This window comes from Roseomonas sp. CECT 9278 (assembly GCF_918698155.1).
Taxonomy (GTDB): domain Bacteria; phylum Pseudomonadota; class Alphaproteobacteria; order Acetobacterales; family Acetobacteraceae; genus Neoroseomonas.
Genome location: NZ_CAKKLX010000004.1, coordinates 171,773 through 215,198 on the forward strand (window position 1 = coordinate 171,773; position 43,426 = coordinate 215,198).

Sequence of the window (43,426 nt, forward strand, 5' to 3'; positions counted from 1 at the left end):
GGGGCGCTAAGCTTCGCAGACTCCACCAATTCTTCGCAGATTCTGCCAATGCTCGACGAGGCCGACCAGCGCATCCTGAAGGCGCTCCGCCAGGACGGGCGCAAGACCAATGCGGCCCTGGCGGACGCCGTCGGCCTGTCGCCCTCCGCCTGCCTGCGCCGGCTGCGCCTGCTTGAATCCCGCGGCGTGATCCGCGGCTACACCGCCATCATCGAGGAACCGCAGGACCGCGACACCGTCACGGTCATCGTGCAGATCACGCTCGACCGGCAGACCGAGGAACACCTCTCGCGCTTCGAGGGCGCGGTGAAGCGCCTGCCCGAAGTGCGCGACTGCTTCCTGATGACGGGCCTGTCGGACTACCTGCTGCGCGTGGAAGTCCAAGACGCCTCGGATTATGAACGGGTCCACAAGGAACAGCTGTCGCGGCTGCCCGGCGTCGCGCGCATCCAGTCGTCCTTTGCGATCCGCCGCGTGATCGGCGCGCGCGGCTAGCGCATGCTGCGTTCGCTCGCGCTCACTTCGCAGGCTCTAGGCTGTTGTTTTCAGAGCATCTTCACGCGTCCAGATGATTCCATCTGAACGCGATCTGCTTTAAAGCGCGCCCGCGATCTCCGCCCATTCGGCATCAAGCGTCGCCGCCGGCCGGTGCTTGCCGGCGCGGCGATACCAATAGTCCGCGTTGGGCAGGTCGCCCTCCTTGCGGTGCAGGTACGCATGCACCCAGGCACCCTCGGCCGTATCCACGGATTGCGCGACTTCATGCGCGCGTGCCCAATCGCCGCGCGCATCCCACCACAGGGCGGCGAGCAGCGGCGCCAGGCCGTCGGCGCTGTCGCGCTGCGCGAGCGCCGTCGCGTCCATCACGCCGCCGCCTGCAACCTCTCCGTCCGCCCCAGGCGCGCCAGCAGGTAATCCACCTCGCCGGCCGTCTCCGCGCTCATCTTCGGCCCCGGCGCGCGCAGCGTGGCGTGCGCGATGATGCCGCGCTTCACCAGCACATACTTGCGGATGGCAAGGCCGAGCCCCGGCTGCACCTCGGTGCGGATCAGCGGCAGGTGGATGTCGAACAGGTCCTGCGCCGCGTCGCGCTGCCCGGCTGCCATCAGCTGGCACACCTTCACCAACATCTCGGGGAAGGCGTAGCCGGTCATGATGCCATCGGCACCGCGCGCCAGTTCCTCCGGCAGGAACTGCCCGCCGACACCGCCCAGGATCGACACGCGCGGCATCTTGCCCTCGGCCTCCAGCTTCCGCACCGCGGTCAGCTTGTCGAGGCCAGGCCAGTCCTCCGCCTTCAGCATCACCACGCGCTGGTCGGCCGCCATGCGCGCGATCATCGGCGCGGTCATGGTGATGCCCGTCAACTGCGGATAATCCTGCAGCACGAAGGGCGCATCCACCGTCTCGACCGCCTGGGCGATGTAGGAGACGACGGCCTCGTCCCCCTTCAGCCCCGGTGCGGGCGAGACCATGATCCCCGCAGCGCCGCGGTCGAGCGACCCGCGCGCGATCGCCTTCATCTGCGCGAAGCCCGGCGCCGAGGCGCCGACCACCACCCGCACCCGCCCCGCCACACGCTTCAGCACGCGATCGACGAAGGTCAGGCTCTCGGCCTCGGTCAGCTTCGGCGCCTCCCCCATCACACCCAGGATGGTCATGCCCGCCGCACCGGCCGCGAGGAAGGCATCGGTCATGCGGTCCGTGCTGGCGAGGTCGAGCGACCCGTCGGGCAGGAATGGCGTGGGGGCGATGACGAAGACGCCCTTGGCGGATCGGTCGAGCATGGACATCCCTTCCGGCTGGAGTTGGGTGCAGCATAGCGCGCGGCGCGCGGACCACCAGAGCAGCGCGCGGATCGCCCACGGCCCGGATTCCGCGCCGCGAAACCGGCCGTCTCGCGCCGCGCGCCGCCTTTGAGGGCGACGCGCGACGTGCGATAGGTGACGCGTCCAGGAAGCATGACGGAGAACCATCCGATGGTCAGTCGCCGACAGGCGCTTGCCGCCGCCGCCCTCCTCGCCGCGCCGGCGGCGCGCGCGCAGTCCGCCTGGCCCGACCGCCCGGTCCGCGTGGTGGTTCCCTTCGCCGCCGGCGGCAATGCGGATGTCATCGCGCGCATCCTGCAGCCGCGGCTTTCCGAAAAGCTCGGCCAGCCGGTCGTGGTCGAGAACCGCCCCGGCGCCGGCGGCGCGGTCGGCGCGGCCGAGGTCGCGCGCGCGCGGCCCGACGGATACACCCTGCTGATCGGATCGAACGGCCCGCTCAGCGTGAACCCCGCCGTCCAGGCGCGCCTGCCCTATGATGCCGAGGCCGCCTTCGCGCCCGTCGCGATGGCCATGCAGGTGCCGCATTGCCTGATGGTGCAGCAGGGCGCACCGTATCGCTCGCTCGCCGACGTGATCGCCGCGTCGCGCGCGCAGCCCGATGCGCTGGGCGCCGGCACCGCGGGTGTCGCGAGCGCCACGCACCTCTCGCTGGAAGCCTTCAAGCTGCAGAGCGGCGCGCGCATCCTGCATGTGCCCTATCGCGGCGGCGGCGCCGCGCTGCCGGATTTCGTCGCCGGCAACATCCCGCTGCTGTTCACGGAATTCTCCACCGCGCTGCCGCTGCACCGCGACGCCAAGGGACGCATCCTGGCGGTGGCGTCGGCGGCGCGGCTGCCCGCCCTGCCCGACGTGCCCACCATGTCCGAGCAGGGCGTACCCGGCTTCCTGGCCGGATCCTATGTCGGGCTGCTGGCGACCGCCGGCGCGCCGCCCGACGCGCTGCGCAAGCTGGGCGAGGCGATGACAGCGATCGTCGCCGAGGCCGATTTCAAGCGCCGGATGGAAGCCATGGGCGGGGAGGCCGCGTCCGGCGCGCTCGCGACGCCGGCAGGCTTCGCCGCCTTCATCCGCGACGACCTGGCACGCTCGCGCGAGGTGGTGCGCGTCGCCGGGATCACCGCGCAATGACGGCGCGCGAGACACCCGCCGGCGCGACCGACTGCCATTGCCACATCTTCGGCCCGGCGGCGCGCTTCCCCTATGCCGAGCCACGGTCCTACACGCCCGAGGACGAGACGCTGGAGGACTACCTGGCGCTGCTCGATGCGCTGCAACTCGACCGTGGCGTGATCGTGCAGCCCTCCGCCTATGACCGCGACAATGCCTGCACGCTGGATGCGCTGCGGCGCGCGCCCGACCGCCTGCGCGGCGTGGCGGTGGTGGGCAGCGAGGCCACGCCCGACACGCTGCGCGCCATGCATCGCGACGGCATCCGCGGATTGCGCGCGAACGAATACCGGCGCGACGGCGCGGCCGCCTATCATGGCGGCGTGCGGCTGACGGAGATCGAGCCCTTCTTCCCGGTGATGGCGGAACTCGGCTGGCACCTGCAATTGTGGATCGACGCGCGGCATCTGCCGGAATTGGAACCACGCCTCGCGCAGGTGCCCGTGCCGATCGTGGTGGACCATATGGGCCGGCTGCACCACAGCCATGGCGTGAACGACCCCGGCTTCCAGGCGCTGCTGCGCGGCGTGGGCGACGGCCGCTTCATGGCCAAGCTGTCCGGCACCTATCGCCTCGGCGCGCTGAAGCCCGACTACATCGAGGCGAAGCCCTTCCACGACGCGCTGGTCGCCGCCAACCCGCAGGCGCTGGTCTGGGGCACCGACTGGCCGCATCCGCGCCCCGATGGCGGGCGGCCCGATGCCAAGCGGCTGCTCGATGTGTTCCTGGACTGGACGCGCGATCCCGTGCTGCGCCGGACCATCCTGACCGACACGCCGGCACGGCTCTATGACTTCCCGCGAGGCTGACACCATGCGCCGTCCGAATTTCCAACTGCCGCCCGGCACCTGCGACACGCATGTGCATGTCTGGGGACCCTTCGACCGCTTCCCCGTCGCGCCGGGCGCACCCTACACGCCGCCCGAACGCAACAAGGACGACCTGCGCGCGCTGCATGCGCGCCTGGGCGTCGAGCGCGCCGTGATCGTACAGACCACGGTCTACAAGTCGGACAACCGCGCCATGCTGGATGCCATCGCCGCCAGCAACGGCGCCTATCGCGGTGTCGCGCTGGTCGACGAGAGCTTCGGCGATGCCGAATACCAGGTGCTGCACGATGGCGGCGTTCGGGGCGTGCGCTTCGGCTTCCTGCCGCATCTGGGCGGCGTGCCGGACATCGCCTTCCTGCGCCGCACGGCGGATCGCGTCGCCGCCATGGGCTGGCACCTGGTGCTGCATGTCGACTTCAACAGCATCCTCGCCTTCGAGGAACTGCTGCGGTCGCTGCGCCTGACCGTGGTGGTGGACCATATGGGCCGCGTGCCGGCACCCGAGGGCACCGGCCATCCGGCCTTCCGAATCCTGCTCGAGCTGCTGCGCGAACAGAACTGGTGGGTGAAGGTCTCGGGCAGCGAGCGCATCTCCGCCGCCGGCCCGCCCTTCCACGACGCCATCCCCTTCGCGCGGAAGCTCATCGAGGCTGCGCCGGACCGCACGCTGTGGGGCACCGACTGGCCGCACCCGAATGTGCGCTGGGAACCGGACGAGGCCGACCTGGTCGACCTGCTGCCGCAGTTCGCCGACGCGGCGGCGCTGCAGCGCGTGCTGGTGGACAACCCCGCGCGCCTGTATGCCTTCCCATGAGCGGCAACCTGCAGTCCTGGGTCGGCCGCACGCGGCGCGTCGCCGATGAAATGGCCACGCCGCTGGTGCGCCGCATGGCGGCGCTGACCGATCGCGCGGGCCTGGACCTGGCGCGCGGCGCCGAGGTGCCGAACCATTGGCTCTGCCTGCTGTTCGACGATGCCGCGCCGCAGGCCGCGCTGGGTCCGGACGGGCATCCCACTACCGGCGATTTCCTGCCGCCCGTGCCGCTGCCGCGCCGCATGCTGGGTGGGCGTCGCCTCACCTACACCACGCCGCCGCGCATCGGCGATGCGCTGGACCGCGAGACGATGATCGCCGCCATCACGCCCAAGGTCGGTCGCAGCGGCGCGCTGATCTTCGTCACGCTGCGCCACAGCATCACCCGTGGCAACGAGGTGATCGCCGTCGAGGAGCAGGACATCGCCTACCTGGAGGCCAAGCGCAACGCGCCTGAGCCGAAGGGCGAGAAGCCAGCACCGGCGCCCATCGCCGCCTGGCGCGACGCCTTCGCGCCCGACCCCGTGATGCTGTTCCGCTATTCCGCGCTGCAATTCAACGGCCACCGCATCCACTACGATGCCGACTATGCGCGCGATGGCGAGGGCTATCCCGCGCTGGTGGTGAATGGCGGCGTCACCACGCTGTTCCTGCTGGAGGCCGCGCTGCGCCGCCAGCCCGGCGCGCAGGTGCTCTCCACCGCATCGCGCACCATGAACCCGCTGTTCTGCGGCCGCAGCGCGACACTGTGCGGCACCGCGCCCGACGCGCAGGGCCGCAGCATCCTGTGGGCCGAGGACGACACCGGCGCCATGGCGCTGCGCATCGAGGCGAGGATCGGCTGATGGCGGGACCGCTCGATGGCGTTCGCGTGCTGGATCTCTCGGCCGTGGTGGTCGGGCCGATCTGCACGCATGCGCTGTGCGAACAGGGGGCCGAGGTCATCAAAGTCGAGGCACCACCGACCGGCGACCTGCTCCGCACCCTCGCCGGCAAGGGCCGCAGCGCCGGGATGAACGGCAAGTTCCTCAATTTCAACCGCGGCAAGAAGTCGATCGCGATCGACCTCAAGAAGCCGGCGGGCATGGCCGCGCTGAAGCGGCTGGCGGCGACGGTGGATGTGTTCGTCACCAACATCCGCCCCGACGCGCAGGCGCGGCTCGGCGTCGATGCCGTTGCGTTGCGCGCGCTCGCGCCGCGGCTGATCCATTGTTCCATCACCGGCTTCGGCAGCGGCGGCCCCTATGCCGGGCGCGCCGCCTACGACACCGTCATCCAGGGTGCCTCGGGCGTGGCGGGCACCTTCGCGGCCTCGACCGGGGAGCCGCGCTATGTGCCGTTTCTCGTGGCGGATCACACGGTCGGGCTGATCGCAGCGCAGCTCATCGGCTTCGCGCTGTACCGGCGCGAGAAGACCGGCGTGGGCGAGGCGATCGAGGTGCCGATGTTCGAGAACATGGCCGCCTACATCATGCAGGAGCACCTGGGCGCGGCGTCCTTCCGCCCACCGCTCGGCCCGCCGGGCGACCATCGCGTGCTCAGCCCCGACGGCAAGCCGCTGCCGACCAAGGATGGCTTCGTCTGCATCAGCGCGAACACCGACGCGCAGGCGCATGCCTTCTTCGATGCGATCGGGCGGCCGGAACTGAAGGCGGACCCGCGCTTCGCCAAGGTCGCCCAGCGCGTGCAGCACACCAAGGAATACTTCCACATCCGCGCGACCTCGCTGGGCGGGCGCACCACGGCGGAATGGCTCGACATCTTCGACCGGATGGATGTGCCGGCATCGCCCTACAACACGCTGGCCTCGCTGCCCGACGACCCGCATCTGCGCGCGGTCGGCATGGTGCGGGAGGAAGACCACCCGACCGAGGGCGCCACGATCGCGATCGGCGCGCCCAACCGCTTCTCCGGCGGCAACGCGCCGCCGCGCCCGCCCGCCCCGCGCCTGGGCGCGGACGGCGCCGCCGTGCTGGCCGAGGCCGGGCTGACGACGCAAGACATCGACGCGCTGCGCCACGACGGCGTGCTGATCGAGGGAACGCCATGAACCGCCGCACCATCATCGCCGCCGCCACGCTGCTGCCCGTCGCCGCACCGCGCGCGCAACCCGCCTGGCCGGACCGCCCGGTGCGCCTGGTGGTGCCCTTCACGCCAGGCGGGTCCACCGACATCCTGGCGCGCGCGATGGGCCAGCGGCTCGGCGAGGTGTTCGGCCAGCCCTTCATCGTCGACAACCGCCCCGGCGCCGGCGGCACGGTGGGATCGGAGCAGGTCTACCGCGCCGCGCCCGACGGCCAGACCCTGATGATGGGCCACATCGGCACGCTCGCCTGCAACCCGTCGCTCTATCGCAACCTGACCTTCGACACGGCGCGCTTCGAACCTGTCGCGCTGGTGGCGAATGTCGCGAATTTCCTGGTGGTGACGAACGGCCTGGCGGCGCGCGACGTGCCCGCCCTGGTCGCGCTGGCGAAAGCGCAGCCCGGCGACCTGACCTATGGCAGCGGCGGCAATGGCAGCGCGGCGCATATCGCGATGGTCGCCTTCAACGAGGCGACCGGCACCGAGATGACGCATGTGCCCTATCGCGGCACCGGCCCGATGCTGACCGACCTGATCGCCGGCACCATCAAGCTGACCATGACCGGCGGGCCGCCGGCGCTGCCGCCGGTGCGCGCGGGGCAGTTGCGCGCGCTGGGCATCTCCTCGCGCGAACGCCTGCCGAGTGCCAACGACATCCCGACCGTCGCATCGCAGGGCGTCGCGGGGTTCGAGGCGCTGCAATGGTACGGGATCGTCGCGCCGCCCGGCACGCCGGCCGCGATCGTCACGCGGCTGAACGAGGCCTGCAACCGCATCCTGGGCGAAGCGGCCTTCCGTGCGCGCCTGGAGACCGAGGGCGCGGTGGCCGACCCGATGACCCCCGCGGCCTTCGGCGACTACATCGCCCGCGAACGCGAACGCTGGGGCGCGCTGATCCGCCGCAACAATGTGAGCCTCGGCTGATGACCCGTCCCTTCGAAGGCATCCGCATCATCGATGCGACGCATGTGCTGGCCGGGCCTTTCGCGGCGTATCAGCTGGCGCTGCTCGGCGCCGACGTGATCAAGGTCGAGCACCCCGACGACCCGGACCAGAGTCGCGGTTCGGGCGGCGACTGGGACCTCAACCGCGCCGGCATGGGCACGTATTTCCTGACGCAGGGGTCGAACAAGCGGTCGCTGACGCTCGACCTGAAGCAGGCGGCGGCGCGCGAAGTGTTCAAGCGCCTGGTCGCGCAGGCCGATGTGCTGGTCGAGAACTACCGCCCCGGCGCCTTCGAGGCGCTAGGCCTGGGCTACGATGCGATGGCCGCGCTGAACCCGCGGCTGATCTATTGCTCGATGTCGGCCTTCGGCCAAAGCGGGCCGCGCGGCGGGCAGACCGCCTATGACCATGTGATCCAGGCGACGTCGGGCATCATGGCCTGCACCGGCACGGCGGAGGTCAACCCGCTCAAGCTCGGCGCGCCGGCCATCGACTATGCGACCGGCACGATGGGCGCGTTTGCCTTGTCCGCCGCGCTGTTCCAGCGCGAACGCACCGGGCGCGGGCAGCGCATCGACATGGCGATGCTGGATGTCGCGATGATGATGATGGCATCGCACGTCACCGCCCATTCGCGCACCGGCAAGCCGGCGCGCCCGCGCGGCAACGACCATGAGTACGCGACCAATTCCGCCTATCCGACCATGGACGGGATGGTGATGCTGGGCGCGTCGAACCTGCGCCAGCAGAAGCGGTTGTGGGCGGCGCTCGGCCGGCCGGAGATGGCCAAGGCGCGCAACGAGGACCGCGTATCCGACCGCGCGAACGAAGCCGCGGCACTGCGCGAGATCCTCGCCACCCGGAGCGCCGACGAATGGGAAGCCTTCCTGCAGTCGCGCCACGTCCCGGCCGCGCGCGTGCGCCGCATGGACGAGGCGCTGGCCGACCCGCACATCGCCTCCCGCAACCTGGTGCATCGTTTCGACGAAGCGGAGGGCGTCGCCGGCCCCTTCGCGGTGCCGGCCGCCGCCTTCGGCTTCGCCCATGGCGGCCCGCGCATCGATGCGCCGCCGCGCCCGCTGGGTGCGGACACCGATGCCATCCTGGCCGAACTCGGCTACGACGACGCGGCCCGCGCCGCGCTGCGCGACACCCGCGCGATCTAAGGACACGCCCATGGCCCGCTTCACCTTCGACCACATTCATCTGCGCAGCCCCGACATCGAGGCGACCGCCGCCTTCTACGAACGCATCTTCGGCGTGACGCTCACGCGCAGCCCGCAGCGCATCGACTTCAAGCTGGGCGGCCAGCCGGTCTTCGTCTCGCCGATCAACGACCCCGCGACGGGTGAGGCGCCGTCCTCGCCCTATCGCGGGCTGGAGCACATCGGCCTGGCGGTGACCGGCATCGACGCCATCGTGGCGGAGATGAAGGCGCAGGGCGTCGAGTTCACGATGGAGCCGAACACCATCCGCCCGGGCGTGCGGATCGCCTTCCTGCGCGGCCCCGAGAACATCGCGATCGAACTGCTGGAACGGAGCGCGGCCTGAGCCCGTCCGATGCGCGCAGCGGCGCCGGACGCGACGCGCTGAACCGGCCCGACCCGGCACGGCGTGTCATCGTCATCGGCGCCGGCCCGGCCGGGCTGATGGCGGCGGAGGCGGCCGCGCAATCCGGCGCCGCCGTCGCCGTGCTGGACCACATGCCCTCGATCGCGCGCAAGCTGCTGATCGCCGGGCGCGGCGGGCTGAACCTGACGCATTCCGAACCGCTGGAGACTTTCCTCGACCGCTACGGCCCGGCGCGCGAAGCACTGGAACGCTTCATCCGCGCTTTCCCGCCCGAGGCGCTGGTCGCCTGGTGCGACGCGCTCGGCCAGCCGACCTTCATAGGGAGTTCGGGGCGGGTGTTTCCGCGCGCGATGAAGGCCTCGCCGCTGCTGCGCGCCTGGCTGGCGCGGCTGGCGTCGCTCGGCGTGGCGATCCGCCCGCGCCATCGCTGGACGGGCTTCGCGCAGGATGGCGCGCTGCGCTTCGCCACACCGGATGGCGAGCGGCTGGAACGCCCCGACGCCACGGTGTTGGCCCTGGGCGGCGCGTCCTGGCCGCGGCTCGGGTCCGATGGCGCTTGGACGGCGCTGCTGCCGGATGTCGCGATCGCGCCGCTGCGCGCGTCCAACATGGGCTTCGCGGTGAGCTGGTCGGACCACCTGCGCACGCGCTTCGCCGGCACGCCGCTGAAGCGCATCGCGCTGTCATTCGGCGGCGCGACCACGCGCGGCGAGGCCATGATCACCGCGCAGGGCATCGAGGGCGGCGCGGTCTACGCGCTCTCCGCCGCCTTGCGCGACACCATCGCCGCGCAAGGCTGCGCGACGCTGTACATCGACATGCGCCCGGACATCGACCGCGACGCGCTGGCACAGCGCATCAACGCGCGTCCAGGCGCCGTCACGCTGTCCAACCACCTGCGCCGCGCGGCGGGGCTTGCTCCGGTGGCCATCGCGCTGGTCCAGGAAGCGTTGCACCACGGCGCGCCACGCAACGACCTGGCCGCGCTGGTCAAGGCGCTGCCCGTCACGCTGGCGGCGCCCTTCCCCATCGCGCGGGCCATCTCCTCGGCCGGCGGCATCGCCTGGTCGGAACTGGATGGCGGGCTGATGCTGCGCCGCCACCCCGGCATCTTCGCTTGCGGCGAGATGCTCGACTGGGAAGCGCCGACCGGTGGCTATTTGCTGCAGGCCTGCTTCGCCACCGGCCGCGCGGCGGGGCTTACAGCGGCTCGCCCGCCCCCAGACCGTCCGTAGGCGTCGGCACGCACCATTCCTCGCCGCGCGGGGTGGTGACGTATTCGGGCCACTTCATGTCGACCGGCGCGGCGAAATCCCGCGGCAGCAACGGCGCCACCCATTTCGACCCGCCCATGCCGCCGCCGGTGCGCTCGCGCCATTCGGCCTGCGCGGCGTCCAGCAGGCCGGGCTTCGCCACCAGGTCCACCAGAGTCAGCGCCATCGTCCTGGCGGCGACGAACATCCCCGGGTCGATCGCCGCCGGCAGCCCGCCGAGCGCGTTGTAGGACCACATCGGGTAGTCGTAATCCGCATCCGGCGCGCGCAGCCGCGGGCGCGCGGTCAGCAGCCGCACCGTGGGGCAGTGCCAGCAGAATTCGACATAGTCGTCGGCCGACAAATGATGCTGCCAGGGCGGCAGGAAGTGGCGCATGCCGGCCTCGAATTCCGCCGGGTCGGTCAGCTTCGTGTTGGCGGGCGAGAACGGATCGTCCATCGGCGCCAGGCCGAGGTTCGCCTGGATCTCCCGCGCGAATCCCTTCGCCGCGTCGCCATAGGCGGGCGGGCCGACCTCCCGCAGGTTCGCCCAGGTCGCGTCCGTCAGCACCGTATTCGCGAGCCCCACGCGCGTCTTGGTCACCCAGCGCAGATGCGCCGTGCAGGCCGTCGCCATCGCCGCGGATCGCGCATTCGCCATCAGCACATTGGCGATCTGCTGCGCCATCGGCAGCGAGGGCGTGCGCCAGGAATACTGGATCTGCGTGAAGCGCGGCGCGAGGTTGTCCGATGTCGCATCGCCGCCATGCAGGATGCATTCGTTCAGCGTCCAGGCGCCCGCGTGGGGAAACATCGCCTCCTTGGTGTACTTCGTTGTCGTGTACATCAGGCACAGCGCGTCCGACGCACCGGGCGCGCGCGCAGCGGCATGGCCGACATCACGGATCGGCAGCAACGACTTGTCGATCCAGGTCTCGGGGCTGTCGCAGGTGAAGGTGATGACCGCGGACCAATAGGCGCCGAACTGCGTCTCGGCCGTCACGGTGTTCTGGAGGTGCGGGTGGTAGACCACGGCGGCGTCCAGCCCGTCGTAGTAACCCTTCGCGGCATGCACGGGCTTCGACCCGCAGACCTTTTCGGCCGGTTCGCCGAACAGCACCAGCCGGCCCGGCGTGCCCGACGCCGACAGCGCGGCCTTCGCCGCGAGCACGGACGTCAGCGCCGCCGTGCCCAGCGAGGAATGCGGGTCGGTATGCCCCGCCGCATAGGGGTGCATGCCCGCACGCGGTTCGCGCCGCGGCACCACCGCCTGGCAGTTCCCCGGCACCGCGTCGTATTCCGAGAAGGACGCCAGCAGCGGCCCGCCCGCCCCCCAGCGCGCGACGAAGGCCGTGGGCATGCCGCCCGAGCCTTCCTCGACGTCGAACCCCTCGGCGCGCAGGAAATCCACATAGGCGCGGGCGGATTTGTATTCGCGCCAGGCGGGCTCGGCGAAGCCCCAGATGCGTTCGTTGAACGCAGACATGCGCGCTTCATTCGCGCCGATCCAGTCGAGCGCCGCACGGCGCAGGGAAGGCAGGTCGGTCATCGCGGGATCCCCTCGGGCATCCCGCGATGATGCGTCGCGCCGCAGGCGCGCACCAGATGGGTCACCGCAGGCGCGCACCAGATGGGTCACCGCAGGCGCGCACCAGATGGGTCACCGGAGGCGCGCGCCGGATGCCGTGCGCTATCCGCGCGCCAGCCGCCGCGCCACGAAGTCCAGCCGGTCCTGCCCCCAGAAGATGTCCTCGCCGATCACGTAGCCCGGCGCGCCGAACACGCCGCGGTCCAGCGCCGCCTGCGTGTCCGCCAGCCGCCGTTCCTGCCAGCGCGGCTCGGCGCCCAGCGCCATCACCGCCGGCGCATCCAGCCCGCATTCCGCGATCAGCGCGGCCAGCACGGCGGGGTCGGCGGGGTTCTGCTCCTCCTCCCACAGCGCCTTCAGCACGCGATGCGCGAGGCGGACCGCCGGCGCATCGCCCATCGTCTCGCGCAGCGCGATCACGCAGCCGCAGCCGGGCAGTTCATTGTGCGGAAAATGCTTCGGCTGGATGGTGATGGGAATGTCCAGCGCCTCGCGCCACCGCGCCAGTTCCTGCAACCGGTACGCCTGGCGCTGTGGCGAACGCTTGGGCAGCGGCAGCCCGCCGGAATTGGCGAAGATGGTGCCGAAATCCACCGGGAAGATCCGCAGCGTGGCGTTGTGCTGCGCCGCCAGTGCCTCGATCCGCGCGGCCCCCAGATGCGTCCAGGGCGAATTCAACGAGGCGTAGTAGTCGATATGCATGCGGCTCACTCCGTGACGGGACAGGCGGTGGCGGCGCGGACCTCGTCGAGGCTCACACCGGGTGCCAGGTCATGCACCTTGAACGCCTCGCCGGTCGGCGCAAACAGCCCCATTTCGGTCACCACCAGCGTGACCACCCCGCGCGCCGTGATGGGCAGCGTGCAGCGCGCGAGCAGCCGCGGCGTGCCGTCGCGCATGCGGTGCTCCAGCATCAGGAAGACCCGCTTCGCGCTGGCCGCGAGGTCCATCGCCCCGCCGATCACGCCACCCTTGGCCCCCTTCACCTTCCAGTTGGCGAAGTCGCCATTCGCCGCGGCCTCATACGACCCCAGCACCGTCACATCGATCCGTCCGCCGCGGATCAGCGCGAAGCTGTCGGCATGGTCGACAATGGCGGCCCCAGGGTTCAGCGTGACGTGGCGACGGCTGGCATCGACCAGGTTCACATCTTCCTCGCCGGGGGCGGCGACCGGGCCGAAGCCGATCACGCCGTTCTCGGCATGGAAGGTGACCTCGCGGTCGCCCAGGTCCACATCGCAGACCAGCGTGGGCATGCCGACGCCGAGGTTGACGATCCAGCCATCCTGCAATTCGCGGCCGATGCGCTCGGCCATCTGCGGGCGGGTCCAGCTCATGACGCGGCCTCCTTGCGGGCGGGGAGTGCGGGCCAGATGCCCTCCGGCGCCGGCGGGATAACCACCAGGCGATGCACCAGGATGCCCGGCACATGCACGTCGTCGGCGTCGATCGCGCCGGCGGGCAGGATCGGTTCCTCGACCTCCACGATCACCAGCTTCGCGGCCGACGCCATGGCCGGGGCGAAGTTCCGCTGGGCGCGGCGGAAGCGCAGGTTGCCGGCCTCGTCCGCGCGCCAGGCCCGCAGCAGCGCGACATCGGCGGGCAGGGCGTATTCCAGCAGCACCTCGCGGCCGTTGATGATGCGCGTCTCGCGCCCTGCGGCCAGTTCGGTGCCGACCGCGGTGGGGGTGTAGAAGGCCGGGATGCCGGCACCCGCGGCGCGCAGGCGTTCGGCCAGCGTGCCCTGCGGCACGACCTCGGCCTCGACCTCGCCGCGTTCGTAGAAGGGCGTGAACGGCAGCTTGTCCGACGCCCGCGGCGCGGCGGTGAAGGAACAGATCACCTTCGCCACCTGGCCGTTCTCCACCAGCATGCCGATATCCGGGTTGCGCGGCTTGTGCGCGCCGCCGGTGGTGTTGCCGATGCACACCAGCCGCTTCGCACCCTGGCGCAGCAGTGCGGCGGTCAGGTTGAACGGCACGCCGGGCAGCGCGAAGCCGCCGAAGGCGATGGTCGCGCCATCGGGTATGCCCGCTACGGCCGCGTCGAAATCGGCCACCACCTTGCTGCGTCGTGCCATGCTGTCGTCCCCGTCCCTGCGCGCATCGTCCGGCGTGGCGCGCAGCCTGTCCAGGGGTCAGCGCCGGCGGCTCTCCGCGACCGCCAGCGTGACACCGCAGGCAACGATGATGCCCGCCCCCACCCAGGTAGTGGCATCGGGAAACAGGCCCGAGACGACATATCCCACCAGCACCGACCCGATCATCTGCCAATACTGGAAGGGCGAGATCACGCTGGCCTGCCCATAGGTCATGGCCTTGGCCACGCACCAATGCCCGCCCGCGCCCAGCAGCCCCAGCGCCAGGTGCAGCAGCAGGTCGGTCATGCTGTGCGGCATGATCCACACGAAGGGCGCGACGAAGCTCATCACCACCGTGCCGATCAACGCGGAATACATCACCGAGGTTTCCGGCCGGTCGATCCCCGCGACCTTGCGCGTGAACACCTGGTACACCGCGTAGCAGAAGGCCGAACCCACGATCAGCAGCGCGGCGGGCTGGAACACCTCGCTGCCCGGGCGGATCACCACCAGCACGCCGCAGAAGCCGACGATCACGGCCCCCAGGCGCTTGGCGTCGATGCGTTCACCCAGCATCGGCACCGCCAGCAGCGTGACGAAGAACGGCGCCATGAACGAGATCGACGCCGCCTTGGCCAGCGGCACGTCCTTCACCGCGAAGAAGAACAGCGTGGTCGACCCCAGCAGCAGCAGCGATCGCGAGATCTGCGCGGCCGGCCGCTTCGTGGCCAGAACCTCGATGCCATAGCGCGGCACCACCAGCAGCAGCACCACCGCCAGGTGCCCGGCGGTGCGCGCCCAGATGATCTGCTCGGACGGGTAGGTGCGGCTGAGCACCTGCACGATCCCGTTCATGATCGGGAAGGCCGTGGTCGCCACGCACATGAAGAAGATGCCGAGCCAGAGCCTGCGCAGCGCATCCTGGCGCGTCTCGCTCATGGTCGGTGCTGGCCCGGACGGTTCACGGGGCAAGCGTGTCGTGCCACATCCCGGCGGTCAACGCGTGCCCGGCGCCGCGCCGCGCGCCGTCACGCCGAGACCGGCCGCCGCAGCGCCCAGAACGCCACCGCCCCCGCCGCATAGGCCAGGATCGACAGCACGAAGGCCGGCCGGTAGGTGCCGGTCACGTCGAACAGCAGCCCCGCGCCCCAGGCGCCGATGCCCGCCCCCAGCCCCGACCCCACCGTGATGACGCCCAGGATGGTGCCCAGCCGCGGCCCGCCGAACAGGTCGGCGGTCTTGGCCGTGATGGCCGGCCCCCGGGCGCCCCAGGTGATGCCGAAGAAGCAGGCATGCAGCCACAGCATCAGGTGCTGGTCGCCACTGTCGATCAGCAGGGCCGCCGCCACGCCCAGGATCGAGATCGCATAGGCCAGGATCGCCGCGCGCTCGCGCCCGATATGGTCGGAGATGGTGCCGGTCAGGATCACCCCCGGCAGCGCCAGCAGGCTGCCCATGCCCAGCACGAAGGCGGCATAGAGCGGTTCGAACCCCTGCCCCACCGCGAAGGCCAGCTGGTGCAGCGAGACCAGGAAGCTGCCGATGCTGGTCAGCATGTACACCAGGAACAGCAGCCAGAAATGCCGCGTGCGCGCCGCCTCGGCGAGCGTCCAGGCGCGGCCGTCGACCGGTGCGCCCGTGACGCCGGCCGGGATGGCGGCCTCCGCCCGGCGGAACATCGCGGCCAGGGGGATCACCAGCACTCCCATCAACCCGGCCTGCAGCAGGTAGGCGTTCCGCCAGCCGGCCTCGTCCACCAGCCATTGCGCGACCGGTGCCGAGATCGCGCGGCCGAACCCGTTGGCCGATTGCAGCAGCGATATCGCCATGCCGCGCTGCGCCACGAACAGCCGCGAGACCAGCGGCACGAAGACGACAAGGCCGATGCAATTCGCCCCCAGCGTCATCACCACGCCGTACAGCAGCACCACCTGCCACAGCGTGGTTGCCTGCGAGGAACCGAGCAGGCCCGCCGTCAGCAGGCACCCGCCCAGCAGCACCATCCGCCGCGCGCCCAGACGGTCGACCAGCCCGCCCACCAGCGGCGAGGACAGCCCGCCGATGATCTGCCCCACCGAATAAGCCAGGCTGGCATCCGCGCGCGACCAGCCGAACTCAGCGACGAAGGCCAGCAGGAACACCGTGTAGGCATGCATCAGGCTGGCGGAGACGGTGAAGGCGAGGAACCCGCCGCCCACGATCATCCAGGCCTGGCGAGAGGGGCGGCCTGTCATGGTGCCGGGCTTGTCCTTGGTGCGAGGACGCCAGGATAGGATCGGGATTCGATGTCTGGCGAGGCCCCCGGGCGGGCGTCTCGCCCGCCGGCGCTGCAACCCGCGCGCGAACCGCCGAAACAGCAATTGCGCGATGATTTACGGATTCCCAAAGCGGCGTCAGACCACCGTGAATAGGCTGTGAGGCCCGCAAGCACTGGTGATTTCGCCGTTGTTCATCGTCACTGGACGCGCATTGTCTTGTGACAGTTGCGTCAGGCGTAGTGTTTGGGGAACGTGAACATGTTGAATACACAGAAGGTAGCACGCTTGCCGCGTGCTTCGTCTCGACCCGGTGGCAGGGTGCCACACCCGATCGAAGCGGCGTCCTCCGCCGTGGCCGTCGCCCTCGCGGAGGCGCATGAAGTCGGTGATACCGCCGCCGTGCGGATCCTGCATGCCGTGCTGGCGCTGCTGTCGGCGGCACCGCGGCCAAGCGCGCATTGACGCGCGCTTCGGCGCCAGGGGTTTGGTGTGCCCGGTGGGACTCGAACCCACGGCCCCATGATTAAAAGTCACGTGCTCTACCGGCTGAGCTACGGGCACGCCCGACCCGGCGCCGGGTCATGATGGCGCCGGGTGATAGCCTCAGGCGGCGTCCGATGCCACCCGCATCGAGCGGATCTTGTCCGGCCCCTGCACCTGGCCGGACATGCCGGCGCCGCGCTTGATCTTGTCCACCGCCTCCATGCCGGAGGTCACCTGCCCCCAGATGGTGTACTGCCCATCGAGGCTGGAGGCCGGCGCGAACATGATGAAGAACTGGCTGTTCGCGCTGTTCGGATCGCTGGTGCGCGCCATGCCGCAGGTGCCGCGCTGGAAGCGCGCGGTGCCGGGCTGGCTGAACTCGCCCTCGATATCCGGCAGGTCGGAACCGCCCGTGCCGGTGCCGGTCGGGTCGCCGCCCTGGGCCATGAAGCCCTCGATCACGCGGTGGAACGGCGTGTCGTTGTAGAAACCGCGGCGCGCCAGCGTCTTGATCTGCTCGACATGCTTGGGCGCCAGGTCGGGACGCAGCGCGATGGTGATGGTGCCGTGCTCGATCTCGATGATCAGCGTGTTCTCGGGATCGGCGGCGGTGGTGTCGGTCATCGAATGGTCCTCAGCGGATGTCGGCGGCGATGCGCGCGCTACGGATGCGGTCGGCCGGCTGCGGAACCTGGCCGCCCTGGCCCACGCCGCGCTTCAGGCGATCGACGGCATCCATGCCGGAGATCACCCGCCCCCAGATGGTGTACTGGCCATCGAGGCTGGGCGTCGGCGCGAACATGATGAAGAACTGGCTGTTGGCGCTGTTGGGGTTCTGCGTGCGCGCCGCGCCCACCGTGCCGCGGATGAAGCGCGCGCGGGACGGCGGGGAGAATTCGGCCGCGAGGTCGGGCAGGTTCGACCCACCGGTGCCGGTGCCGGTCGGATCCCCGCCCTGCGCCATGAAGCCCTCGATCACGCGATGGAAGGGCGTGTTGTCGTAGAAGCCGCGGCGGGTCAGCACCTTGATGCGCTCGACATGGCGCGGCGCCAGGTCGGGCAGCAGCTCGATGCGGACTTCGCCCGCGGGCAGCTGCAGCACCAGGATGTTCTCCGGGTTCGGCGGCGTGGCGGGAGCGGTCTGCGCCGGCGCGTCCTGCGCGCAGGCGGCGAGGCCGAGCGCGGCGATGCTGCCGCCGATAAGCGTCCTGCGATCCATGTGTGCGTGTCCCTTCAGGCCTGTGTTGCGCGCAGCTTCGCCATGGTGCGCTCCAGCGTGGTGCGCGGTACGAAGCCGGAGATGTCCCCGCCCAGCTTCGCGATCTCCTTGACCAGGCGGGAGGCGATGAACTGGTTGGTCTCGGATGCCATCAGGAAGACCGTCTCGATCTCCTGGTCCAGGCGGCGGTTCATGCCGACCATCTGGAATTCGTAGTCGAAGTCGGAGACGGCGCGCAGGCCGCGGATGATCATCCGCGCGCCGACCTCGCGCGCATAGTGCACCAGCAGCCCCTCGAAGGGCCGCACCTCGATGACGGTGCCGTGGCGTTCGGCGATGGCGGCGGTTTCGGCCTTCACCAGCGCGACCCGTTCCTCCAGGTCGAACAGCGGCCCCTTGCCGATGTTGATCGCCACGCCGACCACCAGGCGGTCGACCAGCCGCGCGGCGCGGCCGATCACATCCAGATGACCGTTGGTGACGGGGTCGAAGGTGCCCGGATACAGCGCGACGCGTTCAATCATGGGCCTCGGCCGCCTCCTCGTCATCGCCCTCGTCGGCGATCGGGAAGCAGGAGATCACGCGCTCCCCGTCCGACAGGCGCATCAATGTCACGCCCATGCCCTGCCGGCCGGTGATGCGCACGTCATCGGCCTCGATGCGGATCAGCTGGCCGCCATCGGTCACCAGCATCAGGTGGTCGCCCGGGCGCACGGGGAAGGTCGCGACCACCTCGCGCCCGGTGCGCTTGGACAGGGTGATGCCGGTGATCCCCTGCCCGCCGCGGCCGGTCACGCGGTATTCATGCGCCGATGTCCGCTTGCCGAAGCCGCCATCGGTGACCGCCAGAATGATCTCCTCCGCCGCTTCGAGCTCGTCGAAGCGCTCGGGGGTCAGCGCGATCTCGACGACCGGCTCCTCGGCGTCATCGGCGGGCGCTGCCTCCGCATCGTCCTCGCCGGCGCGCCGCTTGGCGGCGGCCGCCTTGAGATACGCCGCGCGCTCGGCCGGACTGGCCTCGATGTGACGCAGCACGGACAGCGCGATGACGCTGTCGCCTTCCTGCAGCCGGATGCCGCGCACGCCATCCGAATCGCGCCCGGCGAACAGGCGCAGCGTATCGGGTTCCGCCTGGAAGCGGATGCAGCGGCCCATGCGGGTCGCGAGCATCACGTCATCGCCCTCGCGGCAGGTCGACACGCCGATCAGGCTGTCGCGCTCGCCCAGCTTCATGGCGATCAGCCCCGACGACCGCACGTTGCGGAAATCCGACAGGCGGTTGCGCCGCACATTCCCGTGCAGCGTCGCGAACACCAGGTGCAGCCCTTCCCACAGTGTCTCATCGAGCGGCAGCGGCAGCACGGCCGTGACACTCTCGCCATCCTGCAGGTTCAGCACCTGGCGCAGCGAACGCCCGCGCGCCGTGGGGCTGGCTTCGGGCAACTGCCAGACCTTCTCGCGGAAGGCCATGCCGCGGCTGGTGAAGAACAGCACGAACTGATGGGTGTGGGCCACGAAGGACCGGATCACCACGTCGTCCTCGCGCGTGCCGGCGCCGGTGCGCCCCTTCCCGCCACGCCCCTGCGCGCGGAAGGTGTCGAGCGGCGTGCGCTTCACATAGCCGTCGCGCGTCAGCGTCACCACCATGGTGCCGGGTTCGATCAGGCTCTCGTCATCCACATCGGCAACGTGATCGACGATCTGCGTCATGCGCGGGGAGGCGATCTCCGCGCGCACCTTCAGCAGCTCCGCGGTCATCACCTCCATGCGGCGGACGCGGCTGCCCAGGATGTCGAGCAGGTCGCGGATGCGCTCGCCCACTTCGCCCAGTTCGGCGGTGATCTTGTCGCGCTCGAGGCCCGTCAGGCGCTGCAGGCGCAAATCGAGGATGCCGCGCGCCTGTTCTTCCGTCAGGCGCACCGTGCCCTCGGGCGTGATGACGTTGCGGTAGTCATCCACCAGCGCCAGCAGCACGCCGACATCGCCGGCCGGCCAGGCGCGTTCCATCAGCGCGGCGCGGGCCGTCGCCGCATCGGCGCTGGCGCGGATGACGCGGATCACCTCGTCGATATTCGCCACCGCGATGGCCAGGCCGATCAGCAGGTGCCCGCGTTCGCGCGCCTTGGCCAGGCGGTGGCGCGACCGGCGCAGGATGACCTCCTCGCGGAAGGCGATGAAGGCCATCAGGGCGTCCTTCAGCCCCATCTGCCGCGGCCGCCCATTGTCGAGCGCGAGGAAATTCACCGCAAACGACGTCTGCAACGACGTCATCCGGTACAGCTGGTTCAGCACCACCTCGGCCGTCGCGTCACGCTTCAGCTCGATCACGATCCGCATGCCCGAGCGGTCGGATTCGTCACGCAGGTCCGAGATGCCCTCGATCGCCTTGGCGCGCACCAGCTCGGCGATCTTCTCCAGCAGCGTGGACTTGTTGACCTGGTAGGGGATCTCGGTGACCGCGATGCACTGGCGGTTGCCCTTCATCTCCTCGATCTCGGCGCGCGCGCGCAGCGGGATGGAGCCGCGGCCCGTCTCGAAGGCCGACCGGATGCCCGCGCGCCCCAGGATGATCCCGCCGGTCGGGAAATCCGGCCCCGGGACGATCTGCATCAGGTCGTCGAGCGTGAGGGAATTGTCCGCGACCAGCGCCAGCGTGGCGTCGATGATCTCGGTCGGGTTGTGCGTCGGGATGTTCGTCGCCATGCCGACCGCGATCCCGTTGGCGCCATTGACCAGCAGGTTCGGGAAGGCGGCGGGCAGCACGCGGGGTTCTTCCGCGCTCTCGTCGTAATTCGCCTGGAAGTCGACGGTGTCCTCGTCGATGCCTTCCAGCAGCGCCATGGCGGACGGCGCCAGGCGCGCCTCGGTGTAGCGCATCGCCGCCGGCGGATCGCCGTCGACGCTGCCGAAATTGCCCTGCCCGTCGATCAGCGGCACGCGCATGCTGAAGGGCTGCGCCATCCGGACCATGGCGTCGTAGATGCTGCTGTCGCCATGCGGATGATACTTGCCCATCACGTCGCCGACCACGCGGGCCGACTTGCGATACGGCTTGTCGGCGGTGTAGCCGGCCTCCTGCATGGCGAACAGGATGCGACGGTGCACCGGCTTCAGCCCGTCGCGCGCATCCGGCAGGGCGCGCGCGACGATCACGCTCATGGCGTAGTCGAGGTAGGAGCGGCGCATCTCCTCCTCGAGCGCGACAGGCTGCGTGTCGAAGGGGGGCAGGCCGGGGGGGCTGGAGTCGCTCACGCGGGGTAACTCGATCCGATGTCGTGGGTCACGCGGCGCGGCGCGCGCTGGCGTGGCGCCATTGGCACCGCGCGCGCGCGCCCGTCAACCGCACAGGGGTCAGAACGGGATTTCGTCGTCGAGGTCGGTCTTCTTCGAATCCCAGCCGCCGCCACGCGAGGGCGCGCGCGAGGACCCGCCACCGCCGCCGTCGCCGCGCGGCGCGGCGCCGGAAGGCCGGTCGCCATAGCCGCCGCCACCGCCACCGGAGCGTTCGGCATAGCCGCCGCCCGCATCGTCGCCCGCCCCGCCGCCGCGCCCGCCGACCAGCTGCAATTCACCGCGGTACTGGCGCAGCACGATCTCGGTCGTGTAGCGGTCCTGCCCGTCCTTGTCGGCCCATTTGCGGGTCTCGATCTGGCCCTCGATGTAGACCTCGCTGCCCTTGCGCAGGTACTTCTCCGCCACCTCGCCCAGGCGATCGTTGAAGATCGCTACGGCGTGCCACTCGGTGCGTTCCTGCTGGTTTCCTTCGCGGTCCTTGTAACGCTCACTGGTGGCGATCCGCAGGTTCACGACCTTCCCACCATTCTGGAAGTTCCGCACTTCCGGGTCCTTGCCCAGGCGCCCGAGGATGATGACCTTGTTGATGCCCGCCATGCCGCGCAGTCCCTTGATTTCCGTCTGTCATACTAGCCCGGCGCGCCGCGCGGGGCCACCCTTGCCCCCCCCTTTGCAGCTTGCACAGGCCGCCGCATATATGGTGAGAACATCACCAGAACACCAGCGCGCCCCCGGAGTCTTCCCCCCATGACCGGCCATATCCGTATCCGCGGCGCGCGCCAGCACAACCTGAAGGATGTCGACCTCGACATCCCGCGCGACACGCTCACCGTGGTCACCGGCCTGTCCGGCTCGGGCAAGTCGTCCCTCGCCTTCGATACCATCTACGCCGAGGGCCAGCGCCGCTACGTCGAGTCGCTCAGCGCCTATGCGCGGCAGTTCCTGCAGCTGATGCAGAAGCCCGATGTCGATTCGATCGAGGGCCTGTCGCCGGCCATCTCGATCGAACAGAAGACCACCAGCCACAACCCGCGATCGACCGTCGGCACGGTCACCGAAATCCACGACTACATGCGTCTGCTCTGGGCCCGCGCGGGCGTGCCCTATTCCCCCGCCACCGGCCTGCCGATCGAAGCGCAGACCGTCTCCCAGATGGTCGATCGCGTCATGGCCATGGAGGAAGGCACGCGGCTGCTGCTGCTCGCCCCCGTGGTGCGCGGCAAGAAGGGCGAATACCGCAAGGAATTGGCCGAATGGCAGCGCCGCGGCTTCGAGCGCGTGAAGGTCAACGGCACGCTGCACCAGATCAGCGAGGCGCCCAAGCTCGACAAGAAGCTGAAGCACGACATCGAGATCGTGGTGGACCGCATCGTGGTGCGCGAGGGCGTCGCCCAGCGCCTCGCGGATTCGTTCGAGACCGCGCTCGGCCTGGCGGAAGGCATCGCCTATGCCGAGAACGCCGACACGCAGGAACGCACCGTGTTCAGTGCGAAATTCGCCTGCCCGGTCAGCGGCTTCAGCATCGAGGAAATCGAACCCCGCCTGTTCTCCTTCAACTCGCCGCATGGTGCCTGCCCGGCCTGCGATGGCCTCGGCACCGAGACCTTCTTCGACCCGCAGCTGGTGGTGCCGCAGGATGATGTCGCACTGAAGGACGGCGCCATCGCGCCCTGGACCGGCGCGCAATCGCCCTACTACACGCAAACGCTCGAAAGCCTGGCGCGCCACTTCAAGTTCGCGATGACGACGCCCTGGCAGGACATCGCGCCGCATATCCGCCAGCAGATCCTGCACGGTACCGGCGATGACGTGGTGACGCTGCGCTACAAGGACGGGCTGCGCGCCTACGAAGTCAAGAAGCCCTTCGAGGGCGTGCTGCCGAACCTGCAGCGCCGCTACAAGGAAACCGACAACCCCTGGGTGCGCGAGGACCTCTCGCGCTACCAGGCCGACAAGCCCTGCGCCACCTGCACCGGCTTCCGCCTGAAGCCGCAGGCGCTGTCGGTGAAGGTGGCCGGCAAGCACATCGCGGAAGTCAGCGACCTCTCGATCCAGCGCGCCCGCAACTGGTTCGCCACGGTGATGGAAACCCTCACGCCGCAACGCCAGGAAATCGCCCGGCGCATCCTGCGCGAGATCGAGGACCGGCTGCAGTTCCTGGTCGATGTCGGCCTGGACTACCTCAGCCTCAGCCGCTCCTCCGCCACGCTGTCGGGCGGCGAATCGCAGCGCATCCGGCTGGCCTCGCAGATCGGTTCCGGCCTGACCGGGGTGCTGTACGTGCTGGACGAACCTTCCATCGGCCTGCACCAGCGCGACAATGAACGCCTGCTCGGCACGCTGCGCCGCCTGCGCGACCTCGGCAACACCGTGCTGGTGGTCGAACACGACGAGGACGCGATCCGCCAGGCCGACCACCTGATCGACATCGGCCCCGCCGCCGGCGCCGGCGGCGGGCGCGTGATCGCCCAGGGCACGCCGGCCGAGGTCATGGCCAACCCCGCCAGCCTCACCGGCCAGTACCTGTCCGGCGCGCGCCGCATCGAAGTGCCCGCCACGCGCCGCAAGATCGACAGGAAGAAGCAACTGCGCGTGGTCGGCGCCACCGGCAACAACCTGAAGAACGTCACGGCCTCGATCCCGCTCGGCACCTTCGCCTGCATCACCGGCGTGTCCGGCGGCGGCAAGTCCACCCTGGTGGTGGAAACTCTCTACAAGGCCGCCTCGCGCCGCCTCATGGGCGCCGCCGAAGTCCCCGCCCCGCACGACCGCATCGAAGGGCTGGAACACCTCGACAAGATCATCGACATCGACCAGTCGCCGATCGGCCGCACGCCGCGATCGAACCCCGCCACCTATACCGGGCTGTTCGCGCCCATCCGCGACTGGTTCGCCGAAATGCCCGACAGCCGCGCGCGCGGCTACAAGCCAGGCCGCTTCAGCTTCAACGTGAAGGGCGGCCGCTGCGAGGCCTGCCAGGGCGATGGCCTCATCAAGATCGAGATGCACTTCCTGCCCGACGTCTACGTCACCTGCGACACCTGCAAGGGCAAGCGCTACAACCGCGAGACGCTGGAAGTGAAGTTCCGCGGCAAGTCGATCGCCGACGTGCTCGACATGACGGTGGATGACGGCGTGGAGTTCTTCTCCGCCGTGCCGGCCATCCGCGACAAGCTGCAGGTGCTGAAGGAAGTCGGCCTGGGCTACATCCATCTCGGCCAGCAGGCGACCACGCTGAGCGGCGGCGAGGCACAGCGCATCAAGCTGTCGAAGGAACTGTCCCGCCGCGCCACCGGCCGTACGCTGTACATCCTCGACGAACCCACCACCGGCCTGCATTTCGAGGATGTCCGCAAGCTGCTCGAAGTGCTGCACGCGCTGGTCGACCAGGGCAACACCGTTGTGGTGATCGAACACAACCTGGAAGTCATCAAGACCGCCGACTGGGTGCTCGACCTCGGCCCCGAGGGCGGCGAGGGCGGCGGACGCATCGTCGCCGAAGGCACGCCCGAGGACATCGCCGCCACCCCCGAAAGCCACACCGGCCGCTTCCTGGCCCCGCTGCTGGCGCGCAGCGAAGCACCGGCGAAAAAGCGCAGACGCGCCTGAGCGCCCGCGGCGGCGCGTCGCGGCGAACGGTCCGCGCAGCGCCCCCGCGCCGCATCGCCTGACCCGTGCTGCCGCACGACGCCGACCACCCGCGCCGAATCCGCACCGACAAGCCTCCTGCGCGAGCCCGGACACCAAATCACAACCAAAAGCTGCGCATCGAACTGCAATAAATTCACTTCATTGATTTTTTTTTGGGCTCCGCTACATCGAATGCGCACTATTTGGAACGGATCGACATGACCATCGGCGCCAACGGCCAGAACGGACAGGACGCCAGCGCATCACCAGGCACGGGCGGCGCCGGTGGCGCTCCCGGGGCAGGCACCGGCGCAGGCGGCGCGGGCGGGCTTGGCGGCCAGGGCGTTGGCGGCACCGTCGGACAAGGCGCGCCCGGTGAATCCATAGGCGTCTATCGTGGCATCGGCGGCCTTTCGCTCGAAGGCGGCGACGCCGACAGCGGCGGCTCGGGCGGCTACGCGAGCGACAGTGCCATGACCGGCGGCGGCGGCGGCGGCGCGGGCGGCGCCGGTGTCGTCGTGGCCGCCACGGCGACCCTCACCACCGACCAGACCGGCGGCAATGGCGGGGATGGCGGCGACGGCGCCGGCACGTCAGGCCAGTTCTCCGGTGGTGGTGGCGGCGGGGGCGGCGGCTCCGCGGTGCGGCTGGACGCCACCGAGCTCACCAACAGCGCCACGCTGCTCGGCGGCACTGGCGGCAATGGCGGGGTCGGCAGCGGCACGGACTTCAGTCTCGTCTTCGATACCGGCCGGGGCGGCGTGGGCGGCCACGGCATCCACGTGACCGCCACCGGCGGCGCGACCATCACGAATTCGGGCAGCATCACCGGTGGCGCGGGCGGCCAGCGCGGCGACTTCGGCGCCTTTGCCCTGGGCGGGTCGGGCATCCTGGGTTTCGACCTGACGATCCTCAATACCGGCACCATCGCCGGCGGCCTGACCAACGGCGTGCGCGCCGACGCGATCACGCTGCTTTCCGGCACCAACACCGTCGCGCTTGAAGCGGGCGCCGTCTTCACCGGCAATGTCGTGGCCGATGGGCTGGCCTCGACCGACGACACGCTGCGGCTGACCGGCGGCGCCGCCGGCAGCTTCGCGATCGGCTCGGTGGGCGCCGGCCAGCAGTTCCGCTTCTTCGACATCCTCGACATGGCGGGCTCCGACACCTGGACGCTGACCGGCACCGCCGCGCAGGACATCGCCGTCAGCATCACCGGCACCGGCACGCTGCTCGCGAGCGGCGGCGCCGCGCTCGATGACGCCAGCGCGCTCACCCTCCAGGCCGGCACCTTCGCGATCGACGCGAACGAGACCATCGGCACGCTGGAGGGCACCGCCGGGTCGCTCGACCTGCGCGGCTTCACCCTGACGGTGACCGGCCGGACGCTCGATGCCAGCGCGCTGACCGTCACCAGCAGCGGCACCTTCACGACCAGCGCCACGGCCGGCACCGTCTTCAGGGGCACCGCCACCGCCGATTCGATGGTCGGCTTCACCGGCGCCGACTTCATGAACGGCAACGACGGCGCGGACACGCTCAGGGGCGACGCTGGCGCGGATGCCCTGAACGGCGGCGAGGGCGACGACCGGATCGATGGCGGCGTGGGCGCCGATACGATGAACGGCGGCGCCGGCAGCGACGTCTATATCGTCGACGACGCCGGCGACCGCGTGATCGAAGGCAGCGCCGGCGGCAGCGACGTGGTGGAGGCCTCGGTCACCTATGCGCTGACGTCCGGTGTCGAAGTCCTGCTGCTCACGGGCATGGACGCGATCGGCGGCACCGGCAACAACGAAGCGAACCTCATCACCGGCAATGGCGTGGCGAACCTGCTCTCGGGCATGGGCGACAACGACCGGCTCGACGGCGGCAACGGCAACGACACGCTGATCGGCGGCAGCGGCGCCGACACGCTGGTCGGCGGCAGCGGCGACGACCTGTTCATCATCACCGATGGCGACGACCGGCTGACCGAGGACAGCGGCGGCGGCACGGATGTCGTGCAGTCGTCGGTCAGCTACACCCTGGGGGCCAACCTGGAGGTCCTCGTGCTGACCGGCAGCGCGGTCGGGGGCAGCGGCAACACGCTCGACAACACCATCTACGGCAATGCCGGGCGGAACGGCCTCAACGGCGATGCCGGCGACGACATCCTGATCGGCGGCGGCGGCGCGGACTCGCTGTTCGGCAGCACCGGCGACGACATCTACGCCGTCGGCGCGGGCGACGCCGTATTTGAAAGCAGCGGCGGGGGCAACGACCTGGTGCGCGCGACGGTCACGCATACCATGGCGGCCAATGTCGAAAGGCTGCTGCTGGTGGGCGGCAGCGCGATCAACGGCAACGGCAACAACCAGCGCAACGCCATGGACGGGAACGTCGGCGCGAACGAGCTGTCCGGCGCCGCCGGCAACGACGTCATCAGGGGCAATGGCGGCGCCGACACGCTCATCGGCGGCGAGGGCGTGGACCTGCTGGCCGGCGGTGCCGGCGCCGACGTCTTCCGCTTCGACGTCGCGCCCGGCGCCGGCAACTACGACCAGGTGCTCGACTTCTCGATCGCCGAGGACAGGATCGAGCTCGACCGGTCGGAATTCAGCGCGCTCGCGCTCGGCGCGCTGGCGGCCGGCGCCTTCGCCACCGGCGCCCGCGCCACCCAGGCCGATGACCGAGTGCTCTATGACGCGACCACCGGCTGGCTGCGCTACGATGCCGATGGCCTCGGTGGCGGCGGCGCCTCGCTGGTCGCGAGGTTCGACGCCGGCCTCGCGCTCACCGCCGCGCAGTTCAGCATCATCGCCTGAAGCTGCGGCCGGCCGCCCCCATGCGCGGGGCCGGCCGGCCCACCACGACGACACGCCGGGCGCGCGAGGCCAGCGCCCGGCACCGCCGGGTCAGGCCGCGCCGGTCACGGGCGTCCGGCGCGCCGCCTCGATCGCCGCGCGTTCCTGCGCGGTCAGCACCACGAAGCGCAGTTTCTCATCGAGCGGAAAGGCCGATCCGCCGGCCGGGTCGCGCAGCGCCAGCACCAGGCCCCGCCCCTCATCCAGCACGAACGGCTTGTCGGATTTGCGCACCGGCCATTCGAAGACCTCGCCGCGCTCATCCTCGACCACCCAGCTCGGCCCCTCGCCCCAGCCGCGGAAGCGGACCGGCGCGGCGACCAGCGGGCGCTGCGCCAGCGCCTTCACGTCGCCGCCCTTCGCCTGGCCCTTCCAGGCCGCGATCAGCAGCCCGCCGATCAGCACAACCGCGAAGGCCAGGCCGCCGAGCGCCGTGCCGACACGGTTCCACAGCCGGTCCAGCCCGAGATCCGTCGTCACCAGACCGGCCCGCGCCGGGTCCGCCATCGGCACCGCCGACCACGACCCCATATGCGGTTCGACGAACATGTAGGTGACCTTGCGCGTCCGCGCGCCGTCCTTGTCGCGCCAGGCGATGGTCAGGTCGCAGGTCTGGAACAGGAACAGCCGCGATCGGCAGCGGCCCTCGGCGATCCGCGCGGCCGGCGCCGGCCGGGCGGCGTCCCGCACCGCAAAGTCGTCGCGGATGGCGGGGCAGATCTCGATCGCCAGCAGCGCGATGAAGCCGCCGAACAGCACCGTGCCGACCAGCGCCAGCAGCCAGCCACCAACGGCGCCACGCCCGGGCCTGAGCACGAAGGGGCGGCGTGGAAACGCCTCGAGCAGCGGCCTCATGCGGGATCTCCCATCTGGCGGTCACGGTGGAGCGCCTTGGCGGTGCGGCGCGCGTCATCTGGTGCCACGGCCCGGCAATCGCCTCCCCGAAGCGGTTCACAGGGCGCCGCCGCAGGGCCGGCGAGAGGCGGGGCCGTGCGCTACGGGCCGGTCGAGCGCTCGAACTCGCTGCGCCGCACCAGGTCGCGGCGCACCGCGCGGATCGTGCTGCGGCCGGCATGGCGCGCCAGGTAGGGTGCCGGCACCTGCCGGCGGTCCAGCAGCAGGTGCCACAGCGCGCGGATCTCCGCCTCGCTGGCCAGGCGGTCGGGATCGTCGCGCTCGGCATCCATCGTCGCGATGGTGGTCTCCAGTTCCTCCTGGCGGAAGCGCGCATGCATGTTGAAGGCCCGTTGCGCGATGTGCTGCACCGTCGCCTGGGCCAGCGGGCCGAAGCGGAACAGCTCCGCCTCGGCCCAGCTCAGGCCCTCGAACCCCAGCTTGCGGAAGATCGCCGGCGAGAAGTGCTGCCCCTCCTGCCCGATATAACGCCCGAAGCAGACATCGGTGCCGATCCGCGCCAGGCCCAGCTCGGCGCAGGCGAGCTCGTTCGCGGCATCCTGCGTCACGGCGTCGCGCGCCACGCGGCGCGTCCGCCAGAGCTCCAGCAGCCGCCGCTTGTTGCGCGCGCGATAGTCATTGCGGCGGATCTCGTCCCACCAGTCGGGCAGCCAGGCCTGGATGCGCCGCCAGGCCTCGCGCCGCAGCCCGAAGGCCCAATGGTGGCCGAGCTGGCGGAACCCGACCTCCGGCCCCGGCGGTCGCTTGCGATGGTCGCCATAGGCGGCGAAATGGCCGACCTGGTCGGCGAAGGGCTCGGTGGCGCGGCGCACCCCCTCCATCGCCGCGAGGTAGAGCGGCCCGGGCTCGAGGTCGTCCTCGAAGAAATAGCCGACCGGCGCGTCCAAATCCTCGAACACCAGCGCCTGCCCGCGCAGGATGTTCTCGGCGATGCCGAGGTTGTGCTCCGCCGCATGCACATGCCCGTCGGGAAAATGCGCGCGGAACACCGCGATGCTGCGGGCGATCAGCGCGGGATCGCCGTGGCGGCGGCCCGTGAGCTGGGACACCGCGCCGTCCTGCATCAGATGGACCCGCGCCGGGTCGGGCTTCAGCTGCACCTGAGCGGCCAGGCCGCGGCACAGCGTCTCCAGGTAGTCCGGCCGATCGAAGGAGAAGATCACGATCGGCACGTCGGTGGTGCCCGTGGGGATCGACTCGATTTTCATCCTGGCCTCCCGGCGGGCGCAGTCTGGGTGGGCGTGCAGGGCCGCGCAAGGCGGGTGCGACGCCGCGTCATGGCCGCCCACGCAGCCCGGCCCAGGCCACCGCCAGGCGGTCCGCCACGCCGCGCCCGCGCGGCGCGACGGTTCCCCCCGCCGCCAGGCGCGCCAGGTCCCGCCGGGCCAGGACCGCCGGCAGGCCGGCCGCGATGGCGCCGGGCGGCAGGTCGTGCCGCGCGCCGTCCAGCGCGACCAGGCCCTCCGCCGCCATGTCGCGCAGCATGGCCTGTAGCGCGGGCGCGCCCGGCGCCGCCATGACCGCGGCGGCCGACAGGCCATGCCGCGCCAGGCGGTCGGCCGGCAACACGCAACGACCCTGCGCCGCATGGACCGCGGTGCTGCGCAGCACGCCCGCCAGCCCATAGGCGGCGCCGAGGCCGCGCAGCGCCTCGGCCTCGGCCGGCGTCGCGCGCAGCGCCAGCCCGGCCGCCGCGGACCAGCCGCCGGCGGTGCCGCGCAGCCAGGCCACGAAGGCTTCCTCGGAGGCGATGCCGTCCTCCGCCTCGACCTCCCGCGCATCGACCATGGACAGCAGCGCGTCGGGGTCGAGCATGCCGGCGACGATCGCTCCATGCAGGGGTGCGGCGACCTCGTGCCGGCGCGGGGGGCGGCCGGCGCGCGCTTCGTCGATCGCGTCGCGCCACCATTGCAGGCGGATCAGCGCGGCCATCGGGTTGGTCGTGGCTTCCCGCGCGCGCGCCAGTTCGTGGTTCACGCCGATCAGCACGAAGATCGCCTCGCGCGACGCGGCGGGCGCGAACAGGGCGCACAGGAAGCGATCGGGGTCGTGCTCGCGCGCGAAGGCGCCGATGGGGGAGAGGGCCACGGCGGGGATATGCCTCGCGCGCTCGCGCGCGGGAAGGGCGGGGTCGGCGCGCTTGCGCGCGGGAAGGGCGGGGTCGGCGCGCTGGCGCGCGGGAAGGGCGGGGTCGGCGCGCTTGCGCGCGGGAAGGGCGGGGTCGGCGCGCGGGCGCGCGGGCCGCCGTGTCGAACGCGCGCGCACGGACAACCGGCGCTCATGCGCTGCCGCGCCGGACGTGCCGGTGAACGCCGGGGGAAAGCCGAATGCGCCGCGCCGCGAAACCCTTCGCGGTTGACGCCCGTTGCACCCCCGCCTACCTCGACGGGCAGCGCGCCCCGCGCTGCGCCCGATTGACCGGAGAGACCCCCATGGCCTTCAGCCTGCCCCCGCTGCCCTACGCCACCGCCGCGCTCGCCGGCAACGGCATGTGCCAGGAGACGCTCGAACTCCATCACGGCAAGCACCACAACGCCTATGTCACGGCGCTGAACGGGCTGGTCGAGAGCAAGGGCCTCGCCGGCAAGTCGCTGGAAGCGATCTGCGCCGAGGCCGGCAAGCAGGGCGCCGACGGCCTGCCCGTGCTGAACCAGGCCGGCCAGCACTACAATCACTGCCTGTTCTGGAACGTGATGGCGCCGGGCGGCTCGCATGGCGACAGCGTCCCGGCGGCGCTGGCGGCCAAGATCGACGCCGACCTCGGCGGCCTCGCGGCCTTCAAGGACGCCTTCAAGGCGGCGGGCGCCACGCAGTTCGGCTCCGGCTGGGCCTGGCTGGTGGTCGGCGCCGACGGCAAGCTGAAGGTGACCAAGACGCCCAACGGCGCCAACCCGATCAGCACCGGCGAAGGCCAGCCGATCCTCGGCTGCGACGTGTGGGAACACGCCTACTACCTGGATTTCCGCAATGTCCGCCCGAACTACCTGGCGAACTTCCTGGACAAGCTGGTGAACTGGGACGTGGTGGCGGACCTGATGGGCAAGGGCGGCTTCACTGCCGGCCAGTCGGCCTGACCATCCTCCACGAAGAAGGGCGCCGAGGGGAAACCCCGGCGCCCTTTTTCATGCGCGACCCAGGGATGTCAGATGCCAGCGGTCAGCGAAGCTGACCGAGGCCGCGAAGGCGCCCCGCCGGCAGTGCGGCGAAGCCCACAGCGCGGAGCGCGCACCCGTAACTGAGCGCGCGGAGCGCACGCGTCACGCCGCAGGCGTGCCTTCGGCACGTCACGCCCGAGGGCACGAGAGAAGCCTCAGGCCGGCTTCTCGTCATTGGCCGCCTGCGGGCGGATGACGCTGGTGATGGTCCCGCGCACCAGCATCACGCGCACATTCGGCGCGATCTCGGCCTCGATCTCGTCGGAGCCTTCCTTGACCTTCGTGATGGTGCCGACGATGCCGCCGGCGGTCACCACGCGGTCGTTGCGCTTGAGCTGCGTCAGCATCTCGCGGTGCTCCTTCATCTTCTTCTGCTGCGGGCGGATCAGCAGGAAGTAGAAGACGACGAAGATCAGGATCAGCGGCAGCAGCTGCATGACGATGCCCGCGGCACCGCCGGCGCCGGCGTCCTGGGCATGGGCGGTCGAGATCCCGAAGGGGGTCCACATGTGTTCTGTTTCCGTCTTCCGGCGTGAAGGCGCGGAACCTACCCACCCGCCCCTTCCCGTCAATAGCATCCCGGCCTAAAGCGCGCCTGCCATGGATGATCCCGCCCTGCTGCCCGCCCTGACCCGCATCGCCGAGGCGCTCGAGCGCCTGGCCCCGCCACCTGCCGGCGCGCCCGCCCTGACCGGCGCCGACGCCTTCGTCTGGCACCCGGAACCGGTCGCGCGGCTGGTTCCGGTACCGCGCGTGGCGGCCGTGCCGATCGACCTGCTGCGCGGGGTCGAGCGCCAGAAGGGCCTGCTGCTGGACAACACCATGCGCTTCGCCCGCGGCTTCACAGCCAACAACGCGATGCTGTGGGGCGCACGCGGAACCGGCAAGTCGTCGCTGGTGAAGGCCGCGCACGCCGCCGCCAATGCGGAACTGCCCGGCAGCCTGGCCCTGATAGAAATCCAGCGCGAGGACATCCGCACCCTGCCCGACCTGCTCGGCCTGCTGCGCGCGCAGGACCGCCGCTGCCTGGTGTTCTGCGACGACCTGTCCTTCGAACGCGAGGATGCCGACTACAAGGCGTTGAAATCCGTGCTGGATGGCGGCATCGAGGGCCGGCCGGAGAACGTGCTGTTCTACGCCACATCCAACCGCCGCCACCTGATGTCGCGCGACATGATCGAGAACGAGCGCGCTGGCGCCATTCACGGCAATGAGGCGGTCGAGGAGAAGGTCTCCTTGTCCGACCGCTTCGGCCTGTGGATCGGCTTCCACAATGCCGACCAGGACACCTTCTTCGCGATGATCGACGGCTACGCCGCGCATTTCGGCATCCCCATCGGCACCGAGGAACTGCACGCCCAGGCGATCGAATGGTCGGTGACGCGCGGCGGGCGGTCGGGGCGCGTGGCCTGGCAGTTCATCCTGGACCTCGCCGGGCGGCTTGGCGTGAAGATCGCGGCCTGACGGGCCACAGCGCCATGCCGCGCCGTCCAGACGAGGCAGCCCTGCCCCGCCGGTTGAACACGCGGCCCTGTCGCGGCGGATGCCGGCGCCGGCCATGGCGCGCCGGATGAAGATCGCCGCGCTGCCTCGGCTGGCGGGCTTCCTGTGGCGAAACCCACTGGTACGGCGCGACCCGCTCGGCGCGGCGGCGCGGCTGGTCCGCTGGCAGATGGCAGCACGGCGTGGGGCGATGCTCGATGCGCCATGGGTGGAAGGCCCGGCCGGCGCCGTGCGGCTGCGGCTGCGGCGCGGCCTGTCCTCCGCCACCGCCTGCTGGTACGCCGGCCTGACCGACCCGGCCGAGATGGGCTTCGTGCTGCAGGCCCTGCGCGCCGATGACCGCATGGTCGATGTCGGTGCGAATGTCGGCGTCTATGCAGCCTTGGCTGCCGGAGCCGTGGGTGCGCGCGTGCTGGCGCTGGAACCGGCCGCCGAGACGTTGCCGCACCTGCGCGCCATGGTCGCGCTGAACGGCATCGCGGACCGTGTGACGATCCGCGCCGTCGCCGCCGGCGCAGCGCCGGGTGTTCTGCGCTTCACGGCCGGGCGCGGCACGACGAACCGCGCCGCGGCGGATGGTGCCGTGGACGTGGCGGTCGAGACCCTGGACGCGCTGTGCGCCGATGCCCCGCCGCTGCTGGTGAAGGTGGATGTGGAAGGTGCCGAGCCCGAGGTGCTGGCGGGCGCCGCCGGCCTGCTGGCGGGCGATGCGCTGAAGGCCGTGATCCTGGAGACCGCCGGCGCGACGGATACCGCGGTGGAGCACACCATGCGCGCCGCCGGTTTCGCGCCCTTCGCGCACGACCCGTTCCGCCGCGCGCTGACGCCGCTTGCCGGCCCGGCGCGGCCGAACACGCTGTACCTGCGCGATGTGGGGTTCTGGGAGGCGCGCCTGGCGGCGGCGCCGCCGATCCGCGTCTTCGGCCGCGCGCTGCAGGCTGGTTGACGACCCGCGTCAGGGCGCGCCTTCGCCGCCGCGCACCCGCAGGATCCGTGCGAGCACCGCAGGACGCGCCGCACGATCAATGGCGCCCTTCATCTGCCAGTCGAGGCCTGCCAGCCGGCCGGCTTCAGCCGGGCATTCGGCTGTTGCGGCCTCCGCGATCACCGGTGCCGCCTCGGCGCTTGCACGGGCAAGCGCCGCCGCGGCTTCCAGCACACAGGCGAGGTAGCGACGGCCCGCCTCGCCGACCTGCGCATCGCGTTGCTCGGCCTGCGCGATGTTGCGGCGCGTGGCTTCTGCTGCGCGACGCTCGCGATAGGGCCGCGAAACCTCGTGGCGGATGGATGATGCGGCCAGCAGGGCCGATGTCTGCTCGACCCGGCGTTCGTAGCCGGCCGGAAAGGCGCATTGGTCGAGCGCTCGATCGATGGCACGCGCATCATCATCAGCGGTCATGCCATCAATGGCTTCGCCCGACGCCAGCATCTGGCGCCGAAGGTCGTCGCGGACGCATTGGGCGCCACGGACCCAATCGAAGCGCGGCGGCGGCGACGGGGCCCGCTGAGGCGCTGGCGCGCACCCCCACAGGGCCAGCAACGCCAAGGCGGCAGCAGGGCGGCCCATGGTTCAGCGCGCGATGCGCTCGATCCCGCCCATCCAGGGGCGCAGCACCTCGGGCACCAGCACCGAGCCGTCCTCCTGCTGGAAGGTCTCCATCACCGCGATCAGCGCGCGGCCGACCGCGACACCAGACCCGTTCAACGTGTGCAGGAACTGGTTGCCCTTGCCTTCGCGCGGCTTGAACCGCCCGTTCATGCGCCGCGCCTGGAAATCGCGCGTGTTGGAGCAGGACGAGATCTCCCGCCACGCGCCCTGCCCCGGCAGCCACACCTCCAGGTCGTAGGTGCGCGCGGCGCCGAAGCCGGTATCGCCCGCGCACAGGAACACGCGCCGCCAGGTCAGGCCGAGGTCGGTCAGCACGCGCTCGGCGCAGCGCGTCATGCGTTCGTGCTCGGCGGCGGAGGCATCGGGGGTGGTGATCGACACCATCTCGACCTTGGCGAACTGGTGCTGGCGGAGCATGCCGCGGGTGTCGCGCCCCGCGCTGCCGGCCTCGCTGCGGAAGCAGGGCGTGAGCGCGGTCAGGCGCAGCGGCAGGTCGGCCTCGGGGAAGATTTCCTCGCGCGCAAAGTTGGTGAGGGGCACCTCGGCGGTCGGGATCAGCGAACGATCGTCTGTGGTGCGGAACAGGTCGTCGGCGAATTTCGGCAGTTGGCCAGTGCCGTACATGCTGGCGTCGTTGACCAGCAGCGGTACCGAGGCCTCGGTATAGCCGTGCTCATCGGTATGCAGCGCCAGCATCCATTGCCCGAGCGCGCGTTCCATCCGCGCGAGCGGACCCTTCAGCACGGTGAAGCGCGCGCCCGCGATCTTCGCGGCGGTGGCGAAGTCCATCAGGCCGAGGGCTTCGCCGAGCTCGAAATGCTGCTTCGGCGTGAAGGCGAAGTCGGGGATGTCGCCGTGCTGGTGGAGCACGACGTTGGCGGATTCGTCGCGGCCGTCGGGGACGTCGGGGTCTAGGGTGTTGGGGAGCGTGCTGAGGATCAGGTCACGCTGCGCTTCGGGTTCGTTTGCCCTGTTCCCGAACCACTGCGATTGGCGAACTTCCCAATCCGCTATATCGCGGATCAGTTGTTCCGCTTCGTCGTGCTTCCCACCCGCCTTGAGCTTCCCAACTTCGCGGCTCTTGAGCTTTAGCTCGGCGCGCGACTCCTCAAATTCCTTCGTTGCCGAACGAACGGCTTGGTCGAGTTCGAGAATCTGCCCGGAAGCCGGCTCCATCCCCCGCCGTGCCAACGCCGCATCGAACCCCGCCGGATCGGCGCGGATCGCCCTGATATCGTGCATCGCCCTGTTCCCAGTCCCGTATCGCGCGGTGCGGTCTCAACCCATCCGGCTCAGGCCGACGACGAAGGCCCGCACCTCGTCCACGTCCCAGCTCGTCCCCTCACGCCAGAAGTGCAGCAGCGCCGCGCGATTGCTCTCGACCCAGGGCGTGACCAGCCTCTCACCGTCGCGCGCAACCGGCACCGGCAGGCCTTCGTTCAGCGCGCGGGGTGGCATCTCGAGCGTCACGACCAGGCATGGCAGGTCGCGCCCCGCCTTGCCCGGGAACCACTTCACCCGCGGCCCATGCGCCCCCATCGCCGTCGAGATGAAGACCGTCCCGGAAATCCCGGTATACCTGGTGGGAAGATTGACCATCTCGACCAGGTCATCCGTGTCCTGCGAGGCCCCGAGCCGCGCCTGCTCCTCCCCGAAGCCCGCGCCGTTCATCACTCGGGGTCCCGCTTCGGCGCCACCCACCGCGCCGCGAAGATCGAGATTTCGTAGAGCAGGATCAGCGGGATCGCCAAGCCGATCTGGCTGATGATGTCCGGTGGCGTGATGATCGCCGCCACCACGAACATGATCACCACCGCATACCGCCGCCCCTTGCGCAGCGTCTCGACGTTCAGGATGCCGACCTTGATCAGCAGCGTCAGCAGCACCGGCATCTGGAACGCCACGCCGAAGGCCAGGATCATGTGCATGACCAGCGACAGGTATTCGCCGACCTTCGCCTCCAGCTGGATCGGGATGCCGCCCGACCCCGGCGGCGTCTCGAAGCTGATGAAGAACTGCCAGGCCAGCGGGAAGATGAAGTAATACGCCAGCGCCGCCCCCATCACGAACAGCACCGGCGAGGCCAGCAGGAAGGGGTAGATCGCCCGCTTCTCGGACCGGTACAGCCCCGGCGCGATGAACAGCCACAGCTGCGTCGCCCAGATCGGGAAGCTGATGAAGGCCGCGCCGAAGAAGGCCACCTTCAGGTAGGTGAAGAAGGCCTCGTACAGCGCGGTGAAGATCATCCGCCGCTCGCCGCCCGACTGCCGCGACAGGATGTCGGCCAGCGGCTGCGCCAGGAAGGCGTAGATCTGCTGCGAGAAATAGTAGCAGACCGCGAAGGCGATGATGAAGGCGCCAACCGACCACAGGACCCGCGTGCGCAGCTCCTTCAGGTGGTCCATCAACGGCATCGGCTTGTCGTCGATGGGGTCGTTGTCGTCGGGGTTGGCGGCCAAGGACATGGTCCTACACGCTCGGGCTGGTGGTGGCGGCCGGCTTCGGCGTGGGCTCGGCCGCGGCGGGCTCGGGCACCGGCAGCGGCGCGGGCTCGGGCGCCACGGGCGCGGGCATCGCCATCGGCGGCGGGGTCGATGGCGGCACGAAGGCCGGCGCATCGACCGGCGGCGGGGCGGGCGGCGGGGGCGGCGGCGCCCAGCGCGCGACATCCGGCGGCACGAAGGACGGCGCATTGTCGGGTACCGGCGGCGGCGTATAGCTCGGTGCCGTGTAGCTGTCCTTCATCGGGTCGTCGAAGGCCTTGCGCACGCTGCCATCGCCATCGACGTGCTTCTCGATCGTGCCCTTGATGTCGAAGTTGCGGATGTCGCTGATCGTGTTGCGCACATCGGCGATCTGGTTGCGCACGTCGTCCAGCTTGGCCTCGCGCACCAGCTCGTCGGCCTGCTGCTGGAACTCGGCGACCTTGCGCTTCATGCCCTGGATGCCGCGCGCAAGGCCTTTGATGGCCTCGGGCAGCTCCTTGGGCCCGATGACGACCAGCGCCACCACGGCAATCAGCGCGATCTCTGACCAGGCAAGATCCAGCATGCGTCCCTTATCCCCCGGCTTCGCTGCCCGCGGGGGACGCCCCGTTAGCAGGAAGCCGGCACGTCGCCAATGCAGCCCCGTCTCCCGGCCCGGCCTCGACGGCCACGGTCAACCGTGGCGCCGGCGGCCAGCCCGGGAGACTGGGCCATGCAGCCACCCCTATCTAGGGAGCCTCGGGCGGAAAGACGAAGGCCCGTTCCGCATCCAGCGCAACCGTCACCCGTTCCCCCCGCGCCAGGCGCCGCCCCGGCGGCAGGCGCGCATGCAGGTGCAGCACCCCATCCGCGCCATCGGGCAGCGCCATGTGCACCAGGGTCGTCGCACCCAGCAGGCGGCAGGCCTCGACCTCGGCCTCCCGCCCCTCGCCGGCGCCCAGCAGCAGGCCCTCGGGGCGCACCAGCACGTCGACCAGGGCGCCTTCCGCCGCGCCGCCGGCCGGCAGGGCGCCGATCGCGGTCTGCGCCAGGCCCGACCGCACCCGCCCCGGCAGCCGGTTCACCTCGCCCAGGAAGGTGGCGACGTAGCGGTCCTGCGGGGCGAAATACAGCGCCTCCGGCGGGCCGATCTGCAGCACCCGCCCGTCCCGCATCAGCGCGATGCGGTCGCCCATGAACATCGCTTCCTCGGCGTCGTGGGTCACCAGCAGGGTGGCGATGCCGGCGGTCTGCAACACATGCAGGGTGTCGTCGCGCACCTGCTCCCGCAGCCGGGCATCGAGGCTGGCAAACGCCTCGTCGAGCAGCAGCACCGCCGGGCGGGGTGCCAAGGCCCGGGCCAGCGCCACGCGCTGCTGCTGCCCGCCCGAGAGCATATGCGGAAAGGCCTCGTGATAGGCATCGAGCCCCACCCGCAGCAGCGCATCCGCCACCCGCGGGCCGCGTTCCGCCTTCGGCACGAAGCGCAGGCCGAAGGCGACGTTCTCGGCCACCGTCAAATGCGGGAACAGCGCATAGTCCTGGAACACGAAGCCAACGCCCCGGCGTTCCGGCGGCACGTCCCGCCCCGGCTCGGCGATCACCTGGCCACCGAGTTCGATGGTGCCGGCCTGGACCGCTTCCAGCCCCGCCGCCAGGCGCAGCAGTGTGGTCTTGCCGCAGCCCGAGGCGCCGAGCAGGCAGACGATCTCCCCGGGCGCGACCGACAGGTCGATGCCGCGCAGCACCTCGGCGCGGCCATAGGCATGGCGAATGCCGTGGAACTCGAGGGACATGCCTAGCGGATCCCTGGCGCCGGCCCGGTCGCCGCGGCAGCCTGCTCGCCCTGCGCCGAAGCGGGCGTGCTCGCCGCGGCGTCCGCCGTCTCCGCGGGTGGTGCGATGGCGGGCGCGGCGGCGTCCTCGGTCGCCGCCGGCGGCACGGCGGTGGTCGCCTCGGCGGCGTCCTCGTCCAGCGGGGCCGACGACATGGCGGCAGGCCCGCCCAGGGGCAGCGCCGGGCCGGTTTCCGCGGTGACCAGCTCCTCCTTGCGCGGCAGGTCGGACAGCGCCTTCAGGCCGAACTGTTCGAGGAATTTCGGCGTGGTGCCCCAAAGGGTCGGGCGGCCGGGCACCTCGCGCCGCCCGCGCGGGGCCACCAGGCCGAGTTCCAGCAGCGCCTCCAGCGTCGTCTGCGCCAGGGCCGCGCCGCGGATTTCCTCGATCTCGCCGCGCGTGCAGGGCTGGTGGTAGGCGATGATGGACAGCGCCTCCATCGCCGCGCGCGGCAGCCGGCGCGGCGCCTGGACCACCTTGGTCAGCCGCTGCGCCAGGTCGGGCGCGGTCCGGAAGGCCCAGCCGCCGGCAACCTCGGCGATCAGCACGCCACGCCCCGCGCAGGCCTCGGCCAGGGCAGCGATCACGATGCCGGGCGCCAGGCCGGGCGGCAGCACCGCGCCCAGCATGGCCGGCGTCACCGGGCGGTCGGAGGCGAAGATCAGCGCCTCGGCGATGCGCGCCGCCTCGGCCATCAGGGCGGGGTCGGGCGGCGCGTCGTCGTCGGCGCCGGCAGGCTGCGCATCGCCGGATGGCGCGTCCTGTCCGGCAGGCGATGCCCCGGCGGCAGTGCCGGCCACCGTGGCGCCTCTGCCCCCTGGTTCCACCGCCGCCTCGGCGCCTGGCGGCTTGCGCAGCGCATCGTTCTCGGTGGCGGGCGCCGGCCCCGCCGCATCGGCCGGGGGCGCGCGGTCGGCCGGCGCGCCGGGTTCATCGGGGCGCACATCGTGCTGGAGGTCGGCGGGGGCCGGCGCGACATCCGCCGTGGCATGGGCGCGCCCATCGTCGCCGGCCGCCATGGCTGGCTCCACCCCCGCGCCATCCCGTTCGGCGCCGGCATCCGGCGGCGCGGCGGCGCCCGCCGGGCGCGCCGTTGCGTCCCCGTGCCCGGTGCCGCCGCCCTGCGGCGCGTCAGCCTGCCCGTTCATCCGCGGCACCCTCCTCCGGCCGGCGGCGCACATGGATCGGGCCGAAGGCCTCCTCCTGCCGGATCTCGATCCCGCCGCCGCGCGCCATCTCCAACCCCGCCACCAGCGTGCTGGCAAGCGCCGCGCGGCGTTCCAGCGGATCGAGGATGGTGTCCGGCAGGAATCCCTGCAGCACCGACCAGGACGGCAGCGCGCCGACCAGCCGGGTCAGCCGCTCCAGCGCCTCCTGCACGGTGAACAGTTTTCGCGGCTTGGGGCGGTAGGGCCGGCGCGCCAGCGCCCGCCGCCGCGCCGCGACATAGGATTGCAGCAGCGACGGCAGGTCGGCATGCAGGCCGGACCGGTCCTCGACCCGCAGGCTTTCGGGCGCGCCGCGGGCGAACACGTCATGGCCCAGCCAGGGCCGGCGGTTCAGCCACAACGCGGCGGCGCGCATCCGCTCCAGCTCCGCCAGCCGATCCGCCAGCTGTTCGGCCAGCGCCTCGGCATCCTCGCCCTCGGCCTGGTCGGGGGGCACCAGCAGGCGGGATTTCAGCCAGGCCAGCCAGGCCGCCATCACCAGCCAGTCGGCCGCCAGTTCCAGCCGCACCCGGCGCGCGCCCTCGATGACCGCCAGGTACTGGTCGACCAGCGCGACGATCGAAATCCGCGCCACATCCACCTTCTGCGCCCGCGCCAGTTCCAGCAGCAGGTCGAGCGGCCCCTCGAATCCCTCGATGCTGAGATGCAGCGATTCGCTCATCGCCCGGCATTCAGCCCGGCGAGCAGCAGCACGACATCGAAGGCCGGCGCCACGATATGGCGCACGAACCAGGCCATCGGGTCCCAGGCCGGCACGGCCATGGGCAACAGGAACAGGGCGCCGATCACGATCATCAGCCCGTAGGGCTCGACGCGCGCCAGCGCAATGGCCGGGGCGCGCGGCAGCAGCCCCACCATGATCCGCCCGCCATCCAGCGGCGGCAGCGGCATCAGGTTGAACAGGCCCAGCACCAGGTTCGCCAGGATCGACAGCGCGATGAAGCGCAGCAGGAATTGCGTGACGTCAGGGCCGACCAGCCCCTGCCCCGCCAGCACCGCATGGACCAGCAGCGCCGATCCGAAGGCCAGCACCGCATTGATCCCCGGCCCGGCGGCCGCCACCAGCACCATCCCCCAGCGCGGATTGCGCAGCGCCCAGAAGTTCACCGGCACCGGCTTGGCCCAGCCGAACACCGCCTCGACCCGCCCGATGGTCAACAGCTGCCCCAGCACCATCAGCCCGGGCACCAGCAGCGTGCCGACCGGATCGACATGGCGGATCGGATTGAGGCTGATCCGCCCGGCGCGCTTCGCCGTGTCGTCGCCCAGCGCCAGCGCGGCATAGCCATGCGCGGCTTCGTGGAAGGTGATGGCCAGCACGGCGGCCAGCACCGCCGCCAGGGCTTCGGGCAACCAGTCGGGCATCACGCCTCGCGCGCGGTGGGGTCGGCGCCCGCCGGGGCGTGCGGGGCGGCCAGCGCGGCATCGCGCAGGGCGCGCAGCGTGGCGGGATCGCGCCGGTGGAAGGCATCGCGCACCGCGCGCGCCGCGGCGATCCGCCCCGCCGCCCTGTCCGTCAGCACCGGGCAGCCGGCCAGCACGCCGGCAGTGTCCGCGATGCGCCCGGTGCAGTGCAGCACCAGGTCGCAGCCGGCCGACAGCGCCGCCGTCGCCAGGTCGTTCGAGGTGCCGCGCAGCGCGCCCATCGCCAGGTCGTCGGTCACGAGCACACCGTCGAAGCCGATCTCGCCGCGGATGATGTCACCGACCACGGTGGGGGAGATGGTGGCGGGCAGCGCCGCATCCCAGGCCTCGTAGAGCACATGCGCCGTCATCGCCCAGGCGCCCGAGGCCGCCAGCGCGCGGAACGGCGCGATATCCAGCGCAAGCTGCGCGGGGCAGGCCCGCACCCGCGGCAATTCGTGGTGGCTGTCGGCCAGCGCACGCCCATGCCCGGGGATGTGCTTCACCACCGGGATCGCGCCGGCCTCCTGCAGGCCGGCGACCCAGGCGGCGCCGAGGCGGATCACCTCATGCGGGTCGTCGGAGAAGGCGCGGTCGCCGATCACGCCATGCGCGCCCGGCACCCGGATGTCGAGCACCGGGGCGCAGACCACGTCCAGCCCCTCCGCCACGCAGGTCGCACCCAGCAGCAGGGCATTGGCGCGCGCCGCGACGTCGGGCGCCGATTCGAAGGCGGCGGCGGCGGGGAAGCCCTCCCAGGCCGGCGGCTTCAGCCGCGCGACGCGCCCGCCTTCCTGGTCCACCAGGATCGGCGCCGCGGCGCCCAGGATGTCGCGGATCGCCGCGGTCAGCGCGCGCAGCTGGGCCGGCGCCACGATGTTGCGGGCGAACAGGATGACGCCGACCGGCGGGCTGGCGCGCAGCAGCGCCGCCTCCTCCGCGGTCAGGGCCGGCCCGGACAGGCCGATGATCGCCGCGCGCGGGGTCACCCGCCCGCCCCTGCCCGGCCGGCGTGGATCGGCAAGCATGGCCGGCGCGCCAGAACCTGCATCGCGGTGGCGGTCAGCGAATGACGGTGCAGGGCAGCGACCGCGCGCGCGCCTGCTCGCAAAAGGACCCCGCCGCCGCGGCATCCGCGAAGCCGCCGGTGCGCAGACGGAACAGCGTGGCCTGGCCCTCGCGCTCGAAGCGCACCACCTGCGGGCGGAAGGCGCCGAGCAGGTCGGCGTGGCGCCGCGCCAGGCGGTCCCATTCGGCGCGCGCGGCCTCCTCGCTGGTCAGGGCGCCGAGCTGGACCCGCACGGCACCGCCCGGCGCCGGGGCCGGGCGCGCGGCCGGCGCGGCGGTGGTCGCTGCGGGAGCTGCCGGGGCGGCGGGCGCCGGTGTCGTGGCAGGCGCACCGCTGCGCGCGGCGGGTG

At 71.2% G+C, this 43,426-nt stretch carries 43 protein-coding genes and 1 tRNA gene; 15 read left to right on the forward strand and 29 right to left on the reverse strand.

Features of this window, described 5'->3' with window-relative positions; all coding sequences use genetic code 11:
• The first annotated feature begins 48 nt into the window (after positions 1–48).
• Entirely contained in the window at positions 49–495 is a 447-nt protein-coding gene (locus LQ222_RS04385) for an Lrp/AsnC family transcriptional regulator (protein WP_230164742.1), read from the forward strand.
• 99 nt (positions 496–594) lie between these two features.
• Here LQ222_RS04385 and LQ222_RS04390 read toward each other — a convergent pair whose 3' ends face one another.
• Together LQ222_RS04390 and LQ222_RS04395 are read right to left on the reverse strand one after the other, a co-directional pair.
• Positions 595–864, reverse strand: a complete 270-nt coding sequence (locus LQ222_RS04390; protein WP_230164743.1) for a hypothetical protein — start codon at positions 862–864, stop codon at positions 595–597.
• Positions 864–1,787: a dihydrodipicolinate synthase family protein gene (locus tag LQ222_RS04395; protein WP_230164744.1), complete on the reverse strand. Its 924-nt coding sequence runs from the start codon at positions 1,785–1,787 to the stop codon at positions 864–866. Before LQ222_RS04395 ends, LQ222_RS04390 begins: the two co-directional genes overlap by 1 nt.
• Before the next feature lie 192 nt (positions 1,788–1,979).
• On the opposite strand from LQ222_RS04395, the gene LQ222_RS04400 reads away from it, so the two are divergent.
• From LQ222_RS04400 to LQ222_RS04440, 9 genes are read left to right on the forward strand one after another with little or no spacing between them, the layout of a single operon-like run.
• Positions 1,980–2,957: a tripartite tricarboxylate transporter substrate binding protein gene (locus tag LQ222_RS04400; protein WP_230164745.1), complete on the forward strand. Its 978-nt coding sequence runs from the start codon at positions 1,980–1,982 to the stop codon at positions 2,955–2,957.
• Positions 2,954–3,805, forward strand: a complete 852-nt coding sequence (locus LQ222_RS04405) for an amidohydrolase (protein WP_230164746.1) — start codon at positions 2,954–2,956, stop codon at positions 3,803–3,805. Before LQ222_RS04400 ends, LQ222_RS04405 begins: the two co-directional genes overlap by 4 nt.
• A 4-nt stretch (positions 3,806–3,809) precedes the next feature.
• On the forward strand, positions 3,810–4,640 hold the full coding sequence (locus LQ222_RS04410; protein WP_230164747.1) for an amidohydrolase: 831 nt from the start codon (positions 3,810–3,812) through the stop codon (positions 4,638–4,640).
• Positions 4,637–5,485, forward strand: a complete 849-nt coding sequence (locus LQ222_RS04415) for a MaoC family dehydratase N-terminal domain-containing protein (protein ID WP_230164748.1) — start codon at positions 4,637–4,639, stop codon at positions 5,483–5,485. Before LQ222_RS04410 ends, LQ222_RS04415 begins: the two co-directional genes overlap by 4 nt.
• Entirely contained in the window at positions 5,485–6,690 is a 1,206-nt protein-coding gene (locus LQ222_RS04420; protein ID WP_230164749.1) for a CaiB/BaiF CoA-transferase family protein, read from the forward strand. Before LQ222_RS04415 ends, LQ222_RS04420 begins: the two co-directional genes overlap by 1 nt.
• Positions 6,687–7,649: a tripartite tricarboxylate transporter substrate binding protein gene (locus LQ222_RS04425; protein ID WP_230164751.1), complete on the forward strand. Its 963-nt coding sequence runs from the start codon at positions 6,687–6,689 to the stop codon at positions 7,647–7,649. The genes LQ222_RS04420 and LQ222_RS04425 overlap by 4 nt, the downstream gene beginning before the upstream one ends.
• On the forward strand, positions 7,649–8,836 hold the full coding sequence (locus LQ222_RS04430; protein WP_230164753.1) for a CaiB/BaiF CoA-transferase family protein: 1,188 nt from the start codon (positions 7,649–7,651) through the stop codon (positions 8,834–8,836). Before LQ222_RS04425 ends, LQ222_RS04430 begins: the two co-directional genes overlap by 1 nt.
• Before the next feature lie 10 nt (positions 8,837–8,846).
• Positions 8,847–9,221: a VOC family protein gene (locus tag LQ222_RS04435; protein WP_230164755.1), complete on the forward strand. Its 375-nt coding sequence runs from the start codon at positions 8,847–8,849 to the stop codon at positions 9,219–9,221.
• A 38-nt stretch (positions 9,222–9,259) separates the two neighbouring features.
• On the forward strand, positions 9,260–10,477 hold the full coding sequence (locus LQ222_RS04440) for a TIGR03862 family flavoprotein (RefSeq protein WP_256443993.1): 1,218 nt from the start codon (positions 9,260–9,262) through the stop codon (positions 10,475–10,477).
• On the opposite strand, the gene LQ222_RS04445 is transcribed toward LQ222_RS04440, so the two are convergent.
• From LQ222_RS04445 to ssb, 12 genes are all read right to left on the reverse strand, one after another.
• Positions 10,443–12,044 (reverse strand): amidohydrolase, encoded by a 1,602-nt coding sequence (locus LQ222_RS04445; RefSeq protein ID WP_230164757.1) that lies wholly within the window; start codon positions 12,042–12,044, stop codon positions 10,443–10,445. The two genes, LQ222_RS04440 and LQ222_RS04445, sit on opposite strands and share 35 nt — an antisense overlap.
• 141 nt (positions 12,045–12,185) lie before the next feature.
• Complete coding sequence (locus tag LQ222_RS04450) at positions 12,186–12,785, reverse strand: 2-hydroxychromene-2-carboxylate isomerase (protein ID WP_230164758.1); 600 nt, start codon at positions 12,783–12,785, stop codon at positions 12,186–12,188.
• A gap of 5 nt (positions 12,786–12,790) precedes the next feature.
• Positions 12,791–13,420: a 3-oxoacid CoA-transferase subunit B gene (locus LQ222_RS04455; RefSeq protein WP_230164759.1), complete on the reverse strand. Its 630-nt coding sequence runs from the start codon at positions 13,418–13,420 to the stop codon at positions 12,791–12,793.
• Entirely contained in the window at positions 13,417–14,163 is a 747-nt protein-coding gene (locus LQ222_RS04460) for a CoA transferase subunit A (RefSeq protein ID WP_230164760.1), read from the reverse strand. The genes LQ222_RS04455 and LQ222_RS04460 overlap by 4 nt, the downstream gene beginning before the upstream one ends.
• Positions 14,164–14,220: 57 nt before the next feature.
• A complete protein-coding gene (locus LQ222_RS04465) occupies positions 14,221–15,102 on the reverse strand; it encodes a DMT family transporter (RefSeq protein WP_230164761.1) in 882 nt (293 codons plus the stop codon).
• An 89-nt stretch (positions 15,103–15,191) separates the two neighbouring features.
• On the reverse strand, positions 15,192–16,397 hold the full coding sequence (locus tag LQ222_RS04470) for an MFS transporter (protein ID WP_230164763.1): 1,206 nt from the start codon (positions 16,395–16,397) through the stop codon (positions 15,192–15,194).
• 509 nt (positions 16,398–16,906) lie between these two features.
• Positions 16,907–16,982, reverse strand: a tRNA-Lys gene (locus LQ222_RS04475).
• A gap of 42 nt (positions 16,983–17,024) precedes the next feature.
• Entirely contained in the window at positions 17,025–17,528 is a 504-nt protein-coding gene (locus tag LQ222_RS04480; protein WP_230164765.1) for a peptidylprolyl isomerase, read from the reverse strand.
• 10 nt (positions 17,529–17,538) lie between these two features.
• On the reverse strand, positions 17,539–18,123 hold the full coding sequence (locus LQ222_RS04485; protein WP_230164766.1) for a peptidylprolyl isomerase: 585 nt from the start codon (positions 18,121–18,123) through the stop codon (positions 17,539–17,541).
• A 14-nt stretch (positions 18,124–18,137) separates the two neighbouring features.
• Positions 18,138–18,647, reverse strand: coding sequence for a pantetheine-phosphate adenylyltransferase (gene coaD, locus LQ222_RS04490; RefSeq protein ID WP_230164767.1), 510 nt, complete (start codon positions 18,645–18,647; stop codon positions 18,138–18,140).
• Positions 18,640–21,375: a DNA gyrase subunit A gene (gyrA, locus tag LQ222_RS04495; RefSeq protein WP_256443991.1), complete on the reverse strand. Its 2,736-nt coding sequence runs from the start codon at positions 21,373–21,375 to the stop codon at positions 18,640–18,642. Before gyrA ends, coaD begins: the two co-directional genes overlap by 8 nt.
• 99 nt (positions 21,376–21,474) lie before the next feature.
• The gene (ssb, locus tag LQ222_RS04500) at positions 21,475–22,014 is read right to left on the reverse strand and encodes a single-stranded DNA-binding protein (protein ID WP_230164768.1); all 540 of its coding nucleotides are present in this window, start codon (positions 22,012–22,014) and stop codon (positions 21,475–21,477) included.
• 150 nt (positions 22,015–22,164) lie between these two features.
• On the opposite strand from ssb, the gene uvrA reads away from it, so the two are divergent.
• The gene (gene uvrA / locus LQ222_RS04505; RefSeq protein WP_230164769.1) at positions 22,165–25,026 is read left to right on the forward strand and encodes an excinuclease ABC subunit UvrA; all 2,862 of its coding nucleotides are present in this window, start codon (positions 22,165–22,167) and stop codon (positions 25,024–25,026) included.
• A gap of 239 nt (positions 25,027–25,265) precedes the next feature.
• A complete protein-coding gene (locus LQ222_RS04510; protein ID WP_230164770.1) occupies positions 25,266–27,854 on the forward strand; it encodes a calcium-binding protein in 2,589 nt (862 codons plus the stop codon).
• Positions 27,855–27,944: 90 nt separating this feature from the next.
• On the opposite strand, the gene LQ222_RS04515 is transcribed toward LQ222_RS04510, so the two are convergent.
• From LQ222_RS04515 to LQ222_RS04525, 3 genes are all read right to left on the reverse strand, one after another.
• Positions 27,945–28,748, reverse strand: a complete 804-nt coding sequence (locus tag LQ222_RS04515; RefSeq protein ID WP_230164771.1) for a hypothetical protein — start codon at positions 28,746–28,748, stop codon at positions 27,945–27,947.
• A gap of 140 nt (positions 28,749–28,888) precedes the next feature.
• Positions 28,889–30,016, reverse strand: a complete 1,128-nt coding sequence (locus LQ222_RS04520) for a hypothetical protein (RefSeq protein ID WP_230164773.1) — start codon at positions 30,014–30,016, stop codon at positions 28,889–28,891.
• Between the two features lie 67 nt (positions 30,017–30,083).
• Complete coding sequence (locus tag LQ222_RS04525; protein WP_305800003.1) at positions 30,084–30,896, reverse strand: squalene/phytoene synthase family protein; 813 nt, start codon at positions 30,894–30,896, stop codon at positions 30,084–30,086.
• 344 nt (positions 30,897–31,240) lie between these two features.
• Here LQ222_RS04525 and LQ222_RS04530 point away from each other — a divergent pair, with 344 nt between their 5' ends.
• On the forward strand, positions 31,241–31,882 hold the full coding sequence (locus tag LQ222_RS04530) for a superoxide dismutase (protein WP_230164774.1): 642 nt from the start codon (positions 31,241–31,243) through the stop codon (positions 31,880–31,882).
• A 236-nt stretch (positions 31,883–32,118) separates the two neighbouring features.
• Here LQ222_RS04530 and yajC read toward each other — a convergent pair whose 3' ends face one another.
• Positions 32,119–32,472, reverse strand: a complete 354-nt coding sequence (gene yajC / locus LQ222_RS04535; RefSeq protein WP_230164776.1) for a preprotein translocase subunit YajC — start codon at positions 32,470–32,472, stop codon at positions 32,119–32,121.
• Between the two features lie 91 nt (positions 32,473–32,563).
• On the opposite strand from yajC, the gene LQ222_RS04540 reads away from it, so the two are divergent.
• Positions 32,564–33,427 carry an ATP-binding protein gene (locus LQ222_RS04540; RefSeq protein WP_230164777.1) on the forward strand — a complete coding sequence of 288 codons (864 nt, stop codon included), beginning with the start codon at positions 32,564–32,566 and terminating at the stop codon, positions 33,425–33,427.
• A gap of 94 nt (positions 33,428–33,521) precedes the next feature.
• Positions 33,522–34,412 carry an FkbM family methyltransferase gene (locus LQ222_RS04545; protein ID WP_230164778.1) on the forward strand — a complete coding sequence of 297 codons (891 nt, stop codon included), beginning with the start codon at positions 33,522–33,524 and terminating at the stop codon, positions 34,410–34,412.
• A gap of 9 nt (positions 34,413–34,421) precedes the next feature.
• Here the strand turns inward: LQ222_RS04545 and LQ222_RS04550 are convergent, their stop codons facing one another.
• The 11 genes from LQ222_RS04550 to LQ222_RS04600 form a co-directional block, all read right to left on the reverse strand.
• Positions 34,422–34,895: a hypothetical protein gene (locus LQ222_RS04550; RefSeq protein ID WP_230164779.1), complete on the reverse strand. Its 474-nt coding sequence runs from the start codon at positions 34,893–34,895 to the stop codon at positions 34,422–34,424.
• Between the two features lie 141 nt (positions 34,896–35,036).
• A complete protein-coding gene (gene serS, locus LQ222_RS04555) occupies positions 35,037–36,317 on the reverse strand; it encodes a serine--tRNA ligase (protein WP_230164780.1) in 1,281 nt (426 codons plus the stop codon).
• A gap of 36 nt (positions 36,318–36,353) precedes the next feature.
• Positions 36,354–36,746, reverse strand: coding sequence for a hypothetical protein (locus LQ222_RS04560; RefSeq protein ID WP_230164781.1), 393 nt, complete (start codon positions 36,744–36,746; stop codon positions 36,354–36,356).
• Positions 36,746–37,489 carry a twin-arginine translocase subunit TatC gene (gene tatC, locus LQ222_RS04565; protein ID WP_230164801.1) on the reverse strand — a complete coding sequence of 248 codons (744 nt, stop codon included), beginning with the start codon at positions 37,487–37,489 and terminating at the stop codon, positions 36,746–36,748. Before tatC ends, LQ222_RS04560 begins: the two co-directional genes overlap by 1 nt.
• 55 nt (positions 37,490–37,544) lie before the next feature.
• Positions 37,545–38,126, reverse strand: coding sequence for a Sec-independent protein translocase protein TatB (tatB, locus tag LQ222_RS04570; RefSeq protein ID WP_230164782.1), 582 nt, complete (start codon positions 38,124–38,126; stop codon positions 37,545–37,547).
• A 163-nt stretch (positions 38,127–38,289) separates the two neighbouring features.
• Complete coding sequence (locus LQ222_RS04575; RefSeq protein WP_230164784.1) at positions 38,290–39,336, reverse strand: ABC transporter ATP-binding protein; 1,047 nt, start codon at positions 39,334–39,336, stop codon at positions 38,290–38,292.
• 2 nt (positions 39,337–39,338) lie between these two features.
• Positions 39,339–40,523: an SMC-Scp complex subunit ScpB gene (scpB, locus tag LQ222_RS04580; protein ID WP_230164786.1), complete on the reverse strand. Its 1,185-nt coding sequence runs from the start codon at positions 40,521–40,523 to the stop codon at positions 39,339–39,341.
• Positions 40,507–41,265: a ScpA family protein gene (locus LQ222_RS04585; protein ID WP_230164787.1), complete on the reverse strand. Its 759-nt coding sequence runs from the start codon at positions 41,263–41,265 to the stop codon at positions 40,507–40,509. The genes scpB and LQ222_RS04585 overlap by 17 nt, the downstream gene beginning before the upstream one ends.
• Positions 41,262–41,969 carry a site-2 protease family protein gene (locus LQ222_RS04590; RefSeq protein ID WP_230164788.1) on the reverse strand — a complete coding sequence of 236 codons (708 nt, stop codon included), beginning with the start codon at positions 41,967–41,969 and terminating at the stop codon, positions 41,262–41,264. The genes LQ222_RS04585 and LQ222_RS04590 overlap by 4 nt, the downstream gene beginning before the upstream one ends.
• The gene (gene nagZ / locus LQ222_RS04595; RefSeq protein WP_230164789.1) at positions 41,969–42,997 is read right to left on the reverse strand and encodes a beta-N-acetylhexosaminidase; all 1,029 of its coding nucleotides are present in this window, start codon (positions 42,995–42,997) and stop codon (positions 41,969–41,971) included. The genes LQ222_RS04590 and nagZ overlap by 1 nt, the downstream gene beginning before the upstream one ends.
• A 73-nt stretch (positions 42,998–43,070) precedes the next feature.
• Positions 43,071–43,426 (reverse strand): SPOR domain-containing protein (locus LQ222_RS04600; protein ID WP_230164790.1); only part of this gene is annotated, 356 nt, incomplete at its 5' end.

Excerpts from the sequence above, each read along its gene's own strand:
- LQ222_RS04480 (WP_230164765.1), bottom strand. The coding sequence starts at position 17,528 with ATGACCGACACCACCGCCGCCGATCCCGAGAACACGCTGATCATCGAG.
- LQ222_RS04410 (WP_230164747.1), top strand. The coding sequence starts at position 3,810 with ATGCGCCGTCCGAATTTCCAACTGCCGCCCGGCACCTGCGACACGCAT.
- LQ222_RS04435 (WP_230164755.1), top strand. The coding sequence starts at position 8,847 with ATGGCCCGCTTCACCTTCGACCACATTCATCTGCGCAGCCCCGACATC.
- LQ222_RS04515 (WP_230164771.1), bottom strand. The coding sequence starts at position 28,748 with ATGAGGCCGCTGCTCGAGGCGTTTCCACGCCGCCCCTTCGTGCTCAGG.
- tatB (WP_230164782.1), bottom strand. The coding sequence starts at position 38,126 with ATGCTGGATCTTGCCTGGTCAGAGATCGCGCTGATTGCCGTGGTGGCG.
- LQ222_RS04415 (WP_230164748.1), top strand. The coding sequence starts at position 4,637 with ATGAGCGGCAACCTGCAGTCCTGGGTCGGCCGCACGCGGCGCGTCGCC.
- LQ222_RS04520 (WP_230164773.1), bottom strand. The coding sequence starts at position 30,016 with ATGAAAATCGAGTCGATCCCCACGGGCACCACCGACGTGCCGATCGTG.
- LQ222_RS04545 (WP_230164778.1), top strand. The coding sequence starts at position 33,522 with ATGGCGCGCCGGATGAAGATCGCCGCGCTGCCTCGGCTGGCGGGCTTC.
- LQ222_RS04450 (WP_230164758.1), bottom strand. The coding sequence starts at position 12,785 with ATGCATATCGACTACTACGCCTCGTTGAATTCGCCCTGGACGCATCTG.
- LQ222_RS04560 (WP_230164781.1), bottom strand. The coding sequence starts at position 36,746 with ATGAACGGCGCGGGCTTCGGGGAGGAGCAGGCGCGGCTCGGGGCCTCG.
- LQ222_RS04530 (WP_230164774.1), top strand. The coding sequence starts at position 31,241 with ATGGCCTTCAGCCTGCCCCCGCTGCCCTACGCCACCGCCGCGCTCGCC.
- LQ222_RS04445 (WP_230164757.1), bottom strand. The coding sequence starts at position 12,044 with ATGACCGACCTGCCTTCCCTGCGCCGTGCGGCGCTCGACTGGATCGGC.
- scpB (WP_230164786.1), bottom strand. The coding sequence starts at position 40,523 with ATGAACGGGCAGGCTGACGCGCCGCAGGGCGGCGGCACCGGGCACGGG.
- LQ222_RS04395 (WP_230164744.1), bottom strand. The coding sequence starts at position 1,787 with ATGCTCGACCGATCCGCCAAGGGCGTCTTCGTCATCGCCCCCACGCCA.
- LQ222_RS04405 (WP_230164746.1), top strand. The coding sequence starts at position 2,954 with ATGACGGCGCGCGAGACACCCGCCGGCGCGACCGACTGCCATTGCCAC.
- tatC (WP_230164801.1), bottom strand. The coding sequence starts at position 37,489 with ATGCCGTTGATGGACCACCTGAAGGAGCTGCGCACGCGGGTCCTGTGG.
- LQ222_RS04460 (WP_230164760.1), bottom strand. The coding sequence starts at position 14,163 with ATGGCACGACGCAGCAAGGTGGTGGCCGATTTCGACGCGGCCGTAGCG.
- LQ222_RS04585 (WP_230164787.1), bottom strand. The coding sequence starts at position 41,265 with ATGAGCGAATCGCTGCATCTCAGCATCGAGGGATTCGAGGGGCCGCTC.
- serS (WP_230164780.1), bottom strand. The coding sequence starts at position 36,317 with ATGCACGATATCAGGGCGATCCGCGCCGATCCGGCGGGGTTCGATGCG.
- ssb (WP_230164768.1), bottom strand. The coding sequence starts at position 22,014 with ATGGCGGGCATCAACAAGGTCATCATCCTCGGGCGCCTGGGCAAGGAC.
- LQ222_RS04385 (WP_230164742.1), top strand. The coding sequence starts at position 49 with ATGCTCGACGAGGCCGACCAGCGCATCCTGAAGGCGCTCCGCCAGGAC.
- LQ222_RS04390 (WP_230164743.1), bottom strand. The coding sequence starts at position 864 with ATGGACGCGACGGCGCTCGCGCAGCGCGACAGCGCCGACGGCCTGGCG.
- LQ222_RS04455 (WP_230164759.1), bottom strand. The coding sequence starts at position 13,420 with ATGAGCTGGACCCGCCCGCAGATGGCCGAGCGCATCGGCCGCGAATTG.
- LQ222_RS04400 (WP_230164745.1), top strand. The coding sequence starts at position 1,980 with ATGGTCAGTCGCCGACAGGCGCTTGCCGCCGCCGCCCTCCTCGCCGCG.
- LQ222_RS04550 (WP_230164779.1), bottom strand. The coding sequence starts at position 34,895 with ATGCTGGCGTCGGGCGAAGCCATTGATGGCATGACCGCTGATGATGAT.
- yajC (WP_230164776.1), bottom strand. The coding sequence starts at position 32,472 with ATGTGGACCCCCTTCGGGATCTCGACCGCCCATGCCCAGGACGCCGGC.
- uvrA (WP_230164769.1), top strand. The coding sequence starts at position 22,165 with ATGACCGGCCATATCCGTATCCGCGGCGCGCGCCAGCACAACCTGAAG.
- LQ222_RS04425 (WP_230164751.1), top strand. The coding sequence starts at position 6,687 with ATGAACCGCCGCACCATCATCGCCGCCGCCACGCTGCTGCCCGTCGCC.
- LQ222_RS04575 (WP_230164784.1), bottom strand. The coding sequence starts at position 39,336 with ATGTCCCTCGAGTTCCACGGCATTCGCCATGCCTATGGCCGCGCCGAG.
- LQ222_RS04590 (WP_230164788.1), bottom strand. The coding sequence starts at position 41,969 with ATGCCCGACTGGTTGCCCGAAGCCCTGGCGGCGGTGCTGGCCGCCGTG.
- LQ222_RS04470 (WP_230164763.1), bottom strand. The coding sequence starts at position 16,397 with ATGACAGGCCGCCCCTCTCGCCAGGCCTGGATGATCGTGGGCGGCGGG.
- coaD (WP_230164767.1), bottom strand. The coding sequence starts at position 18,647 with ATGATTGAACGCGTCGCGCTGTATCCGGGCACCTTCGACCCCGTCACC.
- LQ222_RS04420 (WP_230164749.1), top strand. The coding sequence starts at position 5,485 with ATGGCGGGACCGCTCGATGGCGTTCGCGTGCTGGATCTCTCGGCCGTG.
- LQ222_RS04465 (WP_230164761.1), bottom strand. The coding sequence starts at position 15,102 with ATGAGCGAGACGCGCCAGGATGCGCTGCGCAGGCTCTGGCTCGGCATC.
- LQ222_RS04540 (WP_230164777.1), top strand. The coding sequence starts at position 32,564 with ATGGATGATCCCGCCCTGCTGCCCGCCCTGACCCGCATCGCCGAGGCG.
- LQ222_RS04510 (WP_230164770.1), top strand. The coding sequence starts at position 25,266 with ATGACCATCGGCGCCAACGGCCAGAACGGACAGGACGCCAGCGCATCA.
- LQ222_RS04430 (WP_230164753.1), top strand. The coding sequence starts at position 7,649 with ATGACCCGTCCCTTCGAAGGCATCCGCATCATCGATGCGACGCATGTG.
- LQ222_RS04485 (WP_230164766.1), bottom strand. The coding sequence starts at position 18,123 with ATGGATCGCAGGACGCTTATCGGCGGCAGCATCGCCGCGCTCGGCCTC.